The organism is Rhizobacter sp. Root404, from assembly GCF_001425865.1.
GTDB lineage: Bacteria > Pseudomonadota > Gammaproteobacteria > Burkholderiales > Burkholderiaceae_C > LMDS01.
In genome coordinates this window covers 505854-559568 of the sequence record NZ_LMDS01000004.1, presented here as the reverse complement: position 1 = coordinate 559568, position 53715 = coordinate 505854, and the positions used below count along the sequence as shown (strand labels likewise).

At 69.5% G+C, this 53715-nt stretch carries 58 protein-coding genes (1 of these 58 cut by a window edge); 19 read left to right on the top strand and 39 right to left on the bottom strand.

What is annotated here, in order from left to right:
- Positions 1-40: 40 nt before the first annotated feature.
- From ASC76_RS07200 to ASC76_RS07170, 7 genes are read right to left on the bottom strand one after another with little or no spacing between them, the layout of a single operon-like run.
- On the bottom strand, positions 41-793 hold the full coding sequence (locus ASC76_RS07200; RefSeq protein ID WP_056464366.1) for an SDR family NAD(P)-dependent oxidoreductase: 753 nt from the start codon (positions 791-793) through the stop codon (positions 41-43).
- Positions 790-1809, bottom strand: coding sequence for a D-erythronate dehydrogenase (gene denD / locus ASC76_RS07195; protein WP_056464364.1), 1020 nt, complete (start codon positions 1807-1809; stop codon positions 790-792). Before denD ends, ASC76_RS07200 begins: the two co-directional genes overlap by 4 nt.
- Positions 1806-2612: a 2-oxo-tetronate isomerase gene (gene otnI / locus ASC76_RS07190; RefSeq protein ID WP_056467042.1), complete on the bottom strand. Its 807-nt coding sequence runs from the start codon at positions 2610-2612 to the stop codon at positions 1806-1808. The genes denD and otnI overlap by 4 nt, the downstream gene beginning before the upstream one ends.
- Positions 2613-2617: 5 nt before the next feature.
- Positions 2618-3283, bottom strand: a complete 666-nt coding sequence (locus tag ASC76_RS07185; protein WP_056464362.1) for an aldolase — start codon at positions 3281-3283, stop codon at positions 2618-2620.
- Positions 3280-4551: a 3-oxo-tetronate kinase gene (gene otnK / locus ASC76_RS07180; RefSeq protein WP_056464360.1), complete on the bottom strand. Its 1272-nt coding sequence runs from the start codon at positions 4549-4551 to the stop codon at positions 3280-3282. The genes ASC76_RS07185 and otnK overlap by 4 nt, the downstream gene beginning before the upstream one ends.
- Positions 4548-5480 carry an L-threonate dehydrogenase gene (ltnD, locus tag ASC76_RS07175; RefSeq protein ID WP_056464358.1) on the bottom strand — a complete coding sequence of 311 codons (933 nt, stop codon included), beginning with the start codon at positions 5478-5480 and terminating at the stop codon, positions 4548-4550. Before ltnD ends, otnK begins: the two co-directional genes overlap by 4 nt.
- Positions 5477-6202 (bottom strand): FadR/GntR family transcriptional regulator, encoded by a 726-nt coding sequence (locus ASC76_RS07170; protein ID WP_056464356.1) that lies wholly within the window; start codon positions 6200-6202, stop codon positions 5477-5479. Before ASC76_RS07170 ends, ltnD begins: the two co-directional genes overlap by 4 nt.
- 227 nt (positions 6203-6429) lie before the next feature.
- On the opposite strand from ASC76_RS07170, the gene ASC76_RS07165 reads away from it, so the two are divergent.
- The 4 genes from ASC76_RS07165 to ASC76_RS07150 all read left to right on the top strand — a co-directional run bounded on the left by ASC76_RS07165 (position 6430) and on the right by ASC76_RS07150 (position 10700).
- On the top strand, positions 6430-7503 hold the full coding sequence (locus ASC76_RS07165) for an ABC transporter ATP-binding protein (RefSeq protein ID WP_056464354.1): 1074 nt from the start codon (positions 6430-6432) through the stop codon (positions 7501-7503).
- Positions 7504-7574: 71 nt separating this feature from the next.
- On the top strand, positions 7575-8903 hold the full coding sequence (locus tag ASC76_RS07160; RefSeq protein WP_056464352.1) for an ABC transporter substrate-binding protein: 1329 nt from the start codon (positions 7575-7577) through the stop codon (positions 8901-8903).
- A 16-nt stretch (positions 8904-8919) separates the two neighbouring features.
- Positions 8920-9825 carry a carbohydrate ABC transporter permease gene (locus tag ASC76_RS07155; protein WP_056464350.1) on the top strand — a complete coding sequence of 302 codons (906 nt, stop codon included), beginning with the start codon at positions 8920-8922 and terminating at the stop codon, positions 9823-9825.
- Positions 9822-10700, top strand: coding sequence for a carbohydrate ABC transporter permease (locus ASC76_RS07150; protein ID WP_056464348.1), 879 nt, complete (start codon positions 9822-9824; stop codon positions 10698-10700). The genes ASC76_RS07155 and ASC76_RS07150 overlap by 4 nt, the downstream gene beginning before the upstream one ends.
- Before the next feature lie 22 nt (positions 10701-10722).
- Here ASC76_RS07150 and ASC76_RS07145 read toward each other — a convergent pair whose 3' ends face one another.
- The 10 genes from ASC76_RS07145 to ASC76_RS07100 form a co-directional block, all read right to left on the bottom strand.
- Entirely contained in the window at positions 10723-11544 is an 822-nt protein-coding gene (locus ASC76_RS07145) for a hypothetical protein (protein ID WP_056467039.1), read from the bottom strand.
- A 20-nt stretch (positions 11545-11564) separates the two neighbouring features.
- Positions 11565-12326: a FadR/GntR family transcriptional regulator gene (locus ASC76_RS07140; protein ID WP_056464346.1), complete on the bottom strand. Its 762-nt coding sequence runs from the start codon at positions 12324-12326 to the stop codon at positions 11565-11567.
- Entirely contained in the window at positions 12323-12706 is a 384-nt protein-coding gene (locus ASC76_RS07135) for a hypothetical protein (protein ID WP_056464344.1), read from the bottom strand. The genes ASC76_RS07140 and ASC76_RS07135 overlap by 4 nt, the downstream gene beginning before the upstream one ends.
- Positions 12707-12717: 11 nt before the next feature.
- Positions 12718-13488 carry a glucose 1-dehydrogenase gene (locus ASC76_RS07130; RefSeq protein ID WP_056464342.1) on the bottom strand — a complete coding sequence of 257 codons (771 nt, stop codon included), beginning with the start codon at positions 13486-13488 and terminating at the stop codon, positions 12718-12720.
- The gene (locus ASC76_RS07125) at positions 13485-14015 is read right to left on the bottom strand and encodes a gluconokinase (protein WP_056464340.1); all 531 of its coding nucleotides are present in this window, start codon (positions 14013-14015) and stop codon (positions 13485-13487) included. Before ASC76_RS07125 ends, ASC76_RS07130 begins: the two co-directional genes overlap by 4 nt.
- Positions 14012-15085, bottom strand: coding sequence for an ABC transporter ATP-binding protein (locus ASC76_RS07120; protein WP_056464338.1), 1074 nt, complete (start codon positions 15083-15085; stop codon positions 14012-14014). Before ASC76_RS07120 ends, ASC76_RS07125 begins: the two co-directional genes overlap by 4 nt.
- A 34-nt stretch (positions 15086-15119) precedes the next feature.
- A complete protein-coding gene (locus ASC76_RS07115; protein ID WP_056464335.1) occupies positions 15120-15971 on the bottom strand; it encodes a carbohydrate ABC transporter permease in 852 nt (283 codons plus the stop codon).
- A 10-nt stretch (positions 15972-15981) separates the two neighbouring features.
- Positions 15982-16842, bottom strand: a complete 861-nt coding sequence (locus ASC76_RS07110; RefSeq protein WP_056464333.1) for a carbohydrate ABC transporter permease — start codon at positions 16840-16842, stop codon at positions 15982-15984.
- Between the two features lie 17 nt (positions 16843-16859).
- On the bottom strand, positions 16860-18251 hold the full coding sequence (locus ASC76_RS07105) for an ABC transporter substrate-binding protein (RefSeq protein ID WP_056464331.1): 1392 nt from the start codon (positions 18249-18251) through the stop codon (positions 16860-16862).
- 103 nt (positions 18252-18354) lie between these two features.
- On the bottom strand, positions 18355-19302 hold the full coding sequence (locus ASC76_RS07100) for a 2-hydroxyacid dehydrogenase (RefSeq protein ID WP_157615390.1): 948 nt from the start codon (positions 19300-19302) through the stop codon (positions 18355-18357).
- 94 nt (positions 19303-19396) lie between these two features.
- Here ASC76_RS07100 and ASC76_RS07095 point away from each other — a divergent pair, with 94 nt between their 5' ends.
- Complete coding sequence (locus ASC76_RS07095) at positions 19397-21139, top strand: IlvD/Edd family dehydratase (protein WP_056464327.1); 1743 nt, start codon at positions 19397-19399, stop codon at positions 21137-21139.
- Between the two features lie 3 nt (positions 21140-21142).
- Here the strand turns inward: ASC76_RS07095 and ASC76_RS07090 are convergent, their stop codons facing one another.
- From ASC76_RS07090 to ASC76_RS07070, 5 genes are read right to left on the bottom strand one after another with little or no spacing between them, the layout of a single operon-like run.
- Complete coding sequence (locus ASC76_RS07090; protein WP_056464325.1) at positions 21143-21775, bottom strand: LysE family translocator; 633 nt, start codon at positions 21773-21775, stop codon at positions 21143-21145.
- On the bottom strand, positions 21772-22407 hold the full coding sequence (locus tag ASC76_RS07085; RefSeq protein WP_056464323.1) for a LysE family translocator: 636 nt from the start codon (positions 22405-22407) through the stop codon (positions 21772-21774). The genes ASC76_RS07090 and ASC76_RS07085 overlap by 4 nt, the downstream gene beginning before the upstream one ends.
- 37 nt (positions 22408-22444) lie before the next feature.
- Entirely contained in the window at positions 22445-22960 is a 516-nt protein-coding gene (locus ASC76_RS07080) for a DUF1697 domain-containing protein (RefSeq protein ID WP_056464321.1), read from the bottom strand.
- 6 nt (positions 22961-22966) lie between these two features.
- A complete protein-coding gene (locus ASC76_RS07075; RefSeq protein ID WP_056464319.1) occupies positions 22967-23386 on the bottom strand; it encodes a PIN domain-containing protein in 420 nt (139 codons plus the stop codon).
- Entirely contained in the window at positions 23383-23637 is a 255-nt protein-coding gene (locus ASC76_RS07070; protein ID WP_056464318.1) for an Arc family DNA-binding protein, read from the bottom strand. The genes ASC76_RS07075 and ASC76_RS07070 overlap by 4 nt, the downstream gene beginning before the upstream one ends.
- A 109-nt stretch (positions 23638-23746) precedes the next feature.
- Here ASC76_RS07070 and ASC76_RS07065 point away from each other — a divergent pair, with 109 nt between their 5' ends.
- The 5 genes from ASC76_RS07065 to ASC76_RS07045 all read left to right on the top strand — a co-directional run bounded on the left by ASC76_RS07065 (position 23747) and on the right by ASC76_RS07045 (position 30008).
- Complete coding sequence (locus ASC76_RS07065) at positions 23747-26986, top strand: error-prone DNA polymerase (protein ID WP_056464317.1); 3240 nt, start codon at positions 23747-23749, stop codon at positions 26984-26986.
- Between the two features lie 26 nt (positions 26987-27012).
- Entirely contained in the window at positions 27013-27795 is a 783-nt protein-coding gene (yaaA, locus tag ASC76_RS07060; protein WP_056464315.1) for a peroxide stress protein YaaA, read from the top strand.
- Between the two features lie 28 nt (positions 27796-27823).
- Complete coding sequence (locus tag ASC76_RS07055) at positions 27824-28678, top strand: 2OG-Fe(II) oxygenase (RefSeq protein ID WP_056464313.1); 855 nt, start codon at positions 27824-27826, stop codon at positions 28676-28678.
- Positions 28675-29718 carry a CaiB/BaiF CoA-transferase family protein gene (locus tag ASC76_RS07050; RefSeq protein ID WP_056464312.1) on the top strand — a complete coding sequence of 348 codons (1044 nt, stop codon included), beginning with the start codon at positions 28675-28677 and terminating at the stop codon, positions 29716-29718. The genes ASC76_RS07055 and ASC76_RS07050 overlap by 4 nt, the downstream gene beginning before the upstream one ends.
- Before the next feature lie 80 nt (positions 29719-29798).
- Positions 29799-30008 carry a hypothetical protein gene (locus ASC76_RS07045; protein ID WP_056464310.1) on the top strand — a complete coding sequence of 70 codons (210 nt, stop codon included), beginning with the start codon at positions 29799-29801 and terminating at the stop codon, positions 30006-30008.
- Between the two features lie 75 nt (positions 30009-30083).
- Here the strand turns inward: ASC76_RS07045 and ASC76_RS07040 are convergent, their stop codons facing one another.
- The 6 genes from ASC76_RS07040 to ASC76_RS07015 form a co-directional block, all read right to left on the bottom strand.
- A complete protein-coding gene (locus ASC76_RS07040; protein WP_056464308.1) occupies positions 30084-30572 on the bottom strand; it encodes a hypothetical protein in 489 nt (162 codons plus the stop codon).
- Positions 30573-30663: 91 nt separating this feature from the next.
- A complete protein-coding gene (locus ASC76_RS07035) occupies positions 30664-32610 on the bottom strand; it encodes a S9 family peptidase (RefSeq protein ID WP_056464306.1) in 1947 nt (648 codons plus the stop codon).
- Positions 32607-32840: a VF530 family DNA-binding protein gene (locus ASC76_RS07030; protein ID WP_056464304.1), complete on the bottom strand. Its 234-nt coding sequence runs from the start codon at positions 32838-32840 to the stop codon at positions 32607-32609. Before ASC76_RS07030 ends, ASC76_RS07035 begins: the two co-directional genes overlap by 4 nt.
- Positions 32837-33694: an S-formylglutathione hydrolase gene (fghA, locus tag ASC76_RS07025; protein ID WP_056464302.1), complete on the bottom strand. Its 858-nt coding sequence runs from the start codon at positions 33692-33694 to the stop codon at positions 32837-32839. Before fghA ends, ASC76_RS07030 begins: the two co-directional genes overlap by 4 nt.
- A 1-nt stretch (position 33695) precedes the next feature.
- Positions 33696-34802, bottom strand: coding sequence for an S-(hydroxymethyl)glutathione dehydrogenase/class III alcohol dehydrogenase (locus tag ASC76_RS07020; RefSeq protein ID WP_056464300.1), 1107 nt, complete (start codon positions 34800-34802; stop codon positions 33696-33698).
- 77 nt (positions 34803-34879) lie between these two features.
- Complete coding sequence (locus tag ASC76_RS07015; protein WP_056464297.1) at positions 34880-36469, bottom strand: GMC family oxidoreductase; 1590 nt, start codon at positions 36467-36469, stop codon at positions 34880-34882.
- 219 nt (positions 36470-36688) lie between these two features.
- Here ASC76_RS07015 and ASC76_RS07010 point away from each other — a divergent pair, with 219 nt between their 5' ends.
- Positions 36689-37240, top strand: a complete 552-nt coding sequence (locus ASC76_RS07010; RefSeq protein WP_056467037.1) for a peroxiredoxin — start codon at positions 36689-36691, stop codon at positions 37238-37240.
- A 17-nt stretch (positions 37241-37257) separates the two neighbouring features.
- On the opposite strand, the gene ASC76_RS07005 is transcribed toward ASC76_RS07010, so the two are convergent.
- Genes ASC76_RS07005 through ASC76_RS06995 form a run of 3 tightly spaced genes read right to left on the bottom strand, consistent with a single transcriptional unit; the run spans position 37258 to position 39742 of the window.
- Positions 37258-38571, bottom strand: coding sequence for an ATP-binding protein (locus ASC76_RS07005; protein ID WP_056464295.1), 1314 nt, complete (start codon positions 38569-38571; stop codon positions 37258-37260).
- Positions 38568-39245 carry a response regulator transcription factor gene (locus ASC76_RS07000; RefSeq protein ID WP_056464293.1) on the bottom strand — a complete coding sequence of 226 codons (678 nt, stop codon included), beginning with the start codon at positions 39243-39245 and terminating at the stop codon, positions 38568-38570. Before ASC76_RS07000 ends, ASC76_RS07005 begins: the two co-directional genes overlap by 4 nt.
- 29 nt (positions 39246-39274) lie before the next feature.
- Positions 39275-39742, bottom strand: a complete 468-nt coding sequence (locus tag ASC76_RS06995) for a Spy/CpxP family protein refolding chaperone (protein WP_056464291.1) — start codon at positions 39740-39742, stop codon at positions 39275-39277.
- A gap of 141 nt (positions 39743-39883) precedes the next feature.
- On the opposite strand from ASC76_RS06995, the gene ASC76_RS06990 reads away from it, so the two are divergent.
- On the top strand, positions 39884-40681 hold the full coding sequence (locus ASC76_RS06990; RefSeq protein ID WP_056464289.1) for an SDR family oxidoreductase: 798 nt from the start codon (positions 39884-39886) through the stop codon (positions 40679-40681).
- A gap of 32 nt (positions 40682-40713) precedes the next feature.
- On the opposite strand, the gene ASC76_RS06985 is transcribed toward ASC76_RS06990, so the two are convergent.
- A complete protein-coding gene (locus ASC76_RS06985) occupies positions 40714-40899 on the bottom strand; it encodes a DUF3563 family protein (RefSeq protein ID WP_056464287.1) in 186 nt (61 codons plus the stop codon).
- 203 nt (positions 40900-41102) lie between these two features.
- Between ASC76_RS06985 and ASC76_RS06980 the strand changes: the two genes are divergently transcribed.
- Positions 41103-42962 carry an ABC transporter ATP-binding protein gene (locus tag ASC76_RS06980; protein ID WP_056464285.1) on the top strand — a complete coding sequence of 620 codons (1860 nt, stop codon included), beginning with the start codon at positions 41103-41105 and terminating at the stop codon, positions 42960-42962.
- Here ASC76_RS06980 and ASC76_RS06975 read toward each other — a convergent pair.
- Complete coding sequence (locus ASC76_RS06975; RefSeq protein WP_056464283.1) at positions 42959-43441, bottom strand: DUF2127 domain-containing protein; 483 nt, start codon at positions 43439-43441, stop codon at positions 42959-42961. The genes ASC76_RS06980 and ASC76_RS06975 overlap by 4 nt on opposite strands.
- A gap of 130 nt (positions 43442-43571) precedes the next feature.
- On the opposite strand from ASC76_RS06975, the gene ASC76_RS06970 reads away from it, so the two are divergent.
- A complete protein-coding gene (locus ASC76_RS06970; RefSeq protein WP_056464281.1) occupies positions 43572-43985 on the top strand; it encodes a DUF2177 family protein in 414 nt (137 codons plus the stop codon).
- On the opposite strand, the gene ASC76_RS06965 is transcribed toward ASC76_RS06970, so the two are convergent.
- Both ASC76_RS06965 and dbpA read right to left on the bottom strand, forming a co-directional pair.
- Positions 43969-45279: a sorbosone dehydrogenase family protein gene (locus tag ASC76_RS06965; RefSeq protein WP_056464279.1), complete on the bottom strand. Its 1311-nt coding sequence runs from the start codon at positions 45277-45279 to the stop codon at positions 43969-43971. The two genes, ASC76_RS06970 and ASC76_RS06965, sit on opposite strands and share 17 nt — an antisense overlap.
- Positions 45280-45349: 70 nt before the next feature.
- Positions 45350-46789 (bottom strand): ATP-dependent RNA helicase DbpA, encoded by a 1440-nt coding sequence (gene dbpA / locus ASC76_RS06960; protein ID WP_056464276.1) that lies wholly within the window; start codon positions 46787-46789, stop codon positions 45350-45352.
- A 155-nt stretch (positions 46790-46944) separates the two neighbouring features.
- Here dbpA and ASC76_RS06955 point away from each other — a divergent pair, with 155 nt between their 5' ends.
- Together ASC76_RS06955 and ASC76_RS06950 are read left to right on the top strand one after the other, a co-directional pair.
- The gene (locus ASC76_RS06955) at positions 46945-47139 is read left to right on the top strand and encodes a hypothetical protein (RefSeq protein ID WP_056464274.1); all 195 of its coding nucleotides are present in this window, start codon (positions 46945-46947) and stop codon (positions 47137-47139) included.
- Positions 47140-47279: 140 nt separating this feature from the next.
- Entirely contained in the window at positions 47280-47660 is a 381-nt protein-coding gene (locus ASC76_RS06950) for a BON domain-containing protein (protein WP_056464272.1), read from the top strand.
- Between the two features lie 16 nt (positions 47661-47676).
- On the opposite strand, the gene ASC76_RS06945 is transcribed toward ASC76_RS06950, so the two are convergent.
- Positions 47677-48126, bottom strand: coding sequence for an FKBP-type peptidyl-prolyl cis-trans isomerase (locus ASC76_RS06945; protein WP_157615386.1), 450 nt, complete (start codon positions 48124-48126; stop codon positions 47677-47679).
- Positions 48127-48143: 17 nt separating this feature from the next.
- Positions 48144-48800 (bottom strand): DsbA family protein, encoded by a 657-nt coding sequence (locus ASC76_RS06940; protein WP_056464270.1) that lies wholly within the window; start codon positions 48798-48800, stop codon positions 48144-48146.
- Between the two features lie 57 nt (positions 48801-48857).
- Here ASC76_RS06940 and ASC76_RS06935 point away from each other — a divergent pair, with 57 nt between their 5' ends.
- Together ASC76_RS06935 and ASC76_RS06930 are read left to right on the top strand one after the other, a co-directional pair.
- Positions 48858-49874, top strand: coding sequence for a tRNA-dihydrouridine synthase (locus tag ASC76_RS06935; RefSeq protein WP_056464268.1), 1017 nt, complete (start codon positions 48858-48860; stop codon positions 49872-49874).
- Positions 49871-50098, top strand: a complete 228-nt coding sequence (locus tag ASC76_RS06930; RefSeq protein ID WP_056464266.1) for a hypothetical protein — start codon at positions 49871-49873, stop codon at positions 50096-50098. Before ASC76_RS06935 ends, ASC76_RS06930 begins: the two co-directional genes overlap by 4 nt.
- 10 nt (positions 50099-50108) lie before the next feature.
- Here ASC76_RS06930 and ASC76_RS06925 read toward each other — a convergent pair whose 3' ends face one another.
- Entirely contained in the window at positions 50109-50768 is a 660-nt protein-coding gene (locus tag ASC76_RS06925) for a thiol:disulfide interchange protein DsbA/DsbL (RefSeq protein ID WP_056464264.1), read from the bottom strand.
- 241 nt (positions 50769-51009) lie between these two features.
- Between ASC76_RS06925 and ASC76_RS06920 the strand changes: the two genes are divergently transcribed.
- Complete coding sequence (locus ASC76_RS06920) at positions 51010-53355, top strand: penicillin-binding protein 1A (RefSeq protein WP_162247068.1); 2346 nt, start codon at positions 51010-51012, stop codon at positions 53353-53355.
- A gap of 17 nt (positions 53356-53372) precedes the next feature.
- On the opposite strand, the gene ASC76_RS06915 is transcribed toward ASC76_RS06920, so the two are convergent.
- On the bottom strand, positions 53373-53715 hold the end of the coding sequence (locus ASC76_RS06915; RefSeq protein ID WP_056464260.1) for a peptidoglycan DD-metalloendopeptidase family protein. 485 nt of this gene lie beyond the right edge of the window; 343 of the gene's 828 nt are visible here — the last part of the coding sequence; its start codon lies off the right edge, out of view — the gene reads right to left on this strand; it ends in the stop codon at positions 53373-53375.

Sequence of the window (53715 nt, the reverse complement as noted above, 5' to 3'; positions counted from 1 at the left end):
GGCGCAGGGCCAGGGCCTGCAGCACTGTCACGTGGCCCGCTCAGTACGTCGCGCGTCCGCCCGACAGGTCGAACACCGCGCCGGTGCTGAACGAGCACTCCTCGGACGCCAGCCACGCGATCATTGCCGCGGCTTCGCCGACCTCGAGGAAGCGCGCCATCGGGATCTTGCTGAGCATGAACGCGATGTGCTGCTCGGTCATCGAGTCGAAGATCGCGGTCTTCGCGGCCGCGGGCGAGACGGCGTTGACGAGGATGCCCTTGGTCGCGAGTTCCTTCGCGAGCGACTTGGTCAGCGCGATCAGGCCGGCCTTCGACGCGCTGTAGTGCGAGGCGTTGGGGTTGCCTTCCTTGCCGGCCACCGACGCGATGTTGACGATGCGGCCGTAGCCCTGCTTCAGCATCTGCGGCACGACCGCGCGGCAGGTCAGGAACGGGCCGACGAGATTGACGTCGATCACACGCTGCCAGACTTCGGGCGAGAGTTCCCAGGTCGGCGCGTTGCCGCCGGTGATGCCGGCGTTGTTGACCAGGATGTCGATCTTGCCGTGCGCCTTGACGGCGTCGGCCGCTGCGGCGTCGATGTCCGGCGCCATCGTCAATTCGACGATCGAGGTGCTCACCTTGCCGAGCGTGCCGAGCACGTTTTCGGCATCGGCCAGGCGCACCGCGTCGATGTCCCACAGCACCACTTCGGCGCCGGATTTCAGCATCCGCTCGGCCACCGCATAGCCGATGCCCTGGGCACCGCCGGTGATGACCGCGACGCGGCCTTTCAGGTCGATCTGGTTCATCGCGCGAGGCCTTTCAAGGTCTGGTCGGCGTTCGGTGCCTTGCTGCAATCGTCGATGTACTGACGGATGATCTCGGCGAAGTTCTCGTGCGGCAGCAGCCCCAGCTTCGCGGCGCGCGCGGCCGAGGCGCCGCTCGGCCAGTTGGCGACGATGCCGGCGATGCGCTCGTCGCGCTCGAAGCGCACGAGCTGTCGCACCGCCTTGCCGGCGACCTGTTCGAGCGCGGCCAGCATGTCGGCGACGCGAACGTTCAGGGCCGGCAGGTTCAGCGCGGTGCGGCCGTTGAATTCCTCGCGGCTGGCTTCGTACACCCGGATCAGGCCCTCGACCGTGCGGGTGGGCGACGAGATCGGGTGTGAGACGTTCTCGTCCACCGGACAGATCGATTCGACGCCGGCCAGCGGCTCGCGGATGATGCCGCTGAAGAACGACGACGCGGCGCCGTTCGGCTTGCCGGGGCGCACGCACACCGTCATCAGCCGCGCGGCGCGACCGTCGAGGTAGCCCTTGCGGGTGTAATCGGCGACCAGGTGCTCGCAGACCAGCTTGTGCATGCCGTAGGAGGTCTGCGGCGCCGGCAGCGTGTCGTCGGCGACGACCTTGGGCAGCGGCACCGCCGGGTCCGGGCCGAACACCGCGACCGAGCTGGAGAACACCAGCCGCGGCGCCTGGCCACCGGCATTCACGTTCGCGCGGATCGCGTCGAGCAGCGCGCGGGTGCTGTCGAGGTTGGAGCGCAGCCCGAGGTCGAAATCCGCCTCGCACTCACCGGAAACGGCGGAGGCGAGGTGGAACACGCCGTCGAACGCCTCGTCGCGCAGCGCATCGGTCTGCGTCAGCAGCGCGCCGGTGCGGCCCTCGACGCGCGGGTCGGCGAGCAGGTCGGCGCGCGGCGGGGCGATGTCGGTCAGCACCACTTTCGTGACCTCGCGGCCCGCCAGCGTGGGGCGCGCGAGCAGCGCGCGGGCGAGGCGGTCGCCGAGAAAGCCGCCGCCGCCGGTGATCAGGATCTTCATGGGTGCTTGACTCCGTGTTGTCGTTGGGTGCGCAGCCAGCCGAGGCCGGCGGACGTGCCGGCGCGCGGCCGGTACTCGCAGCCGATGTGGCCGGTGTAGCCGAGTTCGTCGATCACGTCGAACAGGTAGGGGTGGTTCAGTTCGCCCTGGTCGGGCTCGTGGCGGTCGGGGACGCCGGCGACCTGCAGGTGGCCGACGCGGCCGGTGGGCAGGTACTTGCGCAGCTTCATCGCGACATCGCCCTCGACGATCTGGCAGTGGTACAGGTCCATCTGCACCTTCAGGTTGGGTGCGTCGATCTCGCCGACGATCTCGTGCGCGTCGTCCTGCCGGTTCAGCAGGTAGCCCGGGATGTCGCGCTTGTTGATCGGCTCGATCAGCAGGTCGAGCCCGACGGCGGCGGCCTCGCGCGCGGCCCACGCCAGGTTGGCGACGTACGTCGCGCGCAGCGCCGGCCGCTCGATGCCGGCCGGCATTAGCCCGGCCATCACGTGGATGCGCGGGCACTTGAGCGCGAGCGCATACGGCAGCGCCTGCTCGAGGATGCCGCGGCGGAACTCGTCGCGGCGCTCGGCATGGCTCGCGACGCCGCGCTCGCCGGCGATCCAGTCGCCGGGCGGCGCATTGAACAGGACCTGCTTCAGGCCGTTGTCGGCCAGCCGCGCGGCGATCTCGCCCGGCGGATGGTCGTAGGGGAACAGGAACTCGACCGCATCGAACCCGTCCGCCGCGGCCGCCTGGAAGCGATCGAGGAAGGCATGCTCGGTGTACATCATCGACAGGTTGGCTGCGAACTGCGGCATGGGCGTCACCATCGTGCGCCGAAGGCGCTGCGGAGGTCGTCGATCTGCGCGTCGCCGAGCGGCGCGGGCTGCGGGCGGGCCGTGCGCCACAGGCGCGCGGTCTCTTCGAGTTCTTCGAGCACGGCCATCGCGCTCGCCGGTGAATCTTGCCAGACCGTGGGGCCCAGCCGGTCGAGCAGCACCGCGCGGATCGGGGCCTTGCGCGCCTGTGCGGCGGCGATCTCGCCGGCCACCAGCGCCGCGACCGCGGGGTGCCCCGGCCGGTGGTACGGGATCAGCGGCACGCGCCCGACCTTCATCACGAAATACGGCGTGATCGGCGGCAGCGCCGCGTCGGCGCGCCACACGCCTTCGAGCGTCAGCGCGACGAGCTGGGTGCTGTGGGTGTGCAGCACGCACTGCGCCGCGGGTTCGGCGGCGTAGATCGCGCGGTGCAGCGCGAGCGTCTTGCTGGCGCGAGCGGCGCCGAGCGGCGCGCCGTCCCGATCGGCGTGGGCCAGGTCGTCGGGTATCAGGAAGCCGAGGCAGGCATCGGTCGGCGTGATCAGGAAGCCGGCCTCGTCGGGCAGCCGCACGCTGATGTTGCCGGCCGTCGCGTGGACGTAGCCGCGCTCGAACAGCGAGCGGCCGACGCGGCAGATCGCCTCGCACTGGGCGGCGAAGCCATTCATGCCGCGGTCGACGCGCGCAGCGCCTCGTCGAAAAAATCGGGGCCGCCGAAGTTGCCCGATTTCAAGGCCAGCTGCAGCGGCGAACCGGTGGCGACGCCTTCGGCCTGCGTCCACGGCACGCCGGGGCAGATGGCGGCGCCGATGCGCAGCTGCGCGACGCCCAGCGCCTGCACCACCGCGCCCGAGGTCTCGCCGCCCGCGACGACGAGGCGGCGCACGCCGCCGTCCACCAGGCCACGGGCAACGCGCGCGAGGCAGGCCTCGACCAGCGCGCCGGCCTGCATCGCGCCGAGTTCCGCTTGCACTGATTGCAGGTCGGCGGCCGACGCGGTCGCGTAGACCAGCACCGGTTCGTCGCCCTGCGTGCGCGCGAACGTGAGCGCTGCCTCGGCCACCGCCTCGCCGCGCGCCAGCGCGCGCGGGTCGACCGCGAACGCCGGCCGGCCGGCATCGCGCCAGCGCTGCACTTGCGCGTTCGTTGCCGTCGAGCACGAGCCGGCGAGCACCGCGGCGCGGCCGGGGGCCGGGTCGAGCGCGGCGGCCTGCGCATCGGGCACGAGCCAACCGCGATCCGCATACAGCGCGGGCAGCCCGAGTGCGAGGCCCGACCCCGCGGTCAGCAGCGGCAGGTCGGCGCAGGCGGCGGCCAGGGTGCGCAGGTCGTCGTTGGTGGTCGCGTCGGCGATCGCGAGCGCGAAGCCATCGCGCTGCAGCGCGGCGATGCGGTCCCGCACCGCGGCCACGCCTTGCGCGATCGTGTCGTAGCGGATCAGCCCGACGCTGCGCCGGCTCTGCGACTGCAGCACGCGCACCAGGTTCGCGTCCGTCATCGGTGTCAGCGGGTGGTGGCGCATGCCCGAGTCGCTGAGCAATTCGTCGCCGACGAACAGGTGACCGCGGAAGATCGTGCGGCCGTTCTCGGGGAACGCCGGGCAGGCGATCGTGAACGGCGCGCCGAGCGCGTCCAACAGCGCCTCGGTCACCGGGCCGATGTTGCCGGCGGGCGTGGAGTCGAAGGTGGAGCAGTACTTGAAATAGCATTGCTGCATGCCGGCGTTCTGAAGCCAGCCCAGCGCCGCCAGCGACTCGGCGACCGCGTCGGCGGCGGGAATCGTGCGGGTCTTCAGTGCGACGACCACCGCATCGGCATCGGGCGCCGGGCCTTCCGGAATGCCGATGACCTGCACCGTGCGCATGCCGGCGCGCACCAGCATGCTGGCCACGTCGGTGGCGCCGGTGAAGTCGTCGGCGATGATCCCCAGGATCATGGCTTCACGGCCGCCTGCGGCAGCTCGATGCCGGCCAGGCCGGCGTAGAACTTGATCACCGCCGAATCGTCCTCGGCGCCGTGGCCGGCCGCGGCGGTCGCGAGGTAGAGCTGGTGTGCGGTCGCGGCCAGCGGCAGCGGGAACTGCAGCTTGCGCGCGGCGTCGAGCACGATGCCCAGGTCCTTGATGAAGATGTTCACGGCCGACAGTGGCGTGTAGTCGCCGTCGAGGATGTGCGGCACGCGGTTCTGGAACATCCAGCTCATCCCGGCCGAATTGCAGATCACCTCGTACAGCGCGCGCGGCTCGGCGCCGGCGCGCATGCCCAGCGCCATCGCCTCGCAGGCGGCGGCGATGTGCACGCCGGCCAGGTGCTGGTTGACCATCTTGACGGTCGAGCCGACGCCGGCCACGTCGCCGAGGCGGTAGACCTTGCCGGCGATCGCGTCGAGCAGCGCGCCTGCAGCCGCGAACGCCGCGGGCTCGCCCGAGGCCATCACGGTCATCTGCCCGGCCGCGGCCTTCGTGGCGCCGCCGGAGACCGGCGCGTCGATCAGCAGCAGCCCCTTCGCCGCCAAGCGCTGTTGCCATTGGGGCGGCAGCGTCGGGTCGACCGTGGCCGAGCAGATCACGACCGCGCCGGCGCGCAGGTGGCCGGCCAGCCCGCCGGCACCGAACAGCACCTCCTCGGTCTGGGCCGCATTGACGACCAGCACGACGACCGCGTCGCATTGCGCGCCCAGCTCGGCCAGCGAATCGGTCGCGCGGCCGCCTTCGGCCACGAAGCGTTCGCGCGCCTCGGCGCGGGTATCGAGCCCGATCGTCGTCACGCCGTTGCGCAGCGCGGTCAGCGCGGCGCCGAAGCCCATCGAGCCGAGGCCGACGACGCCGAGCACCTGGCCGGCGTGAGAAGAGGGTGGGAGGGTCATTTGCTGCTCCGTCGGTTCGGCTTCCCGGGCGGGGGGATGATCCCGCCCTCGATCAGGCGCAGTTCGCTGTGCGCCATGTGCTCGCGGGCGCGGCGGCGCGCGAGCGCCGGGTCGCGCGCCGCGATCGCGTCGACGATCGCGCGGTGCTCGAGCCGCACCGCCTCCATGAAATCGCGTCGGCGCGATTCGTTGCCGCGGGTGATGCGCATGCCTTCGCGCAGGTACTGTTCGAGGAAGCCGAGCAGCAGCGTGAACTGCGGGTTGCCGGTGGCCTCGCCGATCGAGCGGTGGAACGCCAGGTCCTCGGCGACGCCGTCGTGGCCGGCCGCGGCGGCCGCGTCGATCGCGCGTAGCGCGCGGCGCATCGTCGCGACCTGCGCCCGCGTCGCGCGCTCGGCCGCGAACGCGGCCATCTCGGCCTCGATCACGCGGCGCACCTCGACCACGTGAACGACCGACTGCACCGAGCCGAGCACCGCGGGGTCGAAGGTCAGCGGCTGGTGCAGCGGCGGCGGCGCGACGAACACGCCCGAGCCCTGGCGGGAGACGACCATCTCGCGCGACTTGAGCTGGTGCACCGCCTCGCGGACGACGGTGCGCGAGACGCCGTGGGCCAGCGCGAGCTGCGCCTCGGTGGGCAGGCGGTCGCCGGGGCGCAGCGCGCCGGATTCGATCTGGTCGCCGAGCAGTACCGCCAGCCGATCGGACAGGCGCAGCGGCATCAGCCGCGGCGTGGAAGAGGGTGGGGCCGAGCCGGGCGCGGGCCGACCTGCAGTCGAGGAAAGCAGCATGGTGATCAGGTCATCATACAAATTCCGCGAAACGGCTCGTCTAACGGTTTGCCCTGATGGCGTACGGCCATTGCAATACCGATACTGCCGCGGCATTGCGAGATTGCCGCTGCGGAGTTCCCTCGGCGAATCCGACCGCGATCCTCAGGAAAGAGTGCATGGCCAGCGTCACGATCCAGGCAGTCAAGAAGAACTTCGGCGAGGTCCCCGTCCTGCACGGCGTCGACATCGACATCCGCGACGGATCATTCACCGTGCTGGTCGGCCCGTCGGGCTGCGGCAAGTCGACGCTGCTGCGCATGATCGCCGGGCTGGAGCAGATCAACGCCGGCGAGATCCGCATCGGCGACCGCGTGGTCAATGACTTGCAGCCGAAGGAACGCGACATCGCGATGGTGTTCCAGAACTACGCGCTGTACCCGCACATGACGGTGCGCGAGAACATGGCGTTCTCCCTCGCGCTGGCCAAGATGGACGCCGCCACCGCCGACGCCAAGGTCAAGCGCGCCGCCGAGATCCTGGCGCTCGACGCGCTGCTCGACCGCTACCCGCGCCAGCTGTCGGGCGGCCAGCGCCAGCGCGTCGCGATGGGCCGCGCGATCGTGCGCGACCCGCAGGTCTTCCTGTTCGACGAGCCGCTGTCGAATCTCGACGCGAAATTGCGCGTCGCGATGCGCAGCGAATTGAAGGAACTGCACCAGCGCCTGAAGACCACCTCGATCTACGTCACCCACGACCAGATCGAGGCGATGACGATGGGCGACAAGATCGTCGTGATGCGCGACGGCCGGATCGAGCAGACCGGCGGCCCGCTCGACCTGTACGACCACCCGGCAAACCAGTTCGTCGCCGGTTTCATCGGCTCGCCGGCGATGAACTTCCTGCCCGGCACGTTGCGCCGCACCGCGAACACCGCGCATGTCGAGCTGAACGACGGCACGCAGCTCGACGCGCCCCCGCTGACCGGTGGCGTCGACGGCCAGCCGGTCGTCTACGGCACCCGGCCCGAGCATCTGACGCTCGCCAGCAGCGGCGGCATCCCTGCCAAGGTGGTCGTGATGGAGCCGACCGGCATGGACACGTTCATCGCGTGCCGGCACGAGGGCGTCGACATCTCGGCGGTGTTCCGCGAGCGCTACGACTTCACGCCCGGCAGCACGATCCACCTCGTCCCCGACCTGCAGCGCGCGCACCTGTTCGACGCCAGCAACGGCAAGCGCCTCGCGGCCTGACCGCGGCTGCCGACCCGCATCCCAGTTCCTTTCCCGCGACCCCGCAATCGTTCACCGAAGGAGACACCCCCATGACCGAGTTCAATCGCCGCAAGTTCCTCGAAAGTTCCGCCGGCGTTGCCGCCGCAGCGACCGTCGGCACGGGAGGGGCGGTGTTCGCGCCGGCAGTGCACGCGCAGACGCTGGCGCTCAAGCCCGAGAAGGGCGCCAAGCTGCGCGTGCTGCGCTGGAGCCGCTTCGTGCAGGGCGACATCGACGCCTACATGGCCAACGTCAAGAAGTTCACCGAGAAGACGGGCATCGAGGTGCGGGTCGACAACGAAGGCTGGGAAGACGTGCGCCCGAAGGCGGCCGTGGCCGCCAACACCGGCGCCGGCCCGGACATCATCCTGTCGACCAACGACGACGCCAACCTGTACCCGGACAAGCTGCTCGACGTGACCGACGTGGCCGAGTACCTCGGCAAGAAGTACGGCGGCTGGTACCCGGCCTGCGAGGCCTACCTGCGTCCCGACGGCAAGAAGTGGATCGGCCTGGCGCTGGGCGCGGCGGGTTCGTACATGGTCTACCGCCAGAGCCACCTCAAGGCGGCCGGCTTCGACGCCTTCCCGAAGACGACCGACGACTTCCTGAAGATGTGCAAGGCGCTGAAGGAAAAGGGCACGCCTGCCGGCATGGCGCTGGGCAACGCCACGGGTGACGGCCTGTGGTGCAACTGGCTGATGTGGGCGTTCGGCGGCCAGCTGGTCGACAAGAACAACAAGGTCGTGATCGACAGCCCCGAGACGATCAAGGCACTCGAGTACGCGAAGGAGCTCTACGCCACCTTCATCCCGGGCACGCTGTCGTGGCTGGACCCGAACAACAACAAGGCCTTCCTGGACGGCCAGGTCAGCGTCACCAACAACGGCATCTCGATCTACTACGCCGCGAAGAACTCGCCCGATCCCAAGATCAAGGAACTGGCCGCGGACATCAACCACGCGTCGTTCCCGATCGGGCCGGTCGGCGTCGCGACCGAGTCGCACCTGTTCTTCAACCAGATGATCTTCAAGTACACGAAGTACCCGCAGGCGGCGAAGGAGTTCCTGCGCTTCATGATGGAGAAGGAGCAGTTCGACCCGTGGCTGACGGCAGCCGGCGGCTACATCGCGCAGCCGCTGCGCGCGTACGAGGCGACCTCGATCTGGACCAGCGACCCGAAGAACACGCCGTACCGCGACGGCGTCAAGAACATGCGGCCGGCCGGCTATGCGGGCAAGCTGGGTTACGCCTCGGCCGGGGCGGGTGCGGACTTCATCGTCGTCAACATGGTGGCCGAGGCGGCCAGCGGGTCGAAGACGCCGAAGGAGGCCGCCGAGCGCGCGCAGAAGCGCGCCGAGCGCTACTACAAGGTCTGACGCAGAGCCCCGACGCATGAACGCCCTGGAACGCTTTCAGAACAACAAGAATGCGCTCGGCTGGGCGTTCATGCTGCCGGCGACGGTGCTGCTGCTGCTGTTCCTCACCTATCCGTTGGGACTGGGGACCTGGCTCGGCTTCACCGACGCCAAGATCGGCCGCGCGGGCGAGTACATCGGGCTGGAGAACTTCAGCTTCCTGGTCACCGACAGCGTCACGCAACTGGCGCTGTTCAACACGCTGTTCTACACGGTGGTCGCGAGCATCGCCAAGTTCGGGCTCGGCCTGTACCTGGCGATCCTGCTGAACAAGCGGCTGCCGTTCCAGAGTTTCTTCCGCGCCGTGGTGCTGCTGCCGTGGATCGTGCCGACGGCGCTGTCGGCGATCGCGTTCTGGTGGATCTTCGACGCCCAGTTCTCGATCATCAGCTGGGTGCTGGTCAAGCTCGGCCTGATCGACAAGTACATCGATTTCCTCGGCGACCCGTGGAACGCGCGCTTCTCGACGATCGTCGCGAACGTCTGGCGCGGCATCCCGTTCGTCGCGATCTCGCTGCTGGCCGGGCTGCAGACGATCTCGCCGTCCTACTACGAGGCGTCGGCGATCGACGGCGCGACGCCGTGGCAGCAGTTCCGCCACATCACGCTGCCGCTGCTGACGCCGATCATCGCGGTGGTGATGACCTTCTCGGTGCTGTTCACCTTCACCGACTTCCAGCTGATCTACGTGCTGACCCGCGGCGGGCCGCTTAACGCGACCCACCTGATGGCCACGCTCGCGTTCCAGCGCGCGATCTCTGGCGGTGCGTTGGCCGAAGGCGCGGCGATCGCCACGCTGATGGTCCCGTTCCTGCTGGCCGCGATCATGTTCAGCTACTTCGGCCTGCAGCGCCGCGCGTGGCAGCAAGGCGGCGACAAATGAGCAACTCGAAGAACAACGACGCCTCCCAGGGGATGGACTTCCTGCAGTCCATGCCGCGGCGCTGGGTCACGCTCTACATCCCGATCGTGCTGTTCGTGATCGTGCTGCTGTTCCCGTTCTACTGGATGGCGATCACCTCGTTCAAGCCGGACAACGAACTGCTCTCGCGCGACGGCAACCCGTTCTGGATCGTCGGGCCGACGCTCGCGCACTTCGAGAAGCTGCTGTTCCGCACCGAGTACCCGGCCTGGCTGTGGAACACCGTGATCGTCTCGGTGGTCTCGACCGGCGTTTCGCTGGTCGCCTCGGTGCTGGCCGCGTACGCGATCGAACGGCTGCGCTTCCAGGGCGCCAAGCCGGCGGGCGGTGCGATCTTCCTCGCGTACCTGGTGCCGCCGTCGATCCTGTTCATTCCCCTGGCGGCGATCGTCGTCAAGCTCGGGCTGTTCGATTCGCGCATGGCGCTGATCCTGACCTACCCGACCTTCCTGATCCCGTTCTCGACCTGGCTGCTGATGGGCTACTTCCGCTCGATCCCGTACGAGCTGGAGGAGTGCGCGCTGATCGACGGCGCCACGCGCTGGCAGATCCTGATCAAGATCGTGCTGCCGCTGGCGGTGCCCGGACTGATCTCGGCCGGCATCTTCGCGTTCACGCTGAGCTGGAACGAGTTCATCTACGCGCTGACCTTCGTCTCGTCGAGCGAGAACAAGACCGTGCCGGTCGGTGTGGTCACCGAACTGGTCGAGGGCGACGTCTACCACTGGGGCCCGCTGATGGCGGGCGCACTGCTCGGCTCGCTGCCGGTCGCGTTCGTCTACTCGTTCTTCGTCGAGTACTACGTGTCGGGAATGACGGGGTCGGTGAAGGAGTAGCGGGGGCCCCGCCCGCCAGCGTTCAGGGCTGCTTGAACGCCTGGACCGTTTCCCACGCGGTGGCCTGCAGGTGTGCGGCCACGTCGGCGGGCAGGCCGGCGGTGTAGCGGTTGCCGACCGGCGAGAAGCCGTAGACCGACGCGAGCACCGTCGACGCCGCGAGGTAGGTGCCCATCAGGCTCGGGTGGCGCTTGTCCGGCTCGTACAGGTTCAGGTCGGGCCGCTTCGCGATCGAACGCGCGAACGCGAGGCCCGCGGGCACGACCTTGGCGCGGTTCTCGGCACCGGCCTTCCGGTAGGCGGCGGCGAGCTGCTCTGTCATCTCGGGTTTGTCGGAGTAGGCCCACGACATGAAGAACACCGGCTCGGCGCCATGCCTGCGCGCGGTGGCGCTGTTCTTCGCGGCGTACTCATGGAACACCTTCGAGAGCTGCGGATGGATCGGGCACTGGCTGCAGTCCATCACAATCACCACGTCGAACGGCTTGTCGAACTGGTTGAACACGACGTTGTTGTTCGCGTCGAACGAGTACGAACCGACGCCGCCGGGTTTGAAGTGCGCCTCGAGGTCGTGCCAGTTGATGCCCGAGCCGCTGATCGTCGCCGAGGTCGCGCGGTAGCCTTTCTCGCCAGGGTTGGCCGCGGCCAGCAGGCGGCCGACGTGGCCGTGCATGCTGTTGTTGTAGTAGAAGAAGCTGTTGCCGACCCACAGCGCGGTCTTCGGTGGTGCGGCCGGCGCCGTGGCGCTGCGTGCGGCCGGCGGCGCGGTGGTGGTGCAGGCGCCGAGCGTGGCGGCGATCGCGAAGGCGGTCGCCATCGCGGAGAGGGCTTTGTGCATCTTCATCGACAAGCTCCAGAAGTGGGTCAGCGGGCGACGGCCTTGAGTCGCGCCTTGAGGCGGGGCGCCGGCGCGCCGAGCGACGGCAGCTTGCGGCGCGTCGTCAGCACCTCCTCGATGTCCTCGTTGGCGCCGTCGATCAGCACGATGATCGCGCGCTCGGCCTTCTGCGGCGAACGCGCGATCACCGCGTCGAGCACGGCGCGGTGCAGCGGCAGCGATTGCGCCGGCCCGTCGGGCCGTGAGGTGGAGATCTCGAAGCTGGTGCGCAGCAACGCACCGAGCGCCTTGCTCATCTGCGCGACCATGCGGTTGTGGCAGGCGCGCAGCAGGCCCTGGTGGAAGCGCAGGTCGCTGCTGACGTAGTCGCCGCCTTCCTCGATCGACAGCTTCATGCCGGCGTAGGCGGCCTCGATCTCGGCGATGTCCTGCGGCGTGGCGCGCTCGGCGGCCAGACGGACCGCCGCCGGTTCGACCAGGCGGCGCAGCTCCTGCAGGTCGCGCAGGAACTCGCGCGACAACCCGGCGCGCGATTGCCACGCGACGACGTCGGGATCGAACCAGTTCCACTGCTCCTCGGCCAGCACGCGCGTGCCGACCTTCGGGCCGGTGACCAGCAGCCCTTTCGCGATCAGCGACTTCACCGCCTCGCGGATCACGGTGCGGCTGACGCCGAGTTCGTCGCACAGCACCGGCTCCGGCGGCAGCGAACTGCCGACCGGGTAGCGACCGGTGACGATCGCTTCGCCGAGCAGATCGACGGTGCCGCCGTGGACGTTCTTGATCATGTACGCACGAATGCCGTGACAAGGGGCTCGTCGCCGAGCTGGCGGCTCCAGTGGCCGTGCAGCGCGGGATCGAAGGTGGCGCCCGCCGGCAGCGTGTCGTCGGAGTAGAAGTGCTGCCCCGGCCCGAACACGCGGGCGCTGCCGTCCTGCAGGTTGATCTCCATCCGTCCGCTCAGGATGAACACCCACTGCGGCGTCGTCGTGACGTGGAAGCTGCTGCGGAAGCCGACCGGGCTGTGCCGCAGCTGCAGGCCGCCGCTGGGCATCAGCGCCGACAGCATCGAGCTCGGCGTGCCTTCGGGAAGCGCGATCTCGTGCTCGCGGAAGCGGGCGCGCCCGTCGGTGTCGGTGAACAAGGTGACTCGGGTGAAGGTGGTCATCGCGGTGTAGGTCAGAGCGTGGCGGTCACACCGCCGTCGACGTAGAGGATGTGACCATTGACGAAGCGCGAAGCGTCGCTGGCGAGGAACACGGCCGCGCCGGCGAGGTCTTCGACGTCGCCCCAGCGCCGGCTCGGCGTGCGGTTGATCAGCCAGCTGCTGAACGCCGGGTCGTCGACCAGCTTCTGGTTCAGTTCGGTCTTGAAGTAGCCCGGCCCGATGCCGTTGACGTTGATGCCGTGCGGGCCGAGGTCGATCGCCATGCCCTTGGTCAGCATCTTCACCGCGCCCTTGCTGGCGGTGTACGGTGCGATGCCCGGCCGGCCGAGTTCGCTTTGCACCGAGCAGATGTTGATGATGCGGCCGCGCTGGCGCGGCACCATGCGCTGCGCGACCGCCTGGCCGACGTGGAACACGCTGTCGAGGTTGGTGCGCATCAGCTCGGCCCAGTCGGCCGGCACGAACTCGTGGAATGGCGCGCGCCGCTGGATGCCGGCGTTGTTGACCAGGATCTCGATCGGGCCGATCTCGGCCTCGATCGCGGCGATGCTGGCATCGACCGCGGCCCGGTCGGTCACGTCGAACGCACGCGCATGCACCGTGAGCCCCTCGGCCGCCAGCTGCACCGCGGTCTCGCCGAGCTTGACGGCGCCGCGGCCGTTGAGCACGACGCCGGCGCCGGCCTGCGCGAGCCCGCGCGCGATCGCGAGGCCGATGCCCGCGGAGGAGCCGGTGACGAGGGCGAGCCGGCCGTCGAGGCGGAAGGTCTGGGGCGTGATCATCGTTTGCGCGGTGAAGGGTACGGGAGGGCGAGCCAGGCCGCGGCCTGCTTCGCGATGTCGGCGGCGGGCAGGGTCGCGTCGATCTGCAGCGCGCGCTCGTCGGGCTGCGGCGGCTCCAGCGTCTGCAGCTGGCTGTCGAGCAGCGAGCCGGGCATGAAGTGATCCGGGCGTGCCGCCAGGCGCGCCTGCAATTCCTCGCGGCTCGCGTGCAGGTGGACGAAGCCGAGCTGGCTCGCCGCGGTGCGCAGCATGTCGCGGTAGCTGCGCTTCAGCGCCGAGCACGAGACGACCAGGCCGTGCCGGCCGGCGCGCGCATCGGCGATCTGCTCGGCGATCTGCAGCAGCCAGTCGCGCCGGTCGTTGTCGGTCAACGGGATGCCGGCCGCCATGCGCTCGATGTTGCGGGGCGGGTGCAGGTCGTCGCCTTCCAGGAACTCGGCCTGCAGCTGGCGCGCCAGCAGTTTGCCGACCGTGCTCTTGCCGCAGCCGCTGACGCCCATCACGACCACGAGCGGGACCGTTTTCATCCCAGGCGTTTGCCGGTCGCCGTGTCGAAGACGTGGGCCTTGTCGGCGTCGATCGCGAGGTACACGGTGTCGTCGGGCTTCGCGGCGGTGCGGCCGTGGATGACGACGACGAGCTGCACGTCGCCGACGCGCAGCAGCAGTTCGGTCTCGGCGCCGGTGGGCTCGACGACGATCACCTTGGCGGCGATGCCCTGGCCTTGCGGCGCGAGGTGCACGTCGCCGGGGCGGATGCCGTAGTGCACTGCCTGGCCGTCACGGCCGCCGATCTGCGCCGGCACCGGCCAACGGGAACCGGCCGCCTCGACGGCCGTGTCGCCCCCCGAGCCGCGCAAGACGCCTTCGACGACGTTCATCGACGGCGAGCCGATGAACTGCGCGACGAACAGGTTGCCCGGTTGGTCGTACAGCTCGAGCGGCGTGCCGATCTGCTCGATGATGCCGTCGTGCATCACGACGATGCGGTCGGCCATCGTCATCGCCTCGATCTGGTCGTGCGTGACGTAGACGGTGGTGGTCTTCAGCCGCTGGTGCAGCGCCTTGATCTCGGCACGCATCGCCACGCGCAGCTTGGCGTCGAGGTTGGACAGCGGCTCGTCGAACAGGAACACCTTGGGGTCGCGCACGATCGCGCGGCCCATCGCGACCCGCTGGCGCTGGCCGCCGGAGAGCTCGCGCGGGTGTCGGTCCAGCAGCTTGTCGAGGTTGAGGATGCGCGCGGCATCATTCACGCGCTGCGCCGTGAGCTGGCGGTCGGCATTGCGCAGGCGCAGGCTGAAGCCCATGTTCTCGCCGACCGTCATGTGCGGGTAGAGCGCGTAGCTTTGGAACACCATCGCGATGTCCCGGTCCTTCGACTCCAGGTCGTTGACGACCTTGCCGTCGATGGTGATCTCGCCGGCGGTGATCTCCTCCAGGCCAGCGAGCATGCGCAGCAGCGTGCTCTTGCCGCAGCCGGACGGGCCGACCAGCACGACGAACTCGCCGTCGACGATGTCGAACGAGATGCCGTGCAGCACCTTCACCTTGTTGTCGTACGCCTTCTGGACGTTGCGGAAGCCGACTGTGGCCATGCTCAACTCTCGTTCGTGGATCGGGATTGCCCGCTCAGCTCTTCACGGCGCCGGCCGTCAGGCCGCCGACCATGTAGCGCTTGAAGGCGTAGTAGATCGCGGCCGGCGGCAGCGCGTAGATCAGGCCGGTGGCCATCAGCAGTTCCCACGGCGAATCGTCGGCCGACAGGAAGTTGCCGAGCGCGACCGCGAGCGTCACGCTGGTGTCGTTGGACAGCAGCAGGAACGCGTAGAGGTATTCGTTCCAGGCCAGCAGCAGCGCGTAGGTGCCCACCGCCACCAGCGACGGCACCATCAGCGGCAGGTAGACCAGGCGGAACAACTGCAGCGGCGAGGCGCCGTCCATGCGCGCGGCTTCATCGAGCTCGTAGGGCAGCTTGTCGGACGCCTGCTTGAGCACCCAGATGCAGTATGGCGAGGCGATCGTCACCATCGCGAGGATCAGCGCCCACTGGCTGTTCAGCAGCCCGTAGTTCCCCATGGTCTTGTACATCGGCACCGCGAGGAACGCGGCCGGGATGAAGTAGGTGAACAGCGCCAGATTCATCACCGTGCGTCCGCCGCGCACCTTGAGCCGGCTGATTGCGAACGCGGCCGAGGTCGCGACGAACAGCGTGATCGCCGCGACCGACACCGCGATCAGCACCGAGTTGCCGAGCTGCACCCAGAAGTGGTCGAGGTAGAAGTGCTCTCGCTTGAACACCGTGACGAAGTTCTGCAGCGTCGGGTGATCGGGCCACAGCTTGCCGGAGGTGGCCGAATCCTTCGGCGAGATCGCGAACAGGAACAGGTGGTAGACCGGGATGATGGTCCACAGGAACAGCGGGATCCCGATCAGCAGCAGCTTGGCCTCGGTGGTGACGGCCTTCCAGGTCTTGGCGTTCATGGCGTCACCTTCACTTCGAGAGCCGCTTCATCATGAAATACACGAGCGGCAGCACCAGCGGCATCGCCACCACGATCGACGCCATCGACAGGTCGACCTGGTCCAGCCGCAGGTAGCGAATGCCGAGCGTCGCGAGCACGTGGGTCAGGTCGGCCGGGCCGCCGCCGGTGAGCAGGTAGACGCTGTTGAAGTCGCCGAGCGTCCAGATCATCGACAGGATCAGCGAGGTCACGTAGAGCGTGCGCATCGACGGCCAGGTGATGAACTTGAACTTCTGCCAGTTGGTCGCGCCGTCGACCGACGCGGCCTCGTACTGCTCCTTCGGGATCGCCAGCCGGCCGGCGATCAGGATCAGGGTCCAGAATGGCAGCGACTTCCAGATGTGCATCAGCATCGCGAGGCCGAGCGCGAGCGTCGGGTCGTTGAGCCAGTTCGGGCCGTCGGCGCCGGTGAGCCTGAAGATCAGCGTGTTGATCACGCCCCACTCGGGGTTCAGCATGAAGCGAACCGACAGGATCGTCGGGATCGACGGCAGCGCCCAGGGCAGGATGAAGATCAGCGACAGGATCTTGATCCACCAGCGTTCCTGCACGAAGAAGCCGGACAGGATCATCGCGACGACCATCTTCACGTTGATCGCGACGATCAGGAACACCAGCGTGTTGATCACGCTGCGGAAGAAGATCGGGTCCTCGAACAGCTTGACGTAGCTCTGCGGGTGCCGCGCCAGCCACAGGCCGTAGCCGACCGGGTAGAGCACGAACACGAGGAAGACGATCACATAGGGCAGCACCAGCATGCGGCCCCAGAACTGCCACCGATCGGGGGCGCGACGCGGGGCAGTCGCGCCCGCCGAAAGGGTGGCACTCATCTTCTGTCAGCCCAGAGTCACTGCCCGGCCACCGTCTTGATGCGGGCGATCATCTCGTCCACCGCCTTGTCGACCGGCACCTTCTCGTTGAGCACGCGGTTCGCGGCCTTGGCCCAGACGTTCTCGTTGTTCAGCACCGTGAACTTGTAGTTCTTGGTGAATTCGAACGTGACGGTGCCGGCCTTGAACTGGTTGTAGACGGACAGGCGGTGCGGGTCGGCCTTCCAGAACGGGCTTTCCTGCGCCGTCTTGGTGACCGGGAACCAGCGGCCCAGCGAACCTTCGACGTACGGCGTCAGGTTCGCCTCCTCGAGCAGGAACGAGACGAACTGCTTGGCGGCCGTCTTGTTCTTGGCCTGGCTGAAGACCACGCCCGTCTTCACGGCCGCGCGGTAGACCATCTTGCTGCCGTCCGGCTTGCTCGGGAAGCCCGCGGTGCGGATCAGCTCGGTGTAGTTCTTCTTCGCGGTGGCGCGCTGCGCCTCGGACAGCGTGGCGTTGTTCATGTCGTCGAGCCACTTGGCGGCGATCGAGATCGTCGCGTTGTGCGTCATCACGGTCGTCCGGTTGAAGAAGGCGACGTTGTTGTCCGGGTCCTTCCAGCTCGTCGACGACGGCGGCGAGCAGCCCTTGGTGTAGGGCGCCGTGTAGTCGGTCAGCGTGTTGATCAGGCCCTGGCGCACGCTCGGATCGTCCACGAGCAGCTTGCCGCTGTCGTTGACGAGCTTGACGTTGTAGGCGTCCATGAACGTGAGGAACGAATAGAACGAATCGCTGGAGTCGACGCCGAGCGGCTGGCCGATGCCGAACGCGCGGCTGCCGCTCTTCTGACGGTAGGCGGGCTGCACCTTGTCGCACCAGAAGCTCCAGTATTCCTTCCAGGTGGTCGGGATGTCCGACTCCTTGAAGCCCGCCTCCGCCAGCATGTCGATCCAGTACTCGATGTGCATGGTCTGCTGCTTGATCGGGAACGCGTAGTACGCGCGCTTCTTGGCCTGATCGTTGTACAGGAAGGTCGTCTCGATCGTGTTCGGCGCGAAGCGCGTGCGGATGGGATCGATCACGCTGCTGATGTCTTCGAGCTTGCCGTCGTACGCCCACTTGGCGGTGACCTGGAAGTCGTACACGTCGGCGTAGGCCACGTCCGGCGGGCTGCCGGAATCGAGCGCGGACACGGTCTTCGGGATCATGTCCTGGATCGGATACTGCGACAGCTCGATCTTGATCTTCGGGTGTTTGGCCTCGAACTTCTTGATCGCCGCGAACAGCGCGTCGTCTTCCGACTTGTAGAAACCCTTGACCCACCAGACGGTGAGCTTTTCCTGCGCCATCGCCGGGGCGGCGCCCAGCAGGGCGACTCCGGTGACACTTGTGGCGATGAGGCCGCCGATCCAGGTCCTGAACTTCATGCGCTCGTCTCCTCCGGCATCGCCGGCTTGGTTGCTTATGGTGTGATCGTATGACGATTGAGCGATCCGGCCCTGCGGACTTTCCCGAGGCCGGCGGACACCGTCACTGACATTCCGGCACCGGGGTCAGCACCGGCTGGCCGCTGAGGCGGGCGTCGAGGTTGTTGAACGCCAGATCGGCCATCGCCCGCCGCGTCTGGGCGGTGGCGCTGCCGATGTGCGGCGTAAGCACCACGTTGTCCATCTCGCGCAGCGCCTGCGGCACGTTCGGCTCGTTCTCGAACACGTCGAGCGCCGCGCCGGCGATCGTGCCTGCGCGCAGCGCTTCGATCAGCGCGGTTTCGTCGATCACCGAACCGCGGGCCACGTTGACGACGCAGCCGTTCGCGCCGAGCGCGCGCAGCACCTCGGCATCGATCAGCTTGCGCGTCGCGGCGCCGCCGGGCGTGATCAGCACCAGGAAGTCGCTCTGCGCGGCCAGCGTCGCGGCGCTCGGGTAGTAGGTCAGCGGCAGGTCGGGCTTGGCGCTGCGCGCGGTGTAGGCGATCTTCATGCCGAAGGCGGAAGCGCGGTGCGCGATCGCCTGGCCGATCCGGCCCATGCCGACGATGCCCAGGCGCGCGCCCGACATCTTGCGGCCCAGCGGCAGCGGGCCTTTCGGCCACTCGCCGGCGCGCACGAAGCGGTCGGCGCGGCCGATCTGGCGCGCCCACGCGAGCATCAGCGCGATGGCGAGATCGGCCACGTCGTCGTTCAGCACGTCGGGCGTGTGGGTGACGACGACGCCCTGCGCCTTCGCGGCGGCGACGTCGATGCCGTCGTAGCCGACGCCCATCACCGAGATCACCTCGAGCGCTGGCAGCTGCGCGATCAGGTCGGCGCCGACCTTCGATTCGCCGCTGGCCTGGATCGCGCGGATCTTGGGCGCAACTTTCGCGAACGCCGCCGGGTCGGTCTCGTGCAGGCGCTGGTGGACGATGTACTTGGCCTGCAGCGGTTCCAGCAGGAACGGCGGCGGGTTGGCGACGGACAGGATCTCGATGTCTGGCAAGGTGGAACTCCCGGGTTTTCGACGAGGCAGGGGGCAATCGTCCTACCATATTATGTCGATCGACACGACCAGCCCATCGGGAAACCGAGCACTCATGAGCAACGATTCCAAGCCCCGGAAGAAGCCCGAAGAACTCCGCAGCCAGCAATGGTTCGGCCGCCAGGACCGCGACGGCTTCGCCTATCGCAGCTGGGTGAAGGGCAAGGGCGTGCCGCACGACCAGTTCGACGGCCGGCCGGTGATCGGCATCTGCAACACCTTCAGCGAGCTGACGCCGTGCAACTCGCACTTCAGAACCTTGGCAGAGCAAGTGAAGATCGGCGTGTACGAGGCCGGCGGCTTCCCGCTCGAGTTTCCGGTGATGAGCCTCGGCGAGACGCTGCTGCGGCCGACCGCGATGCTGTACCGCAACCTCGCGTCGATGGACGTGGAAGAGAGCATCCGCGGCAATCCGATCGACGGCGTCGTGCTGCTGATGGGCTGCGACAAGACCACGCCGTCGCTGGTGATGGGCGCAGCCAGCGTCGACCTGCCGACGATCGGCGTCAGCGGCGGCCCGATGCTCAACGGCAAGTGGCGCGGCCAGGAACTGGGCTCGGGCACCGGCGTGTGGAGCATGAGCGAGCAGGTGCGCGCCGGCACGCTGAAGCTCGCCGACTTCTTCGACGCCGAGAGCTGCATGCACCGCAGCCACGGTCACTGCATGACGATGGGCACCGCCTCGACGATGGCCAGCATGGTCGAGGCGCTGGGCATCGGGCTGCCGGGCAATGCGGCGTACCCGGCGGTCGACGGCCGGCGCAACGTGCTGGCGCGCAATGCGGGCCGGCGCATCGTCGAGATGGTGCATGAAGACCTGAAGCTGTCGCAGGTGATCACGCGCGAGGCGTTCGAGAACGCGATCAAGACGCTGGCCGCGATCGGCGGCTCGACCAATGCGGTGATTCACCTGGTCGCGATGGCGCGGCGCATCGGTGTCGAGCTGACGATCGACGATTTCGACAAGCTCGCAAGCGAGCTGCCGTGCCTGGTCAACCTGCAACCCTCGGGCAAGTACCTGATGGAAGACTTCTGCTACGCCGGCGGCCTGCCAGTGGTGATGAAGGAGATCGCGCAGCACCTGCACCTGGGGCAGATCACCAGCAGCGGCAAGACCGTCGGCGAGAACATCGAGAGCGCGCAGAACTTCAACACCGAAGTGATCAAGCCGCTGGCCACGCCGTTCAAGGAGAAGGCCGGCATCGCGATCCTGCGCGGCAACCTGGCGCCGCGCGGCGCGGTCATCAAGCCGAGCGCGGCGACGCCGGAACTGATGGTGCACAAGGGCCGGGCGGTGGTGTTCGAGGACATCGAGGACTTCCACAAGCGGATCGACGACGAGGACCTCGACATCGACGAGACTTGCGTGATGGTGCTGAAGAACTGCGGCCCCAAGGGCTACCCCGGCATGGCCGAGGTCGGCAACATGCCGCTGCCGCCGAAGGTGCTGCGCAAGGGCATCACCGACATGGTCCGCATCAGCGACGGCCGCATGAGCGGCACCGCCTACGGCACCGTGGTGCTGCACACCGCGCCCGAGGCGGCGGCCGGTGGTCCGCTGGCGGTGGTGCAGAACGGCGACATCGTCGAACTCAACGTGCCGCAGCGCAAGCTGCACCTGCACATCAGCGACGAGGAACTGGCGCGCCGCCTGGCGGCCTGGGTCAAACCCGCACCGCCGCTGGCGAGCGGCTACTGGAAGCTGTACGTGGACACGGTGCTGCAGGCCGACCAGGGCGTGGACCTGGAGTTCCTGGTGGGCCGCCGCGGCGCGTTCGTGCCGCGCGACAACCATTGAAATTCAGCGAGAGCTTCGAGCGCCTGATGCGGCGGTGAACGCGGCGAGGCCGAAGTAGACGGCGGCGCTCAGGTAGCGCCCGACGGTGCTCGCACGCTGCGACTGCCTGAGCGCCGGCGCGGCCAGGCCGGCGGCGAGCACGTAGGCCGTGTCGGTGCACGCCGCGATCGCCACGAACGCGACGCCGAACAGCGCGCTCTGTGCGATCGCCGAGCCGGCCGGGTCGATGAATTGCGGCAGGAACGCCGCAAAGAACAGCGCGGTCTTCGGATTGAGCAGCGACACCATGAAGCCGTCGCGAAGGATGCGCGCGGCCGGAGCCGCTGGCGCAGCCGCTGCGTCACCGCTCGATATCGATGAGCGCAGTGCCTTGATCCCGAGCCAGCAGAGGTAGACCGCGCCGGCGTACCGGATCACCTCGAACGCGAGCGTCGACATGGCCAGCAGCGCCGCCAGCCCGAGCGACGCGCCGAGCGCATTGCCCAGGTTGCCGAGCGCGACGCCAGCGACCGACGCCAGCCCGGCCCGCCGCCCCTGCGACAGCGTCCGGGTGACGATGTAGAGCACGCCCGGCCCCGGCGTGGCCGCCAGCACCAGGCTGGCGAGCGCGAAGGTCGCGAGCACCGGCGCGTTCAAGCGCGGCCCCCGAGCGCCAGCCGGACGCCGAAGGCGACGAACACCGTGCCGACCGCGCGGTTCAGCCACCGCGCCGTGCGCGGCCCGAGCCGTGTTCGCTGCCCGACCGCCGCCGAGAACAGCGCCAGGCCGTGCGACCAGATCATGCTGTTGACGTTGAACACGCAGCCGAGCGCGATGAACGCCAGTGCCTTGCTCGGCGCGGCCGGCTCGATGAACTGCGGCACGAACGCGAGGAAGAACAGCGCGACCTTCGGGTTCAGCACGTTGGTCAGGAAGCCCTGCGCGAAGATCTTCCGGTAGGGCAGCGGCGCGGCCTCGCCCTCGGCCGTGGTCCGACGCGCGCTGTGGGTCCACCACATCCTCGCGCCCACGTAGACGAGGTAGGCGGCGCCGACCCACTTGACGACCGTGAACGCATGCGCCGAGGTCGCGAGCAGCGCCGACATCCCGAGTGCGGCCGCCAGCACGTGCACGAAGGTGCCGCTGCCGATGCCGAGCGCGGCGGCCGAGCCGGCGCGCCATCCCTGAGTCGCACTGCGCGTGACGACCAGCATCGTGTCCGGCCCCGGCACGATGTTGAGGAGCAGTCCGGAGACGATGAACAGCGTGAGGTCGTGGATGCCGAACATGGGTTGGGTCGTGGAGTGAGTGACGCGCGTCGTCAGGTCAGGCCTGCGCGCATTTCCTGACAGTATCGAACGTGCGTGTCGTGATCGTCTTGCCGAAGCTGCGTTCGAGCAGGCTCATGAAGACCGGCCCCTTGTCGTTCGGCAGGTAGGCGGACAACACCTCTCCGCCACAGACCTTCAGGATCCGTGCGCCGTCGCGTTCGGGCGGCAGCGCAAATTGGGCGTCCGCGGGCTGCCGCAGGAACGTGACGATCCGCTTGTGCGAAGGCCCGAGGTCGAACGCCGCGAACGGATCGGACGCGATCAACTGCTGCAGCGCCAGCACCGGCCGCACGATCGTGTCGAAGCTGCGATCGAGGCCCGCGCGCATCGCCGCCTCGGCCCGCCGCTGCAATTGATCGATGGCCGCGGCGCGCGCGTCGAACACGACATTGCCGCTCGACAGCAGCGTCCGCACGTTCGTGAACCCGCCGGTCTCGAACGCCTGCTTCAACTCCGGCATGCGGGCGTTCATCGGGCTCACGCCGCGGAGGAAGGCGACATAACGGGCCATCGCGATTCAAGCAAGCCAGGGATTGATGACCGCCACGCCCACCGCCGCGAACGGGCCGGTGTCCCGTGTGGCGACGGCCAACCCGTGGGCTGCGGCGATGGCCGCGATGTAGCCGTCGGCCGCCGCAACGGCCAAGCCGGCCGCGCGAGCCTTGGCGGTCAGTGCGGCATAGGCCGGCGTGCAGTTCAGGTCGAAGGGCAGCACGCGGCCGGCGAACAGGGGCAGCACGCGCTTCTCCAGGTTCTCTTGGAGCCCCGTGCGCCGCTTGCCGGCCGGTAGCAACGCCACGCCCGCACGCAATTCGGCCACTGTGATGGCGGAGAGGAACAAGGTTTCCATCGCCTGGGCGTCGATCCACCGGATCACACGCTGCTCGGGCGCGTGGCGCAACGGCTCCGACACGACGTTGGTGTCCAGCAGGATCACTCGAAGCTCACCGGGCGGGCGGGCGCCTTGTCACGCACCTGCTCTAACACCGCGAACTCCTCGTCGCTCAGGCGGGCCTGGCGGCCCATGTCGGCCAGCAGCGAACCCAGCTTCACGCGCCCCGCGGGGTTGATGGCGGATTCGAGGATCTCGCGCACCTCGGCCTCCATGCTATGGCCGTGCTGGGCCGCACGGACGCGCAGCGCGCGGTGAATTTCCTCGGGCAGATTGCGAACGGTGAGCATGGCCATGCGGTCGCTCCTAGATGCATTCGATGCATGCATTTTAGCCACTTGCATTCATTTTGGATGGCCGCTGCGGCGGTGCGATAAGCTGTATGTTTATACAGTATCAGAGATCATGCTCGACCTGCCCGCCTACGCGGAGCTCCACTGCCGCAGCAACTTCAGCTTCCTGACCGGGGCATCGCACCCGGCCGAGCTGGTGGAGCGCGCCCACGCGCTGGGCTATGCGGCGCTGGCGATCACCGACGAGTGCTCGCTGTCGGGCGTGGTGCGGGCGCATGTCGCGGCGCGCGAGACCGGCCTGCCGCTGATCATCGGTGCCGAGATGCGGCTCACGCTGCCGCCTTCGGCCGGCGCGCCGCGCCACGCGGCGCCGGTGCCGCATGCGCGGCTGGTGGTGCTGGCGCAGACGCGGCGCGGCTACGGCAACCTCTCGCACTGGATCACCGTGGCGCGGCGGCGCGCACCCAAGGGCGAGTACCTGGCGCACCCCGGCGACCTCGAAGGGCTGGTGCCCAACGCAGCCACGCTCGCCGGCCTGCCCGATTGCCTGGTGCTGCTGGTGCCCGATGCCGACCAGCCGCACGACGAGGTGCTCGCGCACGCGGTCTGGCTCGAGCAGTGGTTCCAGGACCGCGCCGCGATCGCGCTCGAGCTGCTGCGCCGTCCCGGCGACGCCGCGCTGCGCGCCGTGGTGCGGCGCGTCGCCACCTTCACCGGGTTGCCGATCGTCGCGGCCGGCGACGTGCTGATGCACCTGCGCTCGCGCAAGCCGCTGCAGGACGCACTGACCGCCACGCGCCTGGGCGCGCCGGTCGCCGCCTGCGGGCTGCGGCTGCAGCCGAACGCCGAGCAGCACCTGCGTTCGCGCGGCCGGCTGGCGGCGCTGTACGAGCCGGCGTGGTTGCAGAACAGCGTCGCGTGGGCGGCGCGCTGCCGTTTCTCGCTCGACGAGCTGAGCTACGAGTACCCGCAGGAGATCGTGCCGCCCGGCGCCACGCCGAGCAGTCACCTGCGCGAGCTCACCTACGCCGGTGCGCCCAAGCGCTTTCCGGGCGGGCTGCCCGAGCACTACCGGCTGCAGATCGAGGAAGAACTGGCGCTCATCAAGCAGTGCGACTTCGAACGCTTCTTCCTCACCGTGGCCGACATCGTCCATTGGGCGCGCGGCGAAAAGATCCTGTGCCAGGGCCGCGGCAGCGCCGCGAATTCGCTGGTCTGCTACTGCCTCGGCATCACCGAGGTCGATCCGCGCCGCGCCAGCATGCTGTTCGGCCGCTTCATCAGCATCGAGCGCAACGAGCCGCCGGACATCGACGTCGACTTCGAGCACGAGCGCCGCGAGGAGGTGATCCAGTACATCTACGGCAAGTACGGCCGCCACCGCGCCGCGCTGACCGCGGTCGTGATCCGCTATCGCCCGCGCTCGGCACTGCGCGACATGGGCCGTGCGCTCGGCATCGACCTGCAGCGCATCGAGGCGGTCGCCAAGGGCCACAAGTGGTTCGACGGCCGTTCCATCGCGACCGACCGGCTGCGCGAGAACGGCTTCGATCCCGAGTCGCCGATCGTGCAGCGCTGGATGGAACTGACCGCGCAGGTGATCGAGTTCCCGCGCCACCTGAGCCAGCACCCGGGCGGCTTCGTGATCTCGAAAGGGCTGCTGTCGCAGCTGGTGCCGGTCGAGCAGGCCGCGATGCCCGACCGCAGCGTGATCCAGTGGGAGAAGGACGATCTCGAGGAGCTGCGCCTGCTCAAGGTCGACATCCTCGCGCTGGGCATGCTCACCGCGCTGCGGCGCACGCTCGGCTTCCTCAGCGACAAGGCCGGCCGTCCGCTGGCAGTGCAGGACATTGCCGACGACGACCGCGAGACTTACGAGATGATCTGCCGCGCCGACACGGTCGGCGTGTTCCAGATCGAGAGCCGGGCGCAGATGAGCATGCTGCCGCGGCTGCGGCCGAGTTGCTACTACGACCTGGTCGTCGAGGTCGCGATCGTGCGGCCCGGGCCGATCCAGGGCGGCATGGTGCATCCGTACCTGAAGAACCGGGCGTTGAAGGACGAGGAGATCGCGTACCCGCGCGCGCTCGAGCCCGCGCTGAAGCGCACCAAGGGCGTGCCGATCTTCCAGGAGCAGGTGATGCAGATCGCGATGATCGCCGCCGATTTCACGCCCGGCGAGGCCGATGCGCTGCGCCGTTCGATGGCGGCCTGGAAGCGTCGCGGCGGCCTCGGCCACTACCATCAGCAACTCGTCGGCCGCATGGTCGACAAGGGCTACGACGCCGATTTCGCCGAGCGCATCTTCAAGCAGATCGAGGGCTTCGGCGAGTACGGCTTCCCCGAGAGCCACGCCGCCGGCTTCGCGCTGCTGGCCTACGTCAGCAGCTGGCTGAAGTGCCACCACCCCGACGCCTTCCTCGCGGCGCTGCTCAACAGCCAGCCGATGGGCTTCTACGCGCCGGCGCAGCTGGTGCGCGATGCACGCGCGCACGGCGTCGAGGTGCGGCCGGTCGACGTGACGATCAGCGGCTGCGAGAGCAGCCTCGAGGCCGCGCCCGGCACGGTGGCGGTGGTGGCCAGTGACGCGGGTCCGCTGCCGCTGCAGCGCCTGCCGCGCCACCCGGTGCGGCTCGGCCTCGACCGCATCGCCGGGTTGGCCGCGGAGGCCGCCGAGCGCATCGTCGCGGCGCGTGCCCAGGCACCGTTCCTCGACGCCGAAGACCTGGCCCGCCGCGCATCGTTGAATGCCAACGACCTGCAATGCCTGGCGCAGGCCGACGCGCTGCGCACGCTCAGCGGTCACCGCCACGAGGCGGCCTGGTCGGTCGCCGGCATCGACACCCGGCCGACGCCGCTGCTGCGCGACAGCCGGACCGCCGAGACGGCGCTGCGGCTGCCGGCGCCGGCCGAATCCGAGGAGACGCTGGCCGACTACCGCGCGCTCGGCCTGACGCTGAACCGCCACCCGGTTGCGCTGCTGCGCGAGACGCTGGCGCGCTTCCGCGTGCAGCCGGCCGTCGTGCTGCGCGAGTACCCGAACGGCCGGCTGGCGCGCGCCAGCGGGCTGGTCACGCACCGCCAGCGGCCCGAGACCGCGAAGGGCACGATGTTCGTGACGATCGAGGACGACACCGGCACCGTCAACGCGATCGTCTGGCCGTCGGTGGTCGAGTCGCAGCGCCAGCCGCTGCTGGCGGCGCGACTGCTGACGCTGTTCGGCCGCTGGCAGCGTCAGGAAGGGCCCGAAGGCGACCGCGACGGCGCGGTGATGCACCTGGTGGTGATGAAGGCGATCGACCACTCCGAGCTGCTGCAGGGCTTGGCGACGCGCAGCCGCGACTTTCACTGAGGTGCCGCATCGCGATAATCGTCGCCATGCTGTTCCTGCTCTCGCCCGCCAAGTCGCTCGACTACGACACGCCGACGCCCAAGGCCGTCGCCAAACTCGCCACCGACCCGCTGTTCGTCGACCGCTCCGCCGAGCTGATCGCGCTGATGCGCCAACGCGATGCGGCCGACGTCGCCGAGCTGATGGACCTGTCGGACGCGCTCGCCACGCTGAACGTAGCCCGCTACGCCGCGTGGTCGCCGCGCTTCACCGCGGCCAACAGCAAGCCTGCCGTGCTCGCCTTCGACGGCGACGTGTACGGCGGCCTGCAGGCCAAGGAGCTGACCATCGCCGACCTGCGCTGGGCGCAGAAGCATGTCGCGATCCTCAGCGGACTGCACGGCCTGCTGCGCCCGCTCGACCGGCTGCAGCCCTACCGACTCGAGATGGGCACGCGGCTGCCGAACCGCCACGGCGCCGATCTCTACGCGTACTGGGGCGACACGATCGCCGAGCAGCTGAACGAGCGCCTGGCGGACGCGAAGGCGCCGGTCGTCGTCAACCTGGCGTCGCAGGAATACTTCCATGCCGTGCGCACGAAGGTGCTGGCGGCGCGCGTCGTCGAGTGCGTGTTCGAGGACTGGAAGAACGGCGAGTACAAGATCATCAGCTTCTTCGCCAAGCCGGCACGCGGGTTGATGGCCCGGCACGCGATCCAGCACCGGATCGGCAGCGTCGCCGGGTTGAAGACCTTCGACGCCGACGGTTACCGCTTCGACGCAAGTGCGTCAGAGCGCGACCGCCTGGTGTTCCGCCGCCGGGTCGACTGAGCCGCGCGGCTGCTGCAGAATCGTCGGCATGAGCGAACAGCAGCCCATGACGCCCGAACTGCGGGCCTGGATCATCGAGCAGGCGACCGCCGGGCACAAGCCCGAGGTGGTGCTCGAATCGATGCTGGCCAGCGGCTGGAACGAGGACTCCGCGATCGCGGCACTCGAGCAGGTGCTGACCGGCTACCTCGACGACCGCGTCAAGCAGACGGTCCTGCCGCCCGCGGTGCCGGTGCCCGAACCGCTGCCGAACGGCCCGCGCACGATGCTCCGCGCCCACGACCGCGACGTGCAGGTGCTGATGACGATGCACACGCCGCGCGTGATCGTCTTCGGCGGCCTGCTGTCGGACGACGAGTGCGACCAGATGATCGCGCTGGCGCGGACCCGGCTCGCGCGCTCGGAGACCGTGCAGACCGAGACCGGCGCCAGCGAGGTCAACGACGCGCGCACCAGCCAGGGCATGTTCTTCGAGCGCGGGGAGCACCCGGTCGTCGCCCGGATCGAGGCGCGGATGGCCGCGCTGATGGGCTGGCCGCTCGAGAACGGCGAGGGGCTGCAGGTGCTGCGTTACGGGCCCGGCGCCGAGTACAAGCCGCACTACGACTACTTCGACCCGGCGCACTCCGGCACGCCGAGCATCCTGAAGCGCGGCGGGCAGCGGGTCGCTTCGCTGGTCTGCTACCTGAACACGCCGACGCAGGGCGGCGCCACCACCTTCCCCGACGTGCAGCTCGACGTGTCGCCCGTTCGCGGCAACGCGGTCTTCTTCAGCTACGACCGCGCGCACCCGGCGACCCGCTCGCTGCACGGCGGCGCGCCGGTCATCGAGGGCGAGAAGTGGGTCGCGACCAAGTGGGTGCGCGAGGGCCGCTTCGTTTGAGCGCCGCGCCGCTGGACGCCGATCTGCCGCTGGCCGGCATCCGCGTCATCGACCTGACCCGGCTGCTGCCCGGCCCGCTCGCCACCCGCCACCTCGCCGAGATGGGCGCGCAGGTGTTGAAGATCGAGGGACCGGCCGGGCAGGGCCAGGACGACGGCACCCGCACGATGAGCCAGACGCCGGCCGAGCGCGCCGCCGGCGAGCCCGCGCTGAGCTTCCGCGAGTTGAACCGCGGCAAGGAACTGTCCCGGCTCGACCTGCGGGCGCCCGAGGGCGCGGCCGCGCTGATCGACCTGGTCCGCGATGCCGACGTGCTGGTCGAGGGCTTTCGCCCCGGCGTGATGGACAAGCTCGGCCTGGGCTGGGCCGTGCTGCGCGCCGCCAACCCGCGGCTGGTGATGTGCGCGATCAGCGGCTACGGCCAACGCAGCGCCTGGGCGCATCGCGCCGGGCACGACATCAACTACATCGCGATGGCCGGCGTGCTCGGCCAGATCGCCACGACCGAAAGCGGCGAGCTGGCGGTGCCGAACTTCCAGATCGGGGACCTAATGGGCGGCACGCAGGCCGCGGTCACCGGCATCCTGGCCGGGCTGCTCGGCGCGCAACGCACGGGGCGCGGGCGCTTCGTCGACGTGTCGATGGCGCACGAGGTGCTGCGCCACCACGTGCTGGCCACGTTCACGCTGCAATCCACCGGCCGTGAGCCGGCGCCGGGGCGCGATCTGCTGTCGGGCGGCGCGCCGTGCTACGGCGTCTACCGCACCGCCGACGGGCGGCATCTGGCGGTGGGCGCGCTGGAGCCCAAGTTCTGGCAGGCGCTGTGCGAGGCGGTCGGCCGGCCGGAATGGGCCGCGCAGCACTGGTCGCGCGGGCTCGCGATCGGCTCGCCGGCGTCGATGGCGCTGCGGGCCGAAATCGCGGCGCTGTTCGCCACGCAACCGCTGACGCACTGGGCTGCCGTGTTCGAGACCGCGGACGCCTGCGTGACGCCGGTGCTGACCGTCGCCGAATCGCTTGCGCACCCGATATTTCGTTGACGGCGGTGTCAACCGGCCCGCGGCAGGCCACGTTGTGACTCCCGAGCACTTGCGCTCTCATTCCTGCCAGGAACCACATCATGAAGAAACTCGCCGCTGTTCTGATCGCCTCCGCCTTCTCGATGGGCGCTTTCGCCCAAGCCGCCGCTCCGGCCACGCCGGCTGCTCCGGCCGCCGCTGCCACCCCGGCCGCGCCCGCCGCCAAGGACGTCAAGAAGGACGCGCCGGTCAAGAAGGCCCACGCCAAGAAGCACGCCAAGAAGAAGGCTGCTGCCAAGCCGGCCGCCTGAGCGACCTCGCGCCATGAACAAACCCCGCTCCGGCGGGGTTTTTTTCATTCTGGCGCCGTGACGTTCGCTCGCTGATCAGGCCCGCAGGCGAGTGTCGGCGTGCTCCGAGCCGAACGGCCGGCTGAGTTCGATCCGGCGCCACTTGCGCTGTTCCCAGGTCTGCGGGCCCTGCACCGGCCAGCGCTCGATCAGGGCGGCCAGGTCGGCGCGAGGCACCCGCATGAAGACCGGGTGCGTCAGGCCGAGGAACCAGCGCCCGCGGCGCAGTCGCAGCGGCAGCGGCGCGCGCGATTCATTGATCCAGTAGACGCAGCCCTTGTCGGCCCAGAAGGCCTGACGCTCGAAGTTGACGCGGCCCGCAAAGCCGGTGTCGGCGGGGAAGATCAGGCAGGCGTCGCCGATCTCGACGACCGCCTGCACCAGGTCGCCAGGGGAATCGCCCGAGGCGCGATGCACCAGCAGCACCCGGTCGATGTCCGGCGCATGCAGGCGATCGACCTCGGTGTCGTTGCGGTAGACGACGATGTCCTGGCCCTGCCAGGCGGTTCGCCATGATGACTTCATGTGTCACTTTCCTCCTCGCTCGACCCTAACGCGCGCACGCACGCCTGCCTGTCAGCAGACGATTCAAGGTGCAAGTGGACGTGAAGGAAAGTCAGCCCGGCAGATTTCGAATCTCGACCGGCTCGATCGCGTCGGCCGGCGCGAAGCCGAACACCCTGCCGTAGAAAAACAGTTCGGCTTCGAGCACGCGCCGGATCGTCGAAGCGCGGCGGAAACCGTGCTGTTCACCCTCGAACAGCAGGTAGGCGACCGGCAGCCCCTTGGCCGCGACCGCGTCGTACATCGCCTGGGCCTGCGAAGGCGGGACCGCCTTGTCCTCCGCCCCCTGGAACAGGATCATCGGGCTCGAAAGCTGCGTGGTGTGGTGCACCGGCGAGCGCGCGCGGTACAGCGCCCGCTGGGCCGGGTAGGGGCCGATCAGGCGATCGAGGTAGCGGGATTCGAACTTGTGCGTGGCGGTGGCGAGCGTCTCGAGATCGCCGATCCCGTAGTGGCTTGCGCCGGCCTTGAAGAAATGGCGAAAGGTCAGCGCGCTCAGCGTCGTGTAGCCGCCGGCGCTGCCCCCGCGGATCGCGATGCGGTCGGCGTCCACGTCACCGCGGGCGATCAGGAAGCGCGCCGCATGGATGGCGTCGTCGACATCGATGACGCCCCATTGCCCGTCGAGCCGCGCGCGGTAGGCACGGCCGTAGCCGCTGCTGCCGCCGTAGTTCACGTCGACCACCGCGAAGCCGCGGCTGGTCCAGAACTGGATCGACCATTTGAAGCCGGCGTCGGTCGTGCCGGTCGGGCCGCCATGCGTGATCACGATCAGCGGCGGGCGCTCACCGTCGGGGCCGCGGGCGTCGCGGTTCGTCGGCGCATAGAAGAAGGCGTGAGCGTCGAGGCCGCCCTCGGTCGGGAAGGTGATCGGCTCGGCGAGCGACAGGAAGTCCACCTCCGCGTTTGCCGCGCTGGAACTGCGCAGCACCTCGTGAGCGCCGCTGGCCAGGTCCAGGCGCACCACCGCGCTCGCCTGCGTCGGCGTGGCACCGACGAAGGCCGCGAAGTCCGCGCCGACGCGCAGCGACTCGATCGTGCAGAACGGCGTCGCGAGCCACTCGAACGCGCCGGTCTCCGGATCGAGCGTCGCGAGCCGCGTCACGCCTCGTTGGCTGACCGCGCAGACGATGCGCCCCGTCGCGTCGAAGCCGTAGCGGCTCATGCCGAACGCCCACTGCGGCTCGCCGAACTCGGCGGCCATCGGATGCAGCGGCTGCGTTGCACCGTCGCGCAGCCGGTACAGGTTCCACCAGCCGCTGCGGTCGCTGACGAAATGCAGTTCGCCGCGCGGCGACCATTGCGGCTGGAAGATCGACTCCTGCGCACCGCCGGCGATGCGCCGCGGCGTACCGAGCGATCCGTCCGCCGCCACGTCGGCGAGCCAGAGTTCGCAGCCGTCCCAGGGCATGTTCGGGTGGTCCCAGGCGAGCCACGCCAGCTGGCGCTCGTCGGGGCTGAGGGCGGGGCTGGCGAGGAAGTCGTGGCCTTCCACAAGTACGCGGGCCGCGCCGGTGTCGAGTGAGATCGACACGATCGTCGCGACCGCGTCCGCAGCGCCGGCGCGGTGGTCCTCGCGCACGGCGATCAGGCGGCGTCTGGCCGGGTCGACGATCGCATCGGCGTAGCGCTGGTCGGCGTCGTGCGTCAGCGCCTTCGCGGCGCCGGCCGCATCGACGTGGACCAGTTGCTGGTCGTCGTAGTGGCTGAAGACCGCGCCGCCATCCGCCAGCAGCGCGAACGCGCCGCCGCCGTATTCATGGGCACGGGTCCGCACGTTGAACGGCGCGGGACTCAGGTCGGCGAGCGCGCCATCGGCGGCGCGCCGCACGAGCACGTTGCGCCCTTGTTCCTGCGGCCGCCCCTCGCTCCAGACGATCTCGGACCCGCGCAGCGCGATCTGGCCGAGGCGAATCGTCGCCCCCGCGATCAGCTCGGCGGTGACGGGCGAGGGCCAGCCGCCGAACGGCAATGGGGTTTTGATGGCGGGATGGGTCATGGTGATCGCCTCGTGCGCGCTTGCTCGCGGCGCATGAACAAGTACAGGCCCTCGACCTTCTCGCGCGCCCACGGCGTCTTGCGCAGGAACTTCAGGCTCGACTTGATGCTCGGGTCGGTGTTGAAACTGTTGATCTGGATGCGCGCGCCCAGCTCCTCCCAGCCGAAATACGCGACCAGCTCGGTCACCATGGCCTCGAGGGTCACGCCGTGCAGCGGATCCAGGGTCATCCGACGCTCAGGTGCTTGGCGTGGTGCGCCAGGTGGTCGGCCATGAACGTGGCAATGAAGTAGTAGCCGTGGTCATAGCCCTCGTGGCGGCGCAGCGTGAGCGGCTGGCCGGCCGCGGCGCACGCGGCTTCGAACAGGTGCGGGTGCAGTTGCTCGGCCAGGAACTTGTCCGCCAGCCCCTGGTCGATCAGCAGCGGCGGCACGCGGGCGCCGGCCTTCACGAGTTCGGTCGCATCGTGGCGCGCCCAGGCCGCCCGGTCGTCGCCGAGGTAGCCGGTGAAGGCCTTCACCCCCCACGGGCACTGCATCGGCGCGGCGATCGGGGCGAACGCCGAAACGCTCTGGTACAGGCCCGGGTTGTTCAATGCCAGCGTCAGCGCGCCGTGCCCGCCCATCGAGTGGCCGAACAGGCCGACGCGGTCCTCGCGCGCCGGGAAGTGCGCGAGCACCAGGCGCCGCAGCTCGCGCGTCACGTAGCTGCCCATGCGCCAGTTCGTGCGCCAGGGCGCCTCGGTCGCGTCGAGGTAGAAGCCGGCGGCAGTGCCGAAGTCCCACGCCGCGTCGGCGCCGTCGACGCCGGTGTCGCGCGGGCTGGTGTCGGGCGTGACCAGCATCAGCCCGTGCTCGGCCGCATGGCGCTGCGCGCCCGCCTTGATCGCGAAGGTCTCTTCGGAACAGGTCAAGCCGGCCAGGTAGAACAGCACCGGCACAGGCGCGGTCCGGGCCTGCGGCGGCACGAACACGCCGAACTTCATCGGCGTGCCGGTCTCTTCCGACTGGTGTCGGTAGAAGCCCTGCACGCCGCCGAAGCAGGCGTGCTCGCTGAGCGTGACGATCGTCCGTTCGCCCTGCATGTCAGTACAGGACCACCGAGCGGATGGACTCGCCGCTCTTCATCAGCTCGAAGCCCTGGTTGATGTCCTCGAGCTTCAGCCGGTGCGTGATCAGGTCGTCGATGTTGAGCTTGCCGTCCATGTACCAGTCGACGATCTTCGGCACGTCGGTGCGGCCGCGTGCGCCGCCGAAGGCCGAGCCTTCCCACTTGCGGCCGGTGACGAGCTGGAACGGACGCGTGCTGATCTCGGCGCCGGCCTCGGCCACGCCGATGATGATCGAGCGGCCCCAGCCCTTGTGCGTGCATTCCAGCGCCTGGCGCATCAGCTTCGTGTTGCCGACGCACTCGAAGCTGTAGTCGGCGCCGCCGTCGGTCAGCTGCACGATCGCGTCGACGACGTTCTCGGTCGTCTTGGGGTTGATGAAGTGCGTCATGCCGAACTGCCGCGCCATCGCCTCGCGCTCGGGATTCAGGTCGACGCCGATGATCTTGTCCGCACCGACCATCTTCGCGCCCTGGATCACGTTCAGGCCGATGCCGCCCAGCCCGAACACGACCACGTTGGCGCCGGCCTCGACCTTGGCGGTGAACAGCACCGCGCCGACGCCGGTCGTGACGCCGCAGCCGACGTAGCAGATCTTGTCGAACGGAGCGTCGCTGCGCACCTTCGCGACCGCGATCTCGGGCACGACGATGTAGTTGCTGAACGTGCTCGTGCCCATGTAGTGCAGGATGGGCTTGCCGTCGAGGCTGAAGCGCGAGGTCGCATCCGGCATCAGCCCCTTGCCCTGCGTGCCGCGGATCAGCTGGCACAAGTTGGTCTTGCGCGAGAGGCAGAACTTGCACTGCCGGCATTCGGGCGTGTAGAGCGGGATGACGTGGTCGTCCTTGCGCAGACTCGTGACGCCCGGGCCCACGTCGACCACGATGCCCGCACCCTCGTGCCCGAGGATCGCCGGGAACAGGCCCTCCGGGTCGGCGCCGGACAGCGTGTAGTAATCGGTGTGGCAGATGCCGGTCGCCTTGACCTCGATCAGCACCTCGCCGGCGCGCGGGCCTTCGAGGTCGACGGTCTCGATCGTGAGCGGGGCGCCGGCCTTCCAGGCGACTGCGGCTTTGGTCTTCATGCGGGTGGTTCCTGACGGCTTGAGTTGCCGCCATTCTCACCCGAAGCGGCGGATCGAGCCCCGCGCCGCTCGGCCCGTCAGCCGCTCGCCTTGATCAGGTCCGCGGCCTTCTCCGCGATCGCGATCACCGGCGCGTTCGTGTTGCCGCCGACGATGCTCGGCATGATCGACGCGTCGACCACGCGCAGGCCCTGCACGCCGCGCACCCGCAGCTGCGCGTCGACCACGTCGCGCTCGCCGGTGCCCATGCGGCAGGTGCCGACCGGGTGGTAGATCGTGTCGGCATGGCCGCGGATGAACTCCTCGATCTGTGCGTCGGTCTGCGCCACCGCGGAGGCCGGCAATTCGCGGCCGCGGTAGCCCGCCAGGGCCGGCTGGCCGAGGATGGCGCGCATCAGCTTGAAGCCGCGCACCATCTTCACCAGGTCGTCGCGCTCGCCGAGGAAGTTCGGGTCGATCAGCGGGGCGGTGAACGGGTCGCTGCTGGCGAGCGTCAGCGCGCCGCGGCTCTTCGGTCGCAGCAGGCACACGTGGCAGGAGTAGCCGTGGCCGAAGCTCGGCTTGCGGCCGTGGTCGATCAGCTTGCCGATCACGAAGTGCAGCTGCAGGTCGGGCAGCGCCTCGTCGGGGTGGCTCTTGATGAAGCCGCCGGCCTCGGCGAAGTTGGTCGTCAGCATGCCGCTGCGCGCGCGCCGCCATTCGAAGATGCCGCGCAGCGCGTTGACGGCGCCTGGCAGCGACAGCCCGAACAGCTCGGACAGGCCCGGCGTGTCGACCACCTGCACGACGTCGACGTGGTCGTGCAGGTTCGCGCCGACACCGGGCGCGTCGTGCACGACGGCGATGCCGTGCTTCTGCAATTGCGCGCCCGGCCCGATGCCCGACAGCATCAGCAGCTGCGGCGATTGGAGCGCGCCGGCGCTGAGCAGCACCTCGCGTCTGGCCTTCAGCTGCTGCACCGCGCCGTCGACGCGGACCTCGACGCCGACCGCGCGCTCGCCTTCCATCAGCACGCGCGTGGTGTGCGCGCCCGTCATCACCGTCAGGTTGCTGCGACCCAGGTTCGGCGTCAGGTACGCCTTGGCGACGCTGCCGCGCTCGCCGTTTTTCTGCGTGACCTGGTACAGGCCGACGCCTTCCGGGGTCGGGCCGTTGAAGTCGGTGTTGCGCGGGTAACCGGCTTGCGCCGCCGCGTCGACGAAGACCGGACCGAAGCGGTTCGGGCTGCGCAGGTCCATCACGTTCAGCGGGCCGCCGGTGCCGTGCCACGCGTCGGCGCCGCGCTCGTTGTGCTCGGACTTCCTGAAATAAGGCAGCAGGTCGTCGAAACCCCAGCCGGCGTTGCCTTCGGCGGCCCAGCGGTCATAGTCCTCGCGCGGGCCGCGCACGTAGCACATCGCATTGATCGAGCTCGATCCGCCCAGCACCTTGCCGCGCGGCTGATAGCCGCGACGGCCGTTCAGGCCGGGTTGCGGCACGGTCTGGAAGGCCCAGTTCGCCTGGGTCGTCTGCGCCAGCACGGCCAGGCCGGCAGGGCAGTGGATCAGCACGCTCTTGTCCGCCGGGCCCGCCTCGACGAGGCAGACGCTGACAGCCGGGTCCTCGGTCAGGCGCGCCGCCAGGACGCAGCCGGCCGAGCCGCCGCCGATCACGATGTAGTCGAACATGCAGTCTCCGAATAGGGGTGCCCGGGGTGCGCGCGGCGGGCGTGCGTCGGTGCGGGCGGATCATATCGGCGCATCGACGCGCGACTTAGGGCGTGCTGCCTAGGTTGTCGGCAACAGGTGCCCTGCATCCGGCAGGGGCGATACGACGTAAGGTCCGTGGCGCGTCGGCTTCTGGCAACATCGCGCGATTCGCGTGGCAGCACGCCAAAGGGGATGTGGATGAACAAGATCATGTGGGCCGCCGCGGCGCTGGCCACCGGCCTGGCGATGACGCCCGTGGCGCAGGCCGCGCTCGACATCGGCGAGAAGGCACCCGATTTCACCGCGCCGGCCGCGCTCGCCGGCCAGAAGTACGACTTCTCGCTGAGCCAGTCGCTCGCCAAGGGCCCGGTGGTGCTGTACTTCTTCCCGGCGGCATTCACCGCCGGCTGCTCGGCCGAGGCGCACGAATTCGCCGAGGCGACCGACAAGTTCGCGGCGCTCGGCGCCACGGTGATCGGCGTGTCGACCGACGACATCGAGACCCAGGTCAAGTTTTCGACGCAGGCCTGCCAGGGCAAGTTCGCGGTCGCGTCGGATGCGAACAAGACCGTGATCAAGTCCTACGACGCCGCGATGATGATCATGCCGGACTACGCGAACCGCGTGTCCTATGTCATCACGCCGGACCGCTCGATCATCTACAGCTACCAGAGCCTGAACCCGGCCAAGCACGTGACCAACACGCTGGCCGCGCTGCGCGACTGGGAGAAGAAGACGCAGAAGAAGTAGCGCGCCGCCGACGTGCGTCAGCTGCCGCGCCGCGGCAGCGTCACGTCGATCTGCAGCCCGGGATGGGCGTTGCGCAGCGACATCGAACCGCCATGGGCCTGCGCGACCAGGCGGCACAGGTACAGCCCCAGCCCGACGCCGCCGGTCGCGCGGCGCCGGGCACTGTCGGGCCGGTAGAAGGCTTGCGCGAGCAGCGGCAGCTGCGCCTCGTCGACGCCGGGGCCGTGGTCGCGCACCTGCAGCGTGACCGAGTCCGAATCGAACGCGGTCGTCACGACCGGCGGCAGCGCGTCGCCGGCGCTGTGGCGCAGTGCGTTGTCGAGCAGGTTGCGCAGCAGCAGGCGGATGCGCGTGGCGTCGGCGGCCAGCGCCGGCAAGTCGGCGGCCAAGGCGAGCCTCGGCGCGCGATCGGCGAAGGACTGCGCCACCACCTCGCGCACCAGCGCGTTCAGGTCGGCCGGTTCGGTGTGCAGCGCGGCATGGCCGGCGGTCAGGCGTTCGCTCTCGAGCAGGTCGGTGATCAGGTCGCGCATCTCGCCCAGGTCGCGCAGCAGCGCATCGCGAGCGGCGCCCTCGTCGACCAGCTCGGCGTTCAGGCGGGCGCGGGTCAGCGGCGAGCGCAGTTCGTGGCTGATCGCGAGCAGCAGCTCGCGCTTCGCATCGAGCAGGCCGTGCAGGCCGTCGGCCATGCCGTTGACCTGCCGGGCGAGCTCGCCGAGTTCGTCCGGCGTGCGCGCCGGAATCGGCTGCGAGAAGTCGCCGGCGCCGTAGCGGATCGCGCCGGCGCGGATGTCGGCCAGTGGTCGCAGCAATGCCCGCACCCAGAGGTAGGCCACGGCCACCAGCACCAGCATCGCGAGCAGCGTGGCCCAGCCGATCAGACGCGCGCGGTCCTCCGGCGCATCGTCGCGCGGCAGGCTGGCGAGACCGAAGCGGATGCGGTGGCCATCGGCCAACTCGCGCACCGGGCGCCATGGGCTCGGCGTACGGTCGGCGTCGTGGCGGTGGCGGTCGCGGCGGGCGTCGTCGATCTCGCCGGGCCGTGAGGACCAGTTCACCACCGGCCCTTCGATGCGAATGCGCAGCGGCAGCCGGCGCGTGATCGCTTCCGCCTTCGCGACATCCGGCGGCGTGCCGATCTCGGCGGCGAGCCGGTCGACGTAATCGGCGATCAGCGGCCGCGCCAGCTCCAGCCAGCCCGAGCGCATCACCGCCTGCATGCCGCCCATGAAGATCAGCGTCATCGCCAGCGCGAGCAGCAGGAACAGCAGTGTCAGCCGCGCGCGCAGCGAGTGGCGCAGGCGCCGCCAGGCGCGGGCCGCGGCGTTCACGCGCGCGCCCCGGCGAAGGTGTAGCCGGCGTTGCGCAGCGTCTTGATCAGGTCGAGCGGCTCGAGCTTGCGGCGCAGCCGGCTGATCAGGATGTCGACCGCACGGGTGTGCAGGTCGGCGTCGATGCCGCGCAGCCGGTTCAGGATCTCGTCGCGGTTGAACACCTTGTTCGGCTCGCTCGCGAGCAGCACCAGCAGGTCGAACTCGGTGCCGGTCAGCTCGACCGGCCGACCGCCGCACTCGACCTGGCGCCGTTCGAGGTCGATCTGCAGGCCGTCGAACGCGAGGCGTTTCAGGTTCGCTCCGACCGGCGCGCGGGCGCGGCGCAGGACGGTCTGCAGGCGTGCCAGCAACTCGCGCGGTTCGAACGGCTTCGGCAGATAGTCGTCGGCGCCGATCTCCAGGCCGACGACGCGGTCCATCACGTCGCCGCGGGCGGTGAGCATGATGATCGGGATGTCACTTTCCCGGCGGATCGTGCGGCACAGTTCGAAGCCGTCCATCTCGGGCAGCATCACGTCTAGGATCGCGGCGTCGTAGGCGGTGGCGCGCAGCATCGCGAGGCCGGCGCTCGGCCGAACGGCCGCGTCGAGCATGAACTCGAAGCGGCCGAAGAAGGCGGCGAGCGGCGCGGCGAGCAACTCGTCGTCGTCGATCAGCAGGATGCGGCGCATCGGGCGATTCTCCCTTGCGCCGCATCGGCTCAGGACTTGCGGCCGTGGCCGCCGCGGCGCTTGTTCATGAACTCGCGAACCTGCTGCTGTTGCTCGGGCTTCAGGCTGTCGAAGAAGTCGGCCGCGGCGATGATGACCTCGGGGCTTTTCGCGCGCACCGCGGCCGTCTTGGCCTCGACCATCGCCTGCGCGCTGTTGCGGTCGAACTTCGGGCCGGCGACCAGCGCCATCATGTCGGCGCGTGGGTCGGTGCCGCCCATCACGGCGGTGCGCGACTCGCGCAGCTTGTCGGCCAGCACGACCAGGCGCTGCTTCTGCGCCTCGTCGAGCTTCAGCTCCTTGCCGGCGCGCTCGATCATGCGTTCGCGCATCTGCGTCGAATCGCCGTCGCTCATGCGGCTCCAGCCGCCATGGTGGCCGCCGCAGGCGGTCAGGCCGCCGACCAGGAGGGCGGTGCCGAAGACGGCGGCGAGGATGCGTTTGATCGATCGTTTCATGGGGATGACCTCGAGATGGTTGGGAGAGCTCATCGTGCCGGGCCGGACCTGCGGCGTCCTTTCACCGGGGTATCGGCGTGTTTCGTTTCATGTCATCGGCGTGGCACCATGTGAAGCACACGAACGAGAGGGAGACACGCGATGGCCACGACGACTGCCCACACCGCCTTGATCACCGGGGCGTCGTCCGGCATCGGCGAGGCGTTGGCGCATTGCTTCGCGGCCGACGGGCACGCGCTGGTGCTGGTGGCGCGCAGTGCCGGCAAGCTGAAGGCGCTGGCCGCGGAACTGGAGGCCGCATATGGCGTGAAGGTGATCGTGCAGCCGGCCGATCTGTCGGAGCCGGACGCGCCCCGGCTGCTGGCCGCGGCGTTGAAGCGCAAACGCATCGCCGTCGACATGCTGGTGAACAACGCCGGCGTGCTGGAGCAGGGCGCGTTCACCGACATGCGCCCGCAGCGGCACCAGGAGCTCATCGCGTTGAACGTGGCAGGGCTGACCGGGATGCTGGCGCAGTTTCTGCCGCCGATGCAGCAGCGCGGCTTCGGGCGCGTGCTCAACGTCGCGTCGATCGCGGCATTTCAGCCGGTGCCCACCCTCGCGACTTATGCCGCCACGAAGGCCTACGTGCTCTCGCTGACCGAGTCGCTCGCGGAGGAACTGAAAGGGACGGGGGTGACGATCACCGCACTGTGCCCCGGCATCACCGCGACGGGCATGCTCGAGACGGCTGCAGCGGCCAACGACCAACTCGGCAGGCTGCCGGGCTTCCTGGTCGGCGACGTGAACGAGGTCGCCGCGGCGGGCTACAAGGCACTGATGCGGGGCGAGGTGATCCGCGTCCCCGGCGTCGCCAATCTCGCGGCGACGCTGGCGGCGCGCGCCACGCCGAAGTGGCTGCTGCGGCGCGTGGCCGGGACGGTGACACGCAAGCTGTGAGGGTGCTGCGGTACCCCGCAGCGGGTGCCCCGTCAGCGCATGAAGATGCCGTAGGAGCCGATGGCGTACAGGTTGTGGCGGCCGGAATCCACCTGGCGCATGCGGCGCTCGAGGTCGTAGATGTCGGCGGCGTCGGCCAGGTACTGGTCGTCGCGATCCTGGGCCGGATTCGCCGACACGTTGAACAGGTTCTTGATCGACTGGAGGACGGAAAACATGATGGTCTTCAGAGTTGCTAGGGTTTGTATTGTGAGGGAAAACCCTAGGCCATGCACGAACCAGGGGCAAGCAATTGAAGGGCGGCACCTCTAACGTGCGATATGCCCATGAATGAACCAAGTTGGTGCGCAATCACCGCCAACACGCCGCAGGCCGGCTTCGGCTAACCTCTCGCGCCCAGACGACCCGCCGGAGATCCCGCGTGTTCCAGTTCTTCGAGAAGCTCGTGCAGCCCTATCCGGACGCCGAGCCTTCGCCCCCGCCCAAGCGCTTCTTCCCGTTCCTGTGGGCCTGCACGCGCGGGCTGCGCCCGTACCTGATCGCGATGACGCTGTGCACCGCGGTCATCGGCGCCTTCGAGGCGCTGCTGTTCGCGTTCCTCGGCCGCGTGGTCGATTGGCTCGGCGCCACCACGCCGGCGCGGCTGTGGGCCGACCAGGGACACAACCTGATCCTGCTGTCCTGTGTGCTGATCGCCAGCATCGGGCTGGTGGCGGTGCAGTCGCTGCTGAAGCAGCAGGCGCTGGCGGGCAACTTCCCGATGCTGCTGCGCTGGAACTTCCACCGCCTGATGCTCGCGCAGAGCATGCACTTCTACCAGGACGAGTTCGCCGGCCGCATCTCGACCAAGGTGATGCAGACCGCGCTGGCGGTGCGCGACGCGTGGATGATCCTGGCCGAGCTGGTGGTGTTCGTGGTGATCTACTTCGTCACGATCATGGCGATGCTCGGCAGCTTCGACCGCTGGCTGCTGGCACCGTTCACCGGCTGGCTGGTCTGCTACGGCGGGGCGCTCTGGTACTTCGTGCCGCGCCTCGGCCGGGTCGCCAAGGCGCAGGCCGATGCGCGCTCGCTGATGACCGGGCGCATCACCGACGCCTACACCAACATCGCGACCGTCAAGCTGTTCTCGCATTCGCACCGCGAGGCCGGCTATGCGCGCTCGGCGATGCAGGAGTTCCTCGGCACAGTGCACTCGCAGATGCGGCTCGTGACGGCGTTCGAGATCGTCAACCACGCGCTGAGCATGGCGCTGATCGCGAGCACGACCGGGTCCGCGCTGTGGCTGTGGACGCAGGGCCAAGTCGGCGTGGGCGCGCTCGCGGCCGCGACCGCGATGGCGCTGCGCCTGAACGGCATCTCGCACTGGGTCATGTGGGAGATGGCGTCGCTGTTCGAGCACATCGGCACCGTGCAGGACGGCATCAACACGCTGAGCCGCCCGCACGCGGTGGTCGACCGGCCCGACGCGAAGCCGCTGCAGGTGAGCCTGGGCGACGTGCGCTTCGAGCACGTGAGCTTCGGCTACGGCGGCAGCAAGCGCGTGATCGACGACCTGTCGCTGCACATCCGCCCGGGCGAGAAGGTCGGCCTGGTCGGGCGCTCCGGCGCGGGCAAGAGCACGATCGTCAACCTGCTGCTTCGGCTGTACGACGTGGAAGGCGGCCGGGTGCTGATCGACGGCCAGGACATCGCCCACGGCACCCAGGATTCGCTGCGCGCGCAGGTCGGCATGGTCACCCAGGACACCTCGCTGCTGCACCGCTCGGTGCGCGACAACATCCTCTACGGCCGGCCGGATGCCGGCGACGCGCAGATGATCGTCGCCGCCAGGCGCGCCGAGGCGCACGAGTTCATCCTCGGCCTGGCCGATCCGAAGGGACGCACCGGCTACGACGCGCACGTCGGCGAGCGCGGCGTCAAGCTCAGCGGTGGCCAGCGCCAGCGCATCGCGATCGCACGCGTGATGCTGAAAGACGCGCCGATCCTGCTGCTCGACGAAGCCACCAGCGCGCTCGACTCGGAGGTCGAGGCCGCGATCCAGGCCAGCCTGTACCGGCTGATGGAGGGCAAGACGGTGGTCGCGATCGCGCACCGGCTGTCGACGATCGCCGCGATGGACCGGCTGATCGTGCTCGACCAGGGCCGGATCGTCGAACAGGGCGACCACCGCGGCCTGCTCGCGCAGGGCGGCTTGTACGCGCGGCTGTGGGCGCACCAGAGCGGCGGCTTCCTCGGCGAAGAGGACGACGAGCCGGCGCCCGAACTGGCGGCGAGCTAGCGCGGCGCGGCGCGGCTCTGCCGCAAGGTCCACCCGAGGTAGGCGACGACCGCGAGGTTGAGCGTCAGCGTCGCCACCTTGATCGGGCTTGGCTTGTGCCACAGCTCATAGAGCTCGACCGGCAGGTAGATCGCGCCGCCGACCGCGCCCAGCCATTCCGCCCAGCGGCGGTGGAACCAGAGGCCCCACGCCTCCGTCCAGCGCAGCGCCGAGTAGGCCAGCGCGAGGGCGGCGAAACCCCACAACCGCGCATCGGTCAGGCGCGCGGCGGCATGCACGAAGATGCCGGCGAATTGGTTCTCGGGGTCGATGTGCAGCCGCGTGACCAGGGACTCGGCGATGTGCCGCACGTCGCGATGCAGCAGCGCCAAGAGCCCGAAGCCGGCACCGAAGACGATCACGCCCTTGACGGCTTCCATCAGCGCGACCAGGCGCAGCGCACGTTGGGACGAGGTGTTCTTCGGTGATGGCAATGGCATGCTGGCGAGGTGGCGTTCTACGGCGGCGCGCGATGCCCCAATCATTCCATAGCACCCTGGAAAGCCGGGCCGCAGCGCCACGCGCCGCGATGTGGTGTGATCGGGGAACCTGCTCCCGGAGTCCATCGGCATGTCGTCCCCGCGCTTCACCCTGATCCAGTTCCTTGCCGCGTACGCGGTCGCGCTCGTCGTGATGGGCGCGCTCGATGGCGTCTGGCTCGGCTGGCTCGCGAAGGACTTCTACCGCGAGCAACTCGGACCGCTGATGACGGACTCCGTGCGCATCGTGCCGGCCGCGATCTACTACCTCGGGTTCCCGGCGGTCATCGTCTACCTCGCGCTGACGCCGGCCGCGAGCCTCGGCGAGGCGGCGCTGCGCAGCGCCGTGCTCGGCCTGGCGGCGTTCGGCGTCTACGACCTGACCAACCTCGCGATCCTGCGCGGCTACACGCTGACGATGACGGTGGTCGACATGGCCTGGGGCACGTTTGCCAGCGCCGTCGGTGGCGCGGCGGCGTACCGGGCCGTCATGGCGCTGCGCTGACCCGCCAGATCACATTGCCGACGTCGTCGGCGACCAGCAGCGCACCCTTCGCATCGAGCGCCACGCCGACCGGGCGGCCTTGGGCCTTGCCGTCCCCGGTCAGGAAGCCCGTCAGCACGTCCACCGGTGCGCCAGTCGGCTTGCCGCCGCTGAACGGCACGAAGATGACCTTGTAGCCGCTGTGCGGTTGGCGGTTCCAGGAGCCGTGCTGGCCGATGAACATGCCGCTCGCGAAGCGCGCCGGCAGGCTGGTGCCCTGGGACCAGGCGAGGCCGAGCGACGCGGTGTGGGGACCGAGCGCATAGTCCGGTGGGATCGCCTTCGCGACCAGGTCCGGCCGGGGCGGCGTGACGCGCGCGTCGACATGCTGGCCGTAGTAGCTGTACGGCCAGCCGTAGAACGCGCCCTCGCGCACCGAGGTCAGGTAGTCGGGCACGAGGTCGCTGCCGATCTCGTCGCGCTCGTTCGCGACCGTCCACAGCGTGCGGGTCGTCGGCTCCCAGGCCATGCCGTTCGGGTTGCGCAGGCCGGTCGCGAACAGGCGCTTGGTCCCGGCCTTCGGATCGACCTGCCAGATCGCGGCCCGGCCCTCTTCGGCGGCCATGCCGTTCTCGCCGACGTTGCTGTTCGAGCCGACCGTGACGAACAGCTGCGTGCCGTCGCGGCTCGCGATCACGTTCTTGGTCCAGTGGTGGTTGCGCGGCCCGGCGGGCAGGTCGACCACGGGCTGCGCCGGCCCGCCGGCGCGCGTGGCGCCCGGCGTGTAGGGCAGGCGAACCAGCGCATCGGTGTCCGCGACGTACAGATCGTTGCCGACCAGGGCCATGCCGAACGGGGAATGCAGGTCCTCGGCGAACACCGTGCGCGTCTCGGCCACGCCGTCGCCATCGGCATCGCGCAGCAGCACCAGGCGGTTGGCGCTCGGCGTGCCGGCGCCGGCCTTCTTCATCACCAGCCCCATCACCCAGTTGCGCAGGCCCTTGTTGTCCTCGGGCTTGGGCGGTGCGTTGGTCTCGGCGACCAGCACGTCGCCATTGGGCAGCACGTACAGCCAGCGGGGGTGATCGAGGCCGCGCGCGAACGCCTTGACGCTCGTGCCGGCCGCGGCAGTCGGCGTTTCGCCTTCGGCCCAGCCACGCGCCGGCGCGATGTTGACGGTCGGCAGCAGCGTCTTGTGGGGCGGCGGGAGCGCCGGGTTGGCGCCGGTGCCGGCGTCGACGGTGAGCGTGGCGATGTCGCCGCAGCCGGCGAGCACGGCGGTGGCGGCCGCGAGGGCGATGAGCGTGATCTTCATCGGTCCGACTCTCGCGCGCGCACCACCGCGCGCCTGTAGGCAACGGCCCCGCGCGCGCGTCGGGAGGGCGCTACTCCTGGACCAGCCGGACCTTGACCTTCTTCCCCTTGACGCGGCCGGCGGCGAGCCGCTCGAGCGCCTGTTTCGCGATCTGGCGGTCGACCGCGACGTACGTGGAGAACTCGTTGACGTTGATCTTGCCGATCTGCGCGGCGCCGAAGCCCGCCTCGCCGGTCAGCGCGCCCAGTACGTCGCCGGGGCGGATCTTCTCCTTGCGGCCGCCGACGATCTGCAGCGTCACCATCGGCGGCAGCAGCCGCCCGCCAGGCGCGGGCGTGAGTTCGGCGAGCGGGAACCAGGTCACCTCGCGGCCCTGCACCTGCTCGATCCGGCCGACGCTGCCCATCTCGTCGAGGCTGGCCAGGCTCAGCGCCAGGCCGGTCGCGTCGGCACGCCCGGTGCGTCCGATGCGGTGGATGTGCAGCTGCGGGTCGGGCGTCGTGTCGACGTTGATCACGGCTTCGAGCTGGGCGATGTCCAGGCCGCGCGCGGCCACGTCGGTCGCCACCAGCACCGAGCAGCTGCGGTTCGCGAACTGCACCAGCACCTGGTCGCGCTCGCGCTGTTCGAGTTCGCCGTGCAGCGCCAGCGCCGCGAAGCCCTGCGCCTTCAGCACATCGACCAGGTCGCGGCACTGTTGCTTGGTGTTGCAGAACGCCAGCGCGCTGGCGGGGCGGAAGTGGTTCAGCAGCAGCGAGACGGCGTGCAGCCGCTCGCTGTCCTTGACCTCGTAAAAGCGCTGCTCGATATGCGCGGCGTCGACCTGCGCGCGCACCTTCACCGTCTTCGGGGCGCGCATGAACTGCTGCGCGAGCTGCGCGATGCCGTCGGGGTAGGTGGCCGAGAACAGCAGGGTCTGGCGCTCCCTGGGGCACAGCTTGGCGACGCGGGCGATGTCGTCGAGGAAGCCCATGTCGAGCATGCGGTCGGCCTCGTCGAGCACCAGCGTGCGCAGCGCATCGAGGCGCAGCGCGCCGCGGTCGAGGTGGTCGAGCACGCGGCCCGGCGTGCCGACGATCACGTGCGCCCCGTGCTCGAGGCTCGCGAGCTGGTTGCGCAGCGGCACGCCGCCGCACAAGGTCAGCGTCTTCACGTTGTCCTCGCTGCGGGCCAGCCGGCGGATCTCGGTGCTGACCTGGTCGGCGAGTTCGCGGGTCGGGCACAGCACCAGCGCCTGCACCGCGAACGGCTGCGATTGGTCGTCGAGCTTCAGGCGCGCCAGCAGCGCCAGCGCGAACGCGGCGGTCTTGCCGCTGCCGGTCTGCGCCTGGACGATCAGGTCGTCGCCGGCCAGCGCGGCCGGCAGGCTGGCCGCCTGGACCGGTGTCATCGCGAGGTAGCCGAGCGTGACGAGGTTGGCACGTTGCGCCGGCGAGAGCGCGAGGCGGTTGAACGAGTCGCCGTCGGCGGGTCGTTCGACAGGAGGAGAGGGCGTGTCGGAGCGGGTCATTCGAGATTATCGCGGCCGTCGGCCCGACGCCGCGGATGGAAATTCACTGACACGGCGTGCCGAGTCGTCCTGACATCGCCGTCCCGCGTTGATGTCGATACTGCCTTCAGGCGCCGGTCGATCCGACGATGCCACCGACACAGGAGTGACGCTCTATGAACGCTTCTTACGAAATCCGCTTCCAGTCCCTTTTCCACGAGGGTCGCGCACTCTCCTTCCCATGCGACGAGCAGGGGCAGGTGGCACTCGACTCGTTGAGCGATCGGGCGCGTGACAACTACCTGTATGCCCGCGCCGTCATCGGCCGAGAGTACGCGTACCCGATGGTGCGCCCCAGCGTCGCGCACTGAGCGCTGCGTCGGCCGGAAAGGGTGGCGTCGGATGCACTCTGTCCGACAGCCGAATCGCCACGCCGCCGACGGCAGCCCATGCGCCGGGCTTCTAAGGTTGTCTCACCTCGCCGGCATGCCGGCCAAACAGGAGACCCTCGATGAAGCAACGAATCCTGACGATGACGACGATCGGCGCGATGGTCGCGACCCTGGCGCTCGCCGGCTGCGACAAGCGTGAACAGGCTGCTGCCAAGAATGACACGGCGGTCGCGATGGACCGGGCCGGCAACGCAGTCGAGAACACCGGCGCGAAGGTCAGCAACAAGATCGACGACGCGATGATCACGACCTCGGTGAAGGCCGAACTCGCCAAGGACGCGAACCTCAGCGCGATGAAGATCAACGTCGACACCTCGCAGGGCCGGGTGATGCTCAAGGGCTCCGCGCCCAGCAACGAGGCGCGCGAACATGCGACCACGCTGGCCCAGAACGTCAAGGGCGTCGTCGCGGTCGACAACCAGTTGAAAGTCGGCGGCTGAGACGCGAGCCCTGCGTTCAGGGTTTCGTGATTCCCAGCAATTCCACCTCGAACTGCAGCGGCGTGTTCGGCGGGATCAGCCCGCCGCCCGCGCCGCGTTCCCCATAGGCCAGCGCGGCCGGGCAGGTCAGCTTCGCCTTGCCGCCGACCTTCATCAGCTGTACCCCTTCCGTCCAGCACTTGATGACGCCACCCAGCGGAAACTCGGCCGGCGCGTTGCGCTTGTACGAACTGTCGAACTCGCGGCCGTCGGCGAACACGCCGCGGTAGTGGACCTTGACGATGTCGGCTGCCGTGGGCGTGGCGCCCTTGCCGGTGGTCAACGACTGATAGACGAGGCCAGAGGGCGTCACGGTAGCGCCCTTGTCCTGTCTGGCCGTGGCCAGCAGGTCGGTTTGCGCGAGAGCGCCGAGCGAGATCGAAGCCGCGAGCGCGGCGAGCAGGGTGGGGCGGAGGTTCATCTTCATGCGGTGTCGTTCGGAGGTCAGTGGGAAGGGTCGTGCTCGTGGCCGTGGGCGCTTGTCGCACCGCTCAGCCGCTCGCGCAGCGTGTCGATCGGCATGAAGCCGCTGCCGACGAGGTGGAGGTGGTCGTCGTGCTCGGCCACCAGCGTCGGAAAGCCGCGGATGCCCCAGGCCTGCGACTGCTGGAAATCCTGCATCGTCAGGTCGCGCATCTTCTGCGACGCGAACGCCTTGCCGAACTCGGCGCGCGGCAGGCCCAGTTCGACGGCGATGTCGGCCAGCACGGCTGGGTCGACGACGTTGCGCGCCTCGGCATAGAACGCGTGCTGCACGGCCTTGAAGTAGCGCCAGACGTGCTGCGGCCAGAGCGTGCGTACCGTCACGGTCGCGCGCGCGGCCGGCTCGGTGTCGTAGACGAAGCCGGGCAGGTGCAGCGCCGTGTGGGGCGCCTGCGCGAACGGCTGCCCGCTCGCCTCGGCCACGCGGTGCCAGTGGCCCGCGAGCTCGCTGGCGCGTTCCGGCGCGATCGGCTCGGTCGTGAACGGGCGCAGCCCGCCCATCACCAGCGCCAGTTGCAGCGGCGCGGCGTCTTGCGGATCGGCCAGCAGTTCGTCGAGCGGCTTCGCGAAGCCGTAGCACCAGGAGCACATGGCGTCGCCGACGTAGATCAGGTTCATCGAGTCATCTCAAAGCACGGATCGCGGGACTCTAGCGGAATCGGGGACACTCGCTGCATGACCATCCTATTGGCCCCGATGGAGGGCTTGCTCGACCACACGCTGCGCGACATCCTGACGCGCGCCGGCGGCGTGGACCGCTGCGTGGCCGAATTCATCCGCGTCACCGGCACGCTGTTGCCGGAACGCGTGTTCACACGCGTCGTGCCCGAACTGAACACCGGCGGGCGCACCCGCGCCGGCGTGCCGGTGCGGCTGCAGTTGATGGGCTCCGACCCGGTCTGCCTGGCGGAGAACGCGGCGCGCGCGGCGAGCCTCGGCCCCGCTGGCATCGACCTGAACTTCGGCTGCCCGGCCAAGATCGTCAACCGCCATGGCGGCGGCGCCGCGCTGCTGCGCGACCCGGCGCTGCTGAACCGGATCGTCGCGGCGGTGCGCCGCGCAGTGCCGGCGGCGATGCCGGTGTCGGCCAAGATGCGGCTCGGCTTCGACGACCCGGACAGCGCGCTCGACTGTGCGCTGGCGATCGTCTCGGGCGGCGCCGAGGAACTGGTCGTGCATGCCCGCACCCGGGCCGACGGCTACCGGCCGCCGGCGTACTGGGAGCGCATTGCCGACATCCGCGCCGCGGTCGCGGTGCCGGTGATCGCGAACGGCGAGATCTGGAGCGTGGCCGATGCGCGGCGGTGTCGCGAGCGCTCCGGTTGCGACGCGCTGATGCTCGGCCGCGGCATGGTCAGCGACCCGGGCCTGGCACTCGCTATCCGCGCTGCCGACCGGGGCGACGCGGCCGCGGACGGGCTCGACTGGGCAACGCTGCAACCGCTGCTCGCATCGTTCTGGCAACTCGTCTGCGGCCACGTCGAGCCGAAGGCGCGCGCCGGGCGCCTGAAACAATGGCTCAACTACCTGCGCCGCCGTCACCCGCAGGCCGACGTGGCGTACCAGGCGGTGCGCACCCTGAACGATCCGCGGCAGGTGGCCGAGCGACTCGGACTCGTCGCCGAGGCCGAATTGCCGGCGCCCGCGAGCACGCTCGAATTCGAATCGCTGGAGGAGGCGGTCACGACATGAAGACCTGGAACATCGAAGTGCAGAAGGTCAAGGCCATGGCCCATGGCCACGGGCTGATCCGCGCGCAGATCGACGCGCTGGTCCAGCCTGCGCCGGCGCGCGACGAGGGCATGCCCTCGTCGGTCCTGAGCCTGAGCGAGGACAACGCCCGCGTGCTGGTGCTGCTGCTGAAGGCTCAGCTGGCCGAACTCGACTCGCGCAAGGCGAAGAGCCGGCGCGGCTGACGCGACCGCGTCAGCTCTTGGTGGTGCGAGCGCGCTGCAGCAGGTAGTCGACCACGGCGGTTGCCTGCTCGAGGCCGCCGGCCTGGCCCGGCGACGTGGCGTAGCGGCCTTGAACCACCATCGTCGGCACGCCGTCGATCTTGTACGCGGCCATCATCTTCTTGGCGCGGGCCACGCTCGTCGCGACCGAGAAGGAATTGAAGACGTTGGTGAACTTGGCCGCGTCGACGCCGTTCTTCGCCATCAGCGCGGCGATGTCGGCCGGCTTGTCGAGGTAGTTGCGCTCGACGTGGATCGCCGCGAACACCTTGCGCTGCATCGCGTCGACCTGGCCCATCGTCTCGAGCGAGTAGTACGTGCGCATCAGGTTCTCGAAGTTCGCGAGGAACGGCACCGGCACGCGGTGGAAGGCCACGTCCGCCGGCAGCGCCTTGGACCAGGCCGCAATGGTCGGCTCGAACGCATTGCAGTGCGGGCAGGCGTACGAGAAGAACTCGATCACCTCGAGCTTGGCCGGGTTCATCACCGGCACCGGCGGCTCGATCTTGGTGAACTGCCGGCCCTCGACCGGCGCGCCCGCCTGGGCGTGGGCGCCCGTGGCGAACAGCGAGGCGGCAGCGGCACCGAGGCCGGTGCCGACGAGGCGGGTGGAGAAATCGCGACGATTCACGTTCTGGTCCTTGTGATGGCAACCGCCGACAGAGTGGGCGGTCGCGGAAAAAGTTCAGTGGCGCCCGATCACAACGCATCGGGGCCGGCGCGCGCCGACACCGCGGCGTGCGGGCCGGGCTGGACAGCGATTCTCCAACATGCACAGCGCGCCGTCGGCGCGGCCTGTAGGCTCGCTCCGACCGCCGGTCGCGCCACACCCTGTCACCTCGCCCGCCGGCGCTGTGCGACCATTCGCTCCGATGCCGAACGACAAAGAGGATCGCGCCGATCCGGGGCGCCCTTCCACCGAATCTCCCCGCCGCTGGCCGCGACGACTGACACGGGCGTTGCAATGGGCCGGCCTGGCCACAACGGCCGCCGCCGCCGCGGGCGCCGTCTACATCTGCGTGCTGGTCTACTCGACGCCGGACGTCGACGAACTGCGCCGCGCGCAATCGATGCGCCCCAGCGTCATCCTGTCGTCCGACGGCGAGGTGATCGGCCGGTTCTCGAATGTCTACCAGGCGCCGGTCACGCTGAAGGACGTGCCGAAGGACCTGGTCAACGCGCTGATCGCGACCGAGGACCGGCGCTTCTACGAGCACCACGGCATCGACCCCGAGCGCATCGTCGGTTCGGCCTGGGGCATCGTCAACGGGCGCATGCAGGGCGGCTCCACCATCACGCAGCAGCTGGCGCGCAACCTGTTCCCGCAGGAGATCGGCAACGAGAAGAGCCTGAACCGCAAGCTGCGCGAGGCGATCACGGCGCTGCGCCTGGAGCGCACCAGCACCAAGGCGCAGATCCTCGAGAGCTACCTCAACTCCGCGCCGTTCCTCTACAACGTGCGCGGCATCGAGATGGCCGCGCGCACCTACTTCGACAAGCCCGCCTCGCAGCTCGACACTGCGCAGTGCGCGACGCTGGTCGGCATGCTGAAGGGCACGCAGCGCTACAACCCGGTGCGCAACCCCGAGCGCGCGCGCGAACGCCGCAACCTGGTGATGGCGCAGATGGTGCGGCGCGGCGACCTGACCTCGACGCGTTACGAGCAGCTGCGCCAGCAGCCGCTGGTGCTCTCGTTCAAGCGGCCCGAGGACGGCGACATCGGCCAGGCCAGGCATTTCGTCGCGTACGTGCGGGAGCAGCTCGTCGAGTGGGCCGACGCGCACGATGTCGACCTGGACACCGACGGCCTGGTGATCCGCACCACGCTGGACGCCAAGCTGCAGCGCATCGCGCAGGAGGCGGTGGTGCGGCAGGTCGGCCTGCTGCAGCGCCTGGCCGGCGAGGAGTGGGCCGATGCGCGGATGCGCGCGGTGCGCATCAAGCCGCCGGCCGCGGGCAGCGCGCCGCTCAAGGGCGCCGGCGCCCCGTTCGCGGAGTTCTGGCGCGCCCATGCGCCGATGCTGGCCGAGATGGCGCGCGACACGCCGGACTTCCGGCTCGCCAAACAGGCCGGGCAGTCCGACGCGCAGGCGCTCGCCAGCGTGCTGGCCGACACCGCGACGATGGACAAGCTGCGCGACGAGAAGACCCGCCTGTCGGCCGGCTTCATCGCGCTCGATCCGTCCACCGGCGCGGTGCGCGCGTGGGTCGGCAGTCCCGATTTCGCGCGCGAGCAGTTCGACCACGTGGCCCAGGCCAAGCGCCAGCCGGGTTCGACCTTCAAGCCCTTCGTTTACGGCGCCGCCATGCAGCGCGGCATCTCGACCGAGCACCGCTACCTCGACGGCGCGATCGACATCGCGCTGGCCGACGGCGGCGTCTGGCAACCCACCGACGGCAGCGGCCCGTCGGGCGAGATGATGACGATGCGCGAAGGCCTGGTGCAGTCGAAGAACACGATCACCGCGCAGGTCATGCAGGAGGTCGGCGCCGAGGCGGTGGTCGGCTTCGCCCGCGCCGCCGGCGTGCGCGAGGCCAAGCTCGATCCGGTGCCGTCGCTGGCGCTCGGCACCAGCCCGGTCAGCCTGTTCGAGATGGGCCAGGCCTACGCGACGCTCGCTGCGCTCGGCGAGCGCCGAGCGCCCTTGTTGATCCGCCAGATCAGCGACCGGCAGGGCCGCGTGCTCGAGACCTTCGAGAGTCCGCCCGAACGCGTGCTCGACGCGACGCTGGTCGCCAAGCTCGTCGACGTGATGCGCGGCGTGCCGCAGACCGGCACCGGCACCGCAGTGCGCAGCGAGTGGAACGTCAAGGGCGATCTGGCCGGCAAGACCGGCACGACGCAGAACAACACCGACGGCTGGTTCATGCTGATCAGCCCGACGCTGGTGACGGGCGCGTGGGTCGGCTTCAACGACCCGCGGGTGACGATCCGCAGCAACTACTGGGGGCAGGGCGGGCACAACGCGCTGCGCCTGGTGGGCGCGTTCATGCAGCAGGGCCAGAAGGCCAAGCTGATCGACGCGAAGGCCGAGTTCCCGAAGGTCGTGCGCGACCCGCCGGAGGCCCCGGCCGAACCGGCATCCGGCGCCGAACCGGAATCCGGCGGCGGGCTGGCCGGGTGGCTCGGCTTGCCGTCTTTGCCGGCGCGCCCGGCGCCATCGTCGGCCGACGCGGCGGCCGAGAAGCAGCAACGCGATCAGGCGCTGGGCCGCTGAGCTTCGGTGCCGCGCGCCTAGCGCTCCGCGGCCAGGAACAGCGCCGGGTCGACCATCGCGCGGTTCAGACTGACGCCCCAGTGCAGGTGCGGCCCGGTGGCGCGGCCGGTCGCACCCACCGCGCCGAGCGGCGCGCCGGCCGCCACCACGTCACCCACCTTCACGCCGATCGCCGAGAGGTGGCAGTACATCGTCAGCAGGCCGCCGCCATGGTCGAGCCACACGGTGTTGCCGTTGAAGAAGTAGTCGCCGGTGTCGATCACGCGGCCTGCGGCCGGCGCCACGACCGGCGTGCCTTGCGGCGCGGCGATGTCCATGCCGCTGTGCGGATTGCGCGCCTGGCCGTTGAACACGCGGCGC

Excerpts from the sequence above, each read along its gene's own strand:
- ASC76_RS06985 (WP_056464287.1), bottom strand. The coding sequence starts at position 40,899 with ATGTTTTCCGTCCTCCAGTCGATCAAGAACCTGTTCAACGTGTCGGCG.
- otnI (WP_056467042.1), bottom strand. The coding sequence starts at position 2,612 with ATGCCGCAGTTCGCAGCCAACCTGTCGATGATGTACACCGAGCATGCC.
- ASC76_RS06930 (WP_056464266.1), top strand. The coding sequence starts at position 49,871 with ATGAAGACCTGGAACATCGAAGTGCAGAAGGTCAAGGCCATGGCCCAT.
- ASC76_RS07030 (WP_056464304.1), bottom strand. The coding sequence starts at position 32,840 with ATGACCCTGGATCCGCTGCACGGCGTGACCCTCGAGGCCATGGTGACC.
- ASC76_RS07185 (WP_056464362.1), bottom strand. The coding sequence starts at position 3,283 with ATGAATGGCTTCGCCGCCCAGTGCGAGGCGATCTGCCGCGTCGGCCGC.
- ASC76_RS07040 (WP_056464308.1), bottom strand. The coding sequence starts at position 30,572 with ATGAAGTCATCATGGCGAACCGCCTGGCAGGGCCAGGACATCGTCGTC.
- yaaA (WP_056464315.1), top strand. The coding sequence starts at position 27,013 with ATGCTGTTCCTGCTCTCGCCCGCCAAGTCGCTCGACTACGACACGCCG.
- denD (WP_056464364.1), bottom strand. The coding sequence starts at position 1,809 with ATGAAGATCCTGATCACCGGCGGCGGCGGCTTTCTCGGCGACCGCCTC.
- ASC76_RS07125 (WP_056464340.1), bottom strand. The coding sequence starts at position 14,015 with ATGAAAACGGTCCCGCTCGTGGTCGTGATGGGCGTCAGCGGCTGCGGC.
- ASC76_RS07165 (WP_056464354.1), top strand. The coding sequence starts at position 6,430 with ATGGCCAGCGTCACGATCCAGGCAGTCAAGAAGAACTTCGGCGAGGTC.
- ASC76_RS07130 (WP_056464342.1), bottom strand. The coding sequence starts at position 13,488 with ATGATCACGCCCCAGACCTTCCGCCTCGACGGCCGGCTCGCCCTCGTC.
- ASC76_RS07155 (WP_056464350.1), top strand. The coding sequence starts at position 8,920 with ATGAACGCCCTGGAACGCTTTCAGAACAACAAGAATGCGCTCGGCTGG.
- ASC76_RS07145 (WP_056467039.1), bottom strand. The coding sequence starts at position 11,544 with ATGAAGATGCACAAAGCCCTCTCCGCGATGGCGACCGCCTTCGCGATC.
- ASC76_RS07110 (WP_056464333.1), bottom strand. The coding sequence starts at position 16,842 with ATGAGTGCCACCCTTTCGGCGGGCGCGACTGCCCCGCGTCGCGCCCCC.
- dbpA (WP_056464276.1), bottom strand. The coding sequence starts at position 46,789 with ATGACCCGCTCCGACACGCCCTCTCCTCCTGTCGAACGACCCGCCGAC.
- ASC76_RS06940 (WP_056464270.1), bottom strand. The coding sequence starts at position 48,800 with ATGAACCTGATCTACGTCGGCGACGCCATGTGCTCCTGGTGCTACGGC.
- ASC76_RS07010 (WP_056467037.1), top strand. The coding sequence starts at position 36,689 with ATGAACAAGATCATGTGGGCCGCCGCGGCGCTGGCCACCGGCCTGGCG.
- ASC76_RS06955 (WP_056464274.1), top strand. The coding sequence starts at position 46,945 with ATGAACGCTTCTTACGAAATCCGCTTCCAGTCCCTTTTCCACGAGGGT.
- ASC76_RS07020 (WP_056464300.1), bottom strand. The coding sequence starts at position 34,802 with ATGAAGACCAAAGCCGCAGTCGCCTGGAAGGCCGGCGCCCCGCTCACG.
- ASC76_RS06950 (WP_056464272.1), top strand. The coding sequence starts at position 47,280 with ATGAAGCAACGAATCCTGACGATGACGACGATCGGCGCGATGGTCGCG.
- ltnD (WP_056464358.1), bottom strand. The coding sequence starts at position 5,480 with ATGACCCTCCCACCCTCTTCTCACGCCGGCCAGGTGCTCGGCGTCGTC.
- ASC76_RS07035 (WP_056464306.1), bottom strand. The coding sequence starts at position 32,610 with ATGACCCATCCCGCCATCAAAACCCCATTGCCGTTCGGCGGCTGGCCC.
- ASC76_RS07200 (WP_056464366.1), bottom strand. The coding sequence starts at position 793 with ATGAACCAGATCGACCTGAAAGGCCGCGTCGCGGTCATCACCGGCGGT.
- ASC76_RS06920 (WP_162247068.1), top strand. The coding sequence starts at position 51,010 with ATGCCGAACGACAAAGAGGATCGCGCCGATCCGGGGCGCCCTTCCACC.
- ASC76_RS06975 (WP_056464283.1), bottom strand. The coding sequence starts at position 43,441 with ATGCCATTGCCATCACCGAAGAACACCTCGTCCCAACGTGCGCTGCGC.
- ASC76_RS07085 (WP_056464323.1), bottom strand. The coding sequence starts at position 22,407 with ATGTTCGGCATCCACGACCTCACGCTGTTCATCGTCTCCGGACTGCTC.
- ASC76_RS06935 (WP_056464268.1), top strand. The coding sequence starts at position 48,858 with ATGACCATCCTATTGGCCCCGATGGAGGGCTTGCTCGACCACACGCTG.
- ASC76_RS07115 (WP_056464335.1), bottom strand. The coding sequence starts at position 15,971 with ATGAACGCCAAGACCTGGAAGGCCGTCACCACCGAGGCCAAGCTGCTG.
- ASC76_RS07095 (WP_056464327.1), top strand. The coding sequence starts at position 19,397 with ATGAGCAACGATTCCAAGCCCCGGAAGAAGCCCGAAGAACTCCGCAGC.
- ASC76_RS07070 (WP_056464318.1), bottom strand. The coding sequence starts at position 23,637 with ATGGCCATGCTCACCGTTCGCAATCTGCCCGAGGAAATTCACCGCGCG.
- ASC76_RS07055 (WP_056464313.1), top strand. The coding sequence starts at position 27,824 with ATGAGCGAACAGCAGCCCATGACGCCCGAACTGCGGGCCTGGATCATC.
- ASC76_RS07015 (WP_056464297.1), bottom strand. The coding sequence starts at position 36,469 with ATGTTCGACTACATCGTGATCGGCGGCGGCTCGGCCGGCTGCGTCCTG.
- ASC76_RS07000 (WP_056464293.1), bottom strand. The coding sequence starts at position 39,245 with ATGCGCCGCATCCTGCTGATCGACGACGACGAGTTGCTCGCCGCGCCG.
- ASC76_RS07160 (WP_056464352.1), top strand. The coding sequence starts at position 7,575 with ATGACCGAGTTCAATCGCCGCAAGTTCCTCGAAAGTTCCGCCGGCGTT.
- ASC76_RS07135 (WP_056464344.1), bottom strand. The coding sequence starts at position 12,706 with ATGACCACCTTCACCCGAGTCACCTTGTTCACCGACACCGACGGGCGC.
- ASC76_RS06970 (WP_056464281.1), top strand. The coding sequence starts at position 43,572 with ATGTCGTCCCCGCGCTTCACCCTGATCCAGTTCCTTGCCGCGTACGCG.
- ASC76_RS07150 (WP_056464348.1), top strand. The coding sequence starts at position 9,822 with ATGAGCAACTCGAAGAACAACGACGCCTCCCAGGGGATGGACTTCCTG.
- ASC76_RS07170 (WP_056464356.1), bottom strand. The coding sequence starts at position 6,202 with ATGCCGCTGCGCCTGTCCGATCGGCTGGCGGTACTGCTCGGCGACCAG.
- ASC76_RS07140 (WP_056464346.1), bottom strand. The coding sequence starts at position 12,326 with ATGATCAAGAACGTCCACGGCGGCACCGTCGATCTGCTCGGCGAAGCG.
- ASC76_RS07080 (WP_056464321.1), bottom strand. The coding sequence starts at position 22,960 with ATGGCCCGTTATGTCGCCTTCCTCCGCGGCGTGAGCCCGATGAACGCC.
- fghA (WP_056464302.1), bottom strand. The coding sequence starts at position 33,694 with ATGCAGGGCGAACGGACGATCGTCACGCTCAGCGAGCACGCCTGCTTC.
- ASC76_RS07045 (WP_056464310.1), top strand. The coding sequence starts at position 29,799 with ATGAAGAAACTCGCCGCTGTTCTGATCGCCTCCGCCTTCTCGATGGGC.
- ASC76_RS06990 (WP_056464289.1), top strand. The coding sequence starts at position 39,884 with ATGGCCACGACGACTGCCCACACCGCCTTGATCACCGGGGCGTCGTCC.
- ASC76_RS07065 (WP_056464317.1), top strand. The coding sequence starts at position 23,747 with ATGCTCGACCTGCCCGCCTACGCGGAGCTCCACTGCCGCAGCAACTTC.
- ASC76_RS06945 (WP_157615386.1), bottom strand. The coding sequence starts at position 48,126 with ATGAAGATGAACCTCCGCCCCACCCTGCTCGCCGCGCTCGCGGCTTCG.
- ASC76_RS07105 (WP_056464331.1), bottom strand. The coding sequence starts at position 18,251 with ATGAAGTTCAGGACCTGGATCGGCGGCCTCATCGCCACAAGTGTCACC.
- ASC76_RS06995 (WP_056464291.1), bottom strand. The coding sequence starts at position 39,742 with ATGAAACGATCGATCAAACGCATCCTCGCCGCCGTCTTCGGCACCGCC.
- ASC76_RS07120 (WP_056464338.1), bottom strand. The coding sequence starts at position 15,085 with ATGGCCACAGTCGGCTTCCGCAACGTCCAGAAGGCGTACGACAACAAG.
- ASC76_RS06965 (WP_056464279.1), bottom strand. The coding sequence starts at position 45,279 with ATGAAGATCACGCTCATCGCCCTCGCGGCCGCCACCGCCGTGCTCGCC.
- otnK (WP_056464360.1), bottom strand. The coding sequence starts at position 4,551 with ATGATCCTGGGGATCATCGCCGACGACTTCACCGGCGCCACCGACGTG.